Genomic DNA, 54597 nt, shown 5'->3' on the forward strand with positions numbered 1-54597 from the left:
GTGAACGCGGCCGACGGCCCGATGCCGCAGACGCGCGAGCACATCCTGCTGGGCCGCCAGGTCGGCATCCCCTACATGGTCGTCTACCTGAACAAGGTCGACCAGGTGGATGACGAGGAACTGCTGGAACTGGTCGAGATGGAAGTGCGGGAACTGCTGGCCTCCTATGACTATCCCGGCGACGACATCCCGATCATCAAGGGCTCGGCGCTGGCGGCGCTGGAAGGCCGCGACGAGGAGATCGGCGAGAAGTCGATCCGGGCGCTGATGGATGCGGTGGACAGCTACATCCCGACCCCGGCGCGTCCGGTGGACCAGCCGTTCCTGATGCCGATCGAGGACGTGTTCTCGATCTCGGGCCGCGGCACGGTGGTGACCGGCCGGGTGGAGCGCGGCGTGATCAATGTCGGCGACGAGGTCGAGATCGTGGGCATCCGCGCCACGCAGAAATCGACCTGCACCGGCGTCGAGATGTTCCGCAAGCTGCTGGACCGCGGCGAGGCGGGCGACAACATCGGCGCGCTCTTGCGCGGGATCGACCGGGACGGCGTGGAGCGCGGCCAGGTGCTGTGCAAGCCCGGCTCGGTGAAGCCGCACACCCATTTCGAGGCCGAGGCCTATATCCTGACCAAGGAAGAGGGCGGGCGCCACACGCCGTTCTTCGCCAACTACCGTCCGCAGTTCTACTTCCGCACCACGGACGTGACCGGGACGGTGAAGCTGCCGGAAGGCACCGAGATGGTGATGCCGGGCGACAACCTGAAGTTCGAGGTCGAGCTGATCGCCCCGATCGCGATGGAAGAGAAACTGCGCTTCGCCATCCGCGAAGGCGGCCGCACCGTCGGCGCAGGTGTGGTGTCGAAAATCCTCAAGTAAGTTCTCCTCGATCCATGTCGTGAGGGCCGCCTTCGGGCGGCCCTTTTTCTTTGTCTGCCGCGACATCCGGGCCGTCTGTGCGCGAAATGCGGCTGTCGGTGCGGCCCCCCGGAAACCCCCGGACCTCACGGCGCGATCACGGGATCGCGAGCATCTTCATCCGTCGGGAACCCGCGGCGCGCGAACCTGCAACGCAGGGCCTCACCGCAAGGTCACATTCCCGCGACGGCGCGTGAGCGAACCGCGATTTCCGTCGCCGGATTTGCTGGCCCATATGCCTTGAACCGGGCAGGACGCCCGGCCCGGCACCGCCACGGCGCGACCCGCGCGACAGACCGGCGGACGGGACAAAAAGGAGACGAAGTCATGAAAACCCTTGCCATTGCTGCCGCCGCCCTCGTGGCCGTTGCCGGTGTCGCCTCGGCCGACACCTACACGCCCACCCTGTCGCGCATCGAGATCAGCGAGATCCGGAGCCTCGTGCCGAATGCGGACCTGAGCGACCTCAGCACCTATCAGGTCGTCGCGCTGCAATCCGCGATCCACGGCGACGACAGCGGCGCCGCGGCGCAGGTCCGCGCGATCCTGAACTGACGCGCGCGCACTGAGCGGCCGGGCGAGGACGCCCGATCGCGACGGCTCTTCGTGGCCTGCAAGGTCCGCCCTCCCGGGCGGACCTTCTGCATTCGCGGACCGGCGGCGGCGGGCGCGGAAATGGGCCTTGATTTCCCCGCCGCCGTGGCTTACCCCGCCCTTCACGACCACAGGGGTATAGCTCAGCTGGTAGAGCGACGGTCTCCAAAACCGTAGGTCGCGGGTTCGAGCCCTGCTGCCCCTGCCACGGTCGTCTTCCCCCGACATGCCGACGATCCTCAGGGCGCAGAGCGGTGCCTGCCGGCGCCCCGGTGCGGCCTGTCGTCAGGCCTCCGCGCCCCGCACTTGAATTCGGCAACGGTTGCCGGTATCTGCCCTGCGACACGGCGCCCGGACAGATCCGGAGGCGCCGCAGCAGGGGAACGACAATGGCAAATCCGCTCCAGTTCATGCAGCAGGTCCGGTCGGAAGTCGCCAAGGTCGTCTGGCCGACGCGCCGCGAGGTGGGGCTGACCACCGTCATGGTGCTGATCATGGCGACGCTGGCCTCGGTCTTCTTCTTCCTCGTCGATCTGGCGATCCGGTCGGGGCTGACGGCGGCGCTGAACGTCTTCGGCCAGTAAGGCAGGCCGTCTCGGGCCGGCCGTCGCGACGGACGCGGGCCGCCCTTGAACGCGACCCGGTTCGCGGGTAAGGCGGGCGGACCTTTTGCAACCGGCGCGCATCGATTCGGTGGTGCGCGCTTTTTGCATCGGGGGACCGGCATCTGCCGGAACGGATGGAATGACAGACTGCGGCGGACGATCCGCCGGCGATGCGGGGTAAGGCGGAATGGCGAAGCGTTGGTATTCGGTGAGCGTCCTCTCGAATTTCGAGAAGAAGGTCGCCGAGCAGATCCGGCAAGCCGTGGCCGAGAAGGGTCTCGAGGACGAGATCGAGGAAGTGCTGGTGCCGACGGAAGAGGTCATCGAGATCCGCCGCGGCAAGAAGGTCACCTCCGAACGCCGCTTCATGCCGGGCTATGTGCTCGTCCGCATGGAGATGACCGATCGCGCCTATCACGCGATCATCTCGATCAACCGCGTCACCGGCTTCCTCGGCCCGCAGGGCAAGCCGATGCCGATGCGCGACGCCGAGGTGAACGCGATCCTGAACCGGGTGGAAGAGGGCGAGGCGCAGCCGCGCAACCTGATCCGCTTCGAGATCGGGGAACAGGTGAAGGTGGCCGACGGCCCCTTCGAGGGCTTTACCGGCATGGTGGAGGAAGTGGACGAAGCGTCGAACCGCCTGAAGGTGACGGTGTCGATCTTCGGCCGCCCCACCCCGGTCGAACTGGAATTCACCCAGGTGTCGAAAGGCGCCTGAGTGATCGCTGCGGGAGGACGGGGCATCCCGTCCGCTGACCGCTAAACCAAGGCCCGCAGGTCGCGGGCAGGTGACAGAGGAGAGGCCACATGGCCAAGAAAGTCGTCGGGCAGCTGAAGCTGCAAGTCAAGGCGGGGCAAGCCAACCCTTCCCCGCCCATCGGTCCCGCGCTCGGTCAGCGCGGCATCAACATCATGGCCTTCTGCAAGGAGTTCAACGCTCGCACGCAGGAGATGGAGCAGGGCACCCCCACTCCGGTGATCATCACCTACTATGCCGACAAGTCCTTCACCTTCGAGATGAAGACGGCGCCGGCATCGTTCTACCTGAAGAAGGCCGCGGGCCTGAAGCCGGTGGGCAAGCGCAACCGTCCGAAGGGCTCGGCCAAGCCGGGCCGCGAGGTCGCGGGCTATGTCACTGTCGCGCAGGTGCGCCAGATCGCCGAAGCCAAGATGAAGGACCTCTCCGCCAACGACGTCGAGGCGGCGATGCAGATCATCCTCGGGTCGGCGAAGTCGATCGGTATCGAGGTCAAGGGGTAAGTCATGGCCAAGCACGGTAAACGCACCCAGACTGCCCGCGCCCAGTTCGAGGGCAAGGCGAACCTGTCCGTCGAAGAGGCGGTCGCGCTGATCAAGCAGGCGGCCTCGGCCAAGTTCGACGAGACGGTCGAGATCGCAATGAACCTCGGCGTCGATCCGCGCCACGCCGACCAGATGGTCCGTGGCGTCTGCCAGCTGCCGAACGGCACCGGCAAGACCGTCCGCGTCGCGGTGTTCGCGCGCGGCGCCAAGGCCGACGAGGCCAAGGCGGCGGGGGCCGACATCGTCGGCGCCGAAGACCTGATGGAAACCATCCAGTCGGGCAAGATCGAGTTCGACCGTTGCATCGCGACGCCGGACATGATGCCGCTGGTGGGCCGTCTGGGCAAGATCCTCGGCCCGCGCAACCTGATGCCGAACCCGAAGGTCGGCACGGTGACGATGGACGTGAAGACTGCCGTCGAGGCCGCCAAGGGCGGCGAGGTGCAGTTCAAGGTCGAGAAGGCGGGCGTGATCCATGCCGGCGTCGGCAAGGTCTCGTTCGAGGGCGACAAGCTCGCGCAGAACGTCCGCGCCTTCGTCGAGGCGGTCAGCCGGGCCAAGCCCACGGGCGCCAAGGGCACCTATCTGAAGAAGGTGTCGCTGTCCTCGACCATGGGCCCGGGCGTGACCCTGGACCTGACCTCGGCCACCACGGCGGCCACCACCGCGGCCTGAGGCCAGCGGACGGAATGCGATGCGGGCGGCCCTTGGGGGCCGCCCGTTTCTTTTCGGCCCCGTCTTCTTTTCGGCCCCGTCGCTCGCGCCGCTGGTCCGCGGGCCGAAGATGCGCTAGCCTCTGCGCCAGCCGCGATCGCGGCGGATCCGGCAGGCGGCAGCGCGGGCTGTGCCTGCTGTTGCGCAATCGGCTCTTGGAAAGCGCCCCCGTTCCGACTAGGAAGCAATCTCCGGCCCGGTAGCGATTCGTCGTTGCCGGTCGGTGCACGTCCGAGACGGTGGGCATCCATAAGTCCTGCCCGAGACGGGATCAGTCAATTTCGCTCTCGAACGCGCTTCGGGATGTGGGTTGGGTAGCCCGTAATACCGGACTCGTATGCCCCGCCTTCCGGCGGGGCGGAACTGAGCCGGGGGGAAACCCCCATACTTGGAGTGAAACTGTGGATAGAGCCCAGAAAGAGAAAGTGGTCGAGGAACTCGGCCAGATCTTCGAAAGCTCTGGCGTCGTGGTGGTTGCCCACTACGAAGGCATGACAGTTGCTCAGATGCAGGACCTGCGGGCGGAGATGCGTGCCGTCGGCGGGTCTGTCCGCGTCGCCAAGAACAGGCTCGCCAAGATCGCCCTCGAAGGCAAGCCCGGCGAAAGCATGGGTGCGCTTCTCAAGGGGATGACCGTGTTCGCCTTCTCCGAAGACCCCGTCGCCGCGGCGAAGGTCTCGGACGCCTATGCCAAGAAGAACGAGAAGTTCGTGATCCTTGGCGGTGCGATGGGCACCACGGTCCTCGACCAGGCCGGTGTGAAAGCTGTGGCCCAGATGCCGTCGCGCGAGGAGCTTATTGCTTCGATCGTGGCTTGCATCGGCGCCCCTGCCTCGAACGTCGCCGGTGCGATCGGCGCGCCCGCTTCGAACATTGCCGGCATCCTCAAGACCCTCGAGGAACGGGAAGCCGCGTGAGCAACCAAGTGCCGCGTAGGGTTGTCGCCCTGACGTTGGACCCCCATCTTTAGAACGGAACAGAGAAATGGCTGATCTGAAAGCACTCGCCGAGCAAATCGTCAACCTGACGCTGCTGCAGGCCCAGGAACTGAAAACCATCCTCAAGGACGAATACGGCATCGAGCCGGCTGCCGGTGGCGCCGTCATGATGGCTGGCCCGGCCGCTGGCCCGGCTGCTGCCGCCGAAGAGGAAAAGACCGAGTTCGACGTCGTCCTGACCGACGCCGGCGCCAACAAGATCAACGTCATCAAGGAAGTCCGCGCCATCACCGGCCTGGGCCTGAAAGAGGCGAAGGATCTGGTCGAGGCCGGCGGCAAGGTGAAGGAAGCCGCGCCGAAGTCCGAAGCCGAAGAGCTGAAGAAGAAGCTCGAAGCTGCTGGCGCCAAGGTCGAGCTGAAGTAATCCAGACGGATGCGCGTTCCGCATCCCGAGGCATGAAAGATGGCTGGGTCCGGGTTTCCCGGGCCCGGCCTGACCCGTCTTGGAGAGGTCCCGTTCGGCACGAGCGGGGCAGGGCCTCTCCAAGGCGCGGTTCGAGGTTCGGGTGCCGCCCGGTGGGACGGTCGGCGGGAATGGAACCTCACCCCCTTCATTCGGCGGCGTGTCCGTGGCCCCGACGGGACGTGCGCAGAGAAGACGAAAGGTGACGACGAGCATGGCTCAGAGCTACGTTGGCCAGAAGCGTATCCGCAGGTATTTCGGCAAGATCCGCGAAGTGCTGGAGATGCCGAACCTCATCGAGGTCCAGAAATCCTCCTATGACCTGTTCCTGAAATCCGGCGACGGCCCGCAGGCGGCGGACGGCGAGGGGATCCGGGGCGTCTTCCAGTCGGTCTTCCCGATCAAGGACTTCAACGAGAATGCCATCCTCGAGTTCGTGAAATACGAACTCGAGAAGCCGAAATACGACGTCGACGAATGCCAGGCGCGCGACATGACCTACAGCGCGCCGCTGAAGGTGACGCTGCGCCTGATCGTGTTCGATATCGACGAACATACCGGGGCGAAATCCGTCAAGGACATCAAGGAACAGGACGTCTACATGGGCGACATGCCCCTGATGACGCCCAACGGGACGTTCATCGTGAACGGCACCGAACGCGTCATCGTGAGCCAGATGCACCGTTCGCCCGGCGTGTTCTTCGACCATGACAAGGGCAAGACCCATTCCTCGGGCAAGCTGCTGTTCGCCTGCCGGATCATCCCCTATCGCGGGTCCTGGCTGGACTTCGAGTTCGACGCCAAGGACATCGTGTTCGCGCGCATCGACCGTCGCCGCAAGCTGCCGGTGACCACCCTGCTCTATGCCCTCGGGCTGGATCAGGAAGGCATCATGGATGCCTATTACAACACCGTCGCCTTCAAGCACATGAAGAACCGCGGCTGGGTCACCCGCTTCTTCCCCGAACGCGTGCGGGGCACCCGTCCGACCTATGACCTGATCGACGCCGCCACCGGCGAGGTCATCTGCAAGGCGGGCGACAAGGTCACGCCGCGGATGGTCAAGAAGCTGCAGGACGAGGGCAAGGTCACCGAACTGCTGGTGCCCTTCGACCACATCGTCGGCCGCTTCGTCGCCAAGGACATCATCAACGAGGAAACGGGCGCGATCTATGTCGAGGCCGGGGACGAGATCACCCTGACCTATGACCGCGACGGCGAGATCACCGGCGGCACGCTGAAGGTCCTGCTGGACAACGGCATCACCGACATCCCGGTGCTGGACATCGACAACGTCAACGTCGGTCCCTACATCCGCAACACGATGGCCGCGGACAAGAACATGAACCGCGACGGCGCGCTCATGGACATCTACCGCGTGATGCGCCCGGGCGAGCCGCCGACCGTCGAGGCCGCCTCGACCCTGTTCAACAGCCTGTTCTTCGACAGCGAACGCTATGACCTGTCGGCCGTGGGCCGGGTCAAGATGAACATGCGCCTGAACCTCGATGCGCCCGACACGCAGCGCACCCTGCGCCGCGAGGACATCATCTCGTGCATCAAGGCGCTGGTCGAACTGCGCGACGGCAAGGGCGAGATCGACGATATCGACCACCTCGGCAACCGCCGGGTGCGGTCGGTGGGCGAGCTGATGGAAAACCAGTATCGCGTCGGCCTGCTGCGGATGGAACGCGCGATCAAGGAACGCATGTCCTCGGTCGAGATCGACACGGTGATGCCGCAGGACCTGATCAACGCCAAGCCGGCGGCGGCGGCGGTGCGCGAATTCTTCGGCTCGTCGCAGCTGTCGCAGTTCATGGACCAGACCAACCCGCTGTCGGAAGTGACGCACAAGCGGCGTCTGTCGGCGCTCGGGCCGGGCGGTCTGACCCGCGAACGCGCGGGCTTCGAGGTTCGCGACGTTCACCCGACCCACTATGGCCGGATGTGCCCGATCGAGACGCCGGAAGGCCCGAATATCGGCCTGATCAACTCGCTGGCGACCTTCGCCCGGGTGAACAAGTACGGCTTCATCGAGACCCCCTACCGCAAGGTTTCCGGCGGCAAGGTCACGGATGACGTGCAGTACATGTCGGCCACCGAGGAAATGCGCCACACCGTCGCGCAGGCGAATGCCGAACTCGACGCCGAAGGCCGTTTCGTGTCGGACCTGATCTCGACCCGCCAGTCGGGCGAATTCATGCTGAACCCGCCGGATGCGGTGGACCTGATCGACGTGTCGCCGAAGCAGCTGGTCTCGGTTGCGGCCTCGCTGATCCCGTTCCTCGAAAACGACGACGCCAACCGCGCGCTGATGGGTTCGAACATGCAGCGGCAGGCGGTGCCGCTGCTGCAGGCCGACGCGCCCTTCGTCGGCACCGGGATCGAGGCCGTGGTGGCCCAGGATTCCGGCGCCGCGATCATGGCGCGCCGCGGCGGCGTGATCGACCAGGTCGATGCCACCCGGATCGTGATCCGGGCGACGGAAGACCTGGAGATCGGCGATGCTGGCGTGGACATCTACCGTCTGCGCAAGTTCCAGCGTTCGAACCAGAACACCTGCATCAACCAGAAGCCGCTGGTGAAGGTGGGCGACCGCATCCGCAAGGGCGAGGTGATCGCCGACGGTCCGTCGACCGACATGGGGGAACTGGCGCTCGGCAAGAACGTCATCGTCGCCTTCATGCCGTGGAACGGCTACAACTACGAGGACTCGATCCTGATCTCGGAACGCATCGTCCGTGACGACGTGTTCACCTCGATCCATATCGAGGAATACGAGGTTTCGGCCCGCGATACCAAGCTGGGCCCGGAAGAGATCACCCGCGACATCCCGAACGTGGGCGAAGAGGCGCTGCGCAACCTCGACGAGGCCGGCATCGTCTATATCGGCGCCGAAGTGGGGCCGGGCGACATCCTCGTGGGCAAGATCACCCCCAAGGGCGAAAGCCCGATGACGCCGGAAGAGAAACTTCTGCGCGCCATCTTCGGGGAAAAGGCGTCGGACGTGCGCGATACCTCGCTGCGCCTGCCGCCGGGTGACTACGGCACGGTGGTCGAGGTCCGCGTGTTCAACCGCCACGGCGTCGACAAGGACGAACGTGCGCTGCAGATCGAGCGGGAAGAGGTGGAGCGTCTGGCCCGGGACCGGGACGACGAGCTGCACATCCTCGAACGCAACATCTATGCGCGTCTGAAGTCGATGATCCTCGGCAAGTCCGCGGTGAAGGGTCCGAAGGGCATCAAGGCCGGGACCGAGATCACCGAGGAGCTGCTGGAAACGCTGTCGCGCGGCCAGTGGTGGCAGCTGGCACTCGGCGAAGAGGCCGATGCGCAGCAGGTCGAGGCGCTGAACTCGCAGTTCGAGGCGCAGAAGCGGGCGCTGGAGCACCGGTTCGAGGACAAGGTCGAAAAGGTCCGCCGTGGCGACGACCTGCCCCCGGGCGTGATGAAGTCGGTCAAGGTGTTCGTGGCGGTGAAGCGCAAGCTGCAGCCGGGCGACAAGATGGCCGGCCGTCACGGCAACAAGGGTGTCGTGTCCAAGGTGGTGCCCATCGAGGACATGCCGTTCCTCGCCGATGGCACCGCTGTCGACATGGTGCTGAACCCGCTGGGCGTGCCGTCGCGGATGAACGTCGGTCAGATCCTCGAAACCCATATGGGCTGGGCCGCGCGCGGTCTGGGCCTGCGGATCGACGATGCGCTGAACGACTATCGCCGCAACGGCGACATGACCCCGGTCCGCGACGCGCTGAAGCACGGCTACGGTCCCGATGCCTATGAGGACGCCTTCGGCGACCTCGAGGAAGACGAGCTGCTGGAGAAGGCCGGCGCGGTCCGCCGCGGCGTGCCGATCGCCACGCCCGTCTTCGACGGCGCGAAGGAGGCCGATGTCAACGACGCGCTGATGCGGGCGGGCTTCGACACCTCGGGCCAGTCGGAGCTGTTCGACGGCCGGTCGGGCGAGAAGTTCGCGCGGAAGGTCACCGTCGGGGTCAAGTACCTGCTGAAACTGCACCACCTTGTCGACGACAAGATCCACGCGCGTTCGACCGGGCCCTACAGCCTCGTCACGCAGCAGCCCCTGGGCGGCAAGGCCCAGTTCGGCGGCCAGCGGTTCGGCGAGATGGAGGTCTGGGCGCTGGAAGCCTATGGCGCGGCCTACACCCTGCAGGAGATGCTGACCGTCAAGTCGGACGACGTGGCGGGCCGGACCAAGGTCTACGAGTCGATCGTCAAGGGCGAGGACAACTTCGAGGCCGGCGTCCCCGAAAGCTTCAACGTGCTGGTGAAAGAGGTCCGGGGTCTGGGCCTCAACATGGAACTCCTGGATGCGGATGGAGAGGAGTGACCGGCAGGCGGGCTAGCCCCGCCTCTCGGTCCCCGGGGGGGGCGATCCCGTCGCCCCGCCGCCACCGCCCGATTGCAAGGATTGGAAGATGAACCAGGAACTGACCGCGAATCCGTTCAACCCGCTCGCCGCGCCGAAGTCCTTCGACGAGATCAAGATCTCGCTGGCCTCGCCCGAGCGGATCCTCAGCTGGTCCTACGGCGAGATCAAGAAGCCCGAGACCATCAACTACCGCACGTTCAAGCCCGAACGCGACGGCCTGTTCTGCGCGCGCATCTTCGGGCCGATCAAGGACTACGAGTGCCTCTGCGGCAAGTACAAGCGGATGAAGTATCGCGGCGTCGTCTGCGAGAAATGCGGCGTGGAAGTCACGCTGCAGAAGGTCCGCCGCGAACGCATGGGCCATATCGAGCTGGCCGCGCCCGTCGCGCATATCTGGTTCCTGAAGTCGCTGCCCTCGCGCATCGGCCTGATGCTGGACATGACGCTGCGCGATCTGGAGCGCATCCTCTATTTCGAGAACTACGTCGTCATCGAGCCGGGCCTGACCGACCTGACCTATGGCCAGCTGCTGACCGAGGAAGACTTCCTCGACGCGCAGGACCAGTACGGGGCTGACGCCTTCACCGCCAATATCGGCGCCGAGGCGATCCGCGAGATGCTGGCGGCCATCGACCTCGAGGCCACTGCCGACCAGCTGCGCGAGGAGCTGAAGGAGGCCACCGGCGAGCTGAAGCCGAAGAAGATCATCAAGCGGCTGAAGATCGTCGAATCCTTCCTCGAATCCGGCAACCGCCCGGAATGGATGGTGCTGACCGTGATCCCGGTCATCCCGCCGGAACTGCGCCCGCTGGTACCGCTGGACGGGGGCCGTTTCGCGACCTCGGACCTGAACGACCTCTACCGCCGGGTCATCAACCGGAACAACCGCCTGAAGCGGCTGATCGAACTGCGCGCGCCCGACATCATCGTCCGCAACGAAAAGCGGATGCTGCAGGAATCGGTCGATGCGCTGTTCGACAACGGCCGCCGCGGCCGCGTGATCACGGGTGCCAACAAGCGCCCGCTGAAATCGCTGTCGGACATGCTGAAGGGCAAGCAGGGCCGGTTCCGCCAGAACCTTCTGGGCAAGCGGGTGGACTTCTCGGGCCGCTCGGTCATCGTGACCGGGCCGGAACTGAAGCTGCACCAGTGCGGCCTGCCGAAGAAGATGGCGCTCGAACTGTTCAAGCCGTTCATCTATTCGCGGCTGGAGGCGAAGGGCCTGTCCTCGACCGTCAAGCAGGCGAAGAAGCTGGTCGAGAAGGAGCGCCCCGAGGTCTGGGATATCCTCGACGAGGTGATCCGCGAACATCCGGTCCTTCTGAACCGCGCGCCGACGCTGCACCGTCTGGGCATCCAGGCGTTTGAACCCATCCTGATCGAAGGCAAGGCGATCCAGCTCCACCCGCTGGTCTGCTCGGCCTTCAACGCCGACTTCGACGGTGACCAGATGGCCGTGCACGTTCCGCTTTCGCTGGAAGCCCAGCTGGAAGCGCGCGTGCTGATGATGTCGACCAACAACGTGCTGTCGCCCGCCAACGGCGCGCCGATCATCGTGCCCTCGCAGGACATGGTGCTGGGCCTCTACTATGTGTCGATGGCGCGGGACGGGATGCCGGGCGAGGGCATGGCCTTCGCTTCGGTCGAAGAGGTGGAACACGCGCTGAACGCGGGTGCGGTGCATCTGCATTCCAAGATCACCGCGCGGGTCAAGCAGATCGATTCCGAAGGCAACGAGGTGTCCAAGCGCTTCGAAACCACGCCGGGCCGGGTCCGTCTGGGCAGCCTGCTGCCGCTGAATGCCAAGGCCCCGTTCGAGCTGGTGAACCGCCTGCTGCGGAAGAAGGACGTGCAGAACGTCATCGACACCGTCTACCGCTATTGCGGGCAGAAGGAGTCGGTCATCTTCTGCGACCAGATCATGGGTCTGGGCTTCCGCGAGGCCTTCCGGGCCGGCATCTCGTTCGGCAAGGACGACATGGTCATCCCGGACAGCAAGTGGAAGATCGTGGGCGACGTCCAGGATCAGGTGAAGGAATTCGAACAGCAGTACATGGACGGCCTGATCACCCAGGGTGAGAAGTACAACAAGGTCGTCGATGCCTGGTCGAAATGTTCGGATGCCGTCGCGGCCGAGATGATGAAGGAAATCTCGGCGGTCCGTAAGGACGATGCCGGGGCCGAGAAAGAGCCGAACTCCGTCTACATGATGTCCCACTCTGGGGCACGGGGTTCGCCTGCGCAGATGAAACAGCTGGGCGGGATGCGCGGCCTGATGGCCAAGCCGTCGGGCGAGATCATCGAGACGCCGATCATCTCGAACTTCAAGGAAGGCCTGACCGTGCTGGAGTACTTCAACTCCACCCACGGCGCGCGGAAGGGTCTGGCCGATACCGCGCTGAAGACCGCGAACTCAGGCTACCTGACCCGCCGTCTGGTCGACGTGGCGCAGGACTGCATCATCCGGCTGCATGACTGCGGCACGGAACGGGCGATCACTGCCTCGGCCGCCGTCAATGACGGCGAGGTGGTCTCGCCGCTCAGCGAACGCATCCTGGGCCGCGTCGCGGCCGAGGACGTGCTGGTGCCGGGCACCGACGAGGTGGTCGTGCGCAAGAACGAACTGATCGACGAGCGCAAGGCCGATGCGGTCGAGACGGCGGGCGTGCAGGCGATGCGCATCCGTTCGGCCCTGACCTGCGAGGCCGAAGAGGGCGTCTGCGCCATGTGCTATGGCCGCGACCTCGCGCGCGGGACGCTGGTGAACCAGGGCGAGGCGGTGGGCATCATCGCCGCGCAGTCGATCGGCGAACCCGGCACGCAGCTGACGATGCGGACCTTCCACATCGGCGGCATCGCGCAGGGCGGCCAGCAGTCGTTCCTCGAAGCCAGCCAGGAAGGCGTGATCGAGTTCCGCAACCCGAACATCCTCGTCAACGCGAATGGCGAGCAGATCGTGATGGGCCGGAACATGCAGCTCGCCATCATCGACGAGGCCGGCCAGGAACGGGCCAGCCACAAGCTGTCCTACGGCTCGAAGATCTTCGTCAAGGAAGGCGCCACCGTCAAACGCGGTGCCAAGCTGTTCGAATGGGACCCCTATACCCTGCCGATCATCGCCGAAAAGGCGGGCGTGGCGAAGTTCGTGGACCTGATCTCGGGGATCGCCGTGCGCGAGGAAACCGACGAAGCCACGGGCATGACCCAGAAGATCGTCACCGACTGGCGCACCGCGCCGCGCGGCAACGACCTGAAGCCCGAGATCATCATCATGGACGGCGAATCCGGCGAGCCCGTGCGCAACGAGCAGGGCAACCCGGTCAGCTATCCGATGTCGGTGGACGCCATCCTGTCGGTCGAGGACGGGCAGGAGGTGAAGGCCGGCGACGTGGTGGCGCGTATCCCGCGCGAAGGTGCCAAGACCAAGGACATCACCGGGGGTCTTCCCCGCGTGGCGGAACTGTTCGAGGCCCGTCGTCCGAAGGACCACGCCATCATCGCCGAGATCGACGGCTACGTGCGCTTCGGCAAGGACTACAAGAACAAACGCCGGATCACGATCGAGCCGACCGACGAGACGATGCAGACGGTCGAGTACATGGTGCCGAAGGGCAAGCACATCCCGGTGCAGGAAGGCGACTTCGTGCAGAAGGGCGACTACATCATGGACGGCAACCCCGCGCCGCATGACATCCTGCGCATCATGGGGATCGAGGCGCTGGCCGACTACCTGATCGACGAGGTGCAGGACGTCTACCGGCTGCAGGGCGTGAAGATCAACGACAAGCACATCGAGGTGATCGTCCGCCAGATGCTGCAGAAGATCGAGATCCTCGATTCCGGCGAGACGACGCTGCTGAAAGGCGAGCACATCGACAAGGCGGAGTTCGAGGAAGAGAACGCCAAGGTCATCGCCCGCGGCGCCCGTCCGGCAGTGGGCGAGCCGGTGCTGCTCGGCATCACCAAGGCCAGCCTGCAGACCCGCAGCTTCATCTCGGCGGCGTCCTTCCAGGAAACGACCCGGGTGCTGACCGAGGCTGCCGTTCAGGGCAAGCGCGACAAGCTTGTGGGCCTGAAGGAAAACGTCATCGTCGGCCGGCTGATCCCGGCCGGCACCGGCGGCGCGACCTCGCGCATCCGCAAGATCGCGTCCGACCGCGATCAGGCGGTGATCGAGCAGCGCCGGGCCGAGGCCGAACGCGCCGCGGCCCTCGCCGCCCCGATGGGGATGGGCGAGGTGATCGGCGAGGACGAGGACGCCTTCGGTCTGGTGGACACGCCGGAAAGCCGGGATTGATCCCGGCGGCCTGAGGCCACCGTCAGCAACAGGACGGCCCCGCAGCGATGCGGGGCCGTTTGCGTGTGGCTGCCCCCTTACCGCGCCGCTGCGGCGCGGATCAGGTGCAGGCGGCGGCGGGGGTCGTCCTCCGGCGCACGCCCGGCCCGGGCGGCCAGCCGGGCGGCATAGTCGGCGCAGCACAGGTGGTGCAGCCGCGCGACGCCAGGCAGGGTCATCGCCCGGGCGTGCAGCGCGTCGAAGGCGGCGGCATGGCGTAGCGCGCTGGTATCCTCGGCCTCGTTCCGGTTGAATCGGTCGAAGAATTCGTCGGTATAGCGGTCCTTCAGCGCCGCGGCGCTGAGCGTCCCGCGCTTCAGCGAAAAACTTTCCTCGGACCGCAGCATGTAGTGGTTGATCTGCGCGGCCTCATGGGTCGTCAGGTGCTGGGGCGTCATCCGCATATAGGCGCCTTCGGGGTGCCAGTCGGGCAGGACGGTGCCGGCGGAATTGACCCAGACCAGCGGTTCGGCGCCCCAGTCCGCCCCCGCCGTCGCGCGGTCGAAGCCCGAAGGTCCGTGCGACTGGAACTTGCCGAAGATCTCGGGCCGCCGGAACAGCCCCTTGAACCAGCGATTGACGCCATGCACCCGCCAGGCGCAGCGGTGGAACTGCCGGTGCACCAGCCCGTCGCCCCAGTCTAGCCGGTTGCCGGTGCCGAACACCCGCCAGTTGATCGACATGCCGGTAAAGGGGGCGTCGCCCGCGGGCAGCAGGTCGCCGATCCGGCCCTCGCCCCGGTGGATGACCAGGAATTCGTCGACGTCGCAGATCAGGATCCAGTCCGCCTCGGCCACCAGCGGATGCCGGCGGGCGCGGCGCAGTTTGGCCTGCTGCGGATAGGCGCCGTCCGGGATGGTGGCGCGCACATGCGTCACCCAGCCCGCCGCCTGCAGCGCATCGAGCAGGTCCGGCGAATGGTCGCTGCAGTCATTGGTCAGCACGAGGATGTCGGTAAAGCCGATCAGCCGGTACCAGGTAACCCATTCGACGATGAACGGACCTTCGTCCCGCATCGAGGATATGACCAGCGCACGCATCGGACCTCCGGGCAGATGGCACGTTGAACCATGCCGCCCCGGCTCCGTCCAGTGCGGGTGCTCTGGCTGCGCCGGCGCGGCGCTGGTATGGCGGCAGCATGATGCGACCGTCCGGAAATCTCGCGGGTGTCCTGTTGATGGTGGCGGCGATGGCCGCCTTCACCGGCAATGACACGCTGATGAAGGCCGCGACCCGCGAGGTGCCGCTGTTTCAGGCGATCTTCCTGCGCGGGGTGGTGACGTTGCTGCTGCTGGCAGGGCTGTCGCGGGTGACGGGCGACATCCGTCTGGGACTGCCGCGCCGCGACCGCGGGGTGATGGCGCTGCGGCTGGCGGGCGAGGTGCTGGCGACGGCCCTGTTCCTGACCGCGCTGCAGTACATGGCGCTGGCCAACCTGTCGGCGATCATGCAGTCGCTGCCGCTGGTGATGACGCTGCTGGCGGCGGTCGTCTTCGGCGAAGGGATCGGCTGGCGCCGGCTGCTGGCGGTGCTGGCGGGATTTGTGGGCGTGCTGCTGATCATCAAGCCGGGGGCCGAGGGGTTCAACGTCTGGTCGCTGATGGGGCTGGCCGCGATGCTGGCGGTGGCGCTGCGCGACCTGTCCACCCGCCGGCTGTCGGCCGACCTGCCCTCGATGACCGTGGTGGCCTATGCCGCGATCGCGGTGATGCTGCTGGGGGCGGTGGCGAGCCCGTTCCAGGGCTGGGCACCGGTGCCCCCGGTGGCGGCGGTGCAGCTGGCGGGTTCGGGCGCCTTCCTGATCGCGGGCTACCTCTGCATCACCATGGCGATGCGCACCGGCGAGATGGCGGTGGTGGCGCCCTTCCGCTATACCGCGCTGCTGTGGGCGATCCTGCTGGGCTGGATCAGCTTCGGTCAGCTGCCCGACCGGCTGACGCTGGCCGGCGCGGGCATCGTCATCGTCTCGGGCCTGTTCACCCTGTGGCGGGAAAGCCGGCTGGCAGGTAAGCGGGGCGCGTCGCAGGCGTGACCGCCGGTCCGCGGACCCCGCGGGCCGAGGGGCTGCTGTTGACAACCCCCGCGACTCCCCATATACGGCGCGCACTCGCGTGGTGGGGAAGGCTCTGCCCGTGTGTATCTGAATGAATGTGGTCAAGATCCGGGCCGGTCGGTCCCGATCCTCTGGAACTCCACCGCGTCGTCCCCGCGCAGGGGACGGATGCGGTTTTGGTGTTTTGCGGACGCGCAGGGCACATCACTGACGACTGCCCCCGAATGTCCCGCCGACGGGCGAGTACTGAACGGGCCGCAACATAGGGCGAGCTATATGCCGACGATCCAGCAGCTGATCCGCAAACCGCGGCAGCCCAAGGTGCAGCGCTCCAAGTCGCAGCACCTCCAATCCTGCCCGCAGAAGCGTGGCGTGTGCACCCGCGTGTACACGACGACCCCGAAGAAACCGAACTCCGCCATGCGGAAGGTCGCCAAGGTGCGGCTGACCAACGGTTTCGAGGTGATCAGCTACATCCCCGGTGAAAAGCACAACCTCCAAGAGCACTCGGTCGTGCTCATCCGCGGGGGCCGGGTGAAGGACCTTCCGGGTGTCCGCTATCACATCCTGCGCGGTGTGTTGGATACCCAGGGTGTCAAAGACCGTCGTCAACGCCGTTCGAAATACGGCGCGAAGCGTCCGAAGTAAGGAGAGGCGCATATGTCCCGTCGTCACGCTGCCGAGAAGCGCGAAGTCCTGCCGGATGCCAAGTTCGGCGACCGCGTCATCTCGAAATTCATGAACAACCTGATGGTCGACGGCAAGAAGTCCGTCGCCGAGCGCATCGTCTACAACGCCCTCGACCGGGTGCAGACCCGGCTGAAGCGCGAGCCGGTCGAGGTCTTCCACGAGGCCCTCGACAACGTGAAGCCCTCGGTCGAGGTCCGCTCGCGCCGGGTCGGCGGTGCGACCTACCAGGTGCCCGTCGAGGTCCGCCCCGAGCGCCGGGAGGCGCTGGCGATCCGCTGGCTGATCACCGCCGCCAAGAACCGCAACGAGAACACGATGGAAGAGCGCCTCGCGGGCGAGCTGCTCGACGCCGCGAACTCGCGCGGGACCGCGGTGAAGAAGCGCGAAGACACCCACAAGATGGCCGACGCCAACAAGGCGTTCAGCCACTACCGCTGGTAACAACTTCAGCCTGAGGACTGCCCAATGGCACGCGACTATCCCCTGAACCGCTACCGGAACTTCGGGATCATGGCCCATATCGACGCGGGCAAGACCACGACGACCGAGCGGATTCTGTATTACACCGGCAAGTCCCACAAGATCGGCGAGGTGCATGAAGGCGCCGCGACGATGGACTGGATGGAGCAGGAGCAGGAGCGGGGGATCACCATCACCTCGGCCGCGACGACGACCTTCTGGCAGCGCCAGGAAGATCCGACGGCGCAGGGCACCTCGGACACGAAGTACCGCTTTAACATCATCGACACCCCCGGCCACGTCGACTTCACCATCGAGGTCGAACGTTCGCTGGCGGTGCTCGACGGTGCGGTCTGCCTTCTCGACGCCAATGCCGGCGTCGAGCCCCAGACCGAAACGGTGTGGCGTCAGGCCGACCGCTACAAGGTTCCGCGCATCGTGTTCGTCAACAAGATGGACAAGATCGGCGCCGACTTCTTCAACTGCGTCCGCATGATCAAGGACCGTACCGGCGCCACCCCCGCCCCGATCGCCCTGCCGATCGGCGCCGAGGACAAGCTGGAAGGCATCATCGACCTCGTGACGATGGAAGAGTGGACCTGGAAAGGCGAGGATCTGGGCGCGTCCTGGACCCGTCAGGAGGTTCGTGCCGAGCTGAAGGCCGAGGCCGAGGAATGGCGCGGCAAGCTGATCGAACTGGCCGTCGAGATGGACGACACCGCGATGGAGGCCTATCTCGAGGGCACCGAGCCGGATGTCGACACCCTGCGCAAGCTGATCCGCAAGGCCTGCCTCAGCATGACCTTCGTGCCGGTCACCTGCGGTTCGGCCTTCAAGAACAAGGGCGTGCAGCCGATGCTGAACGCCGTGATCGACTACCTGCCCTCGCCGCTGGACGTGCCCGCCTATATGGGCTTCGCGCCGGGCGACGAGACGGAAACCCGGAACATCGCCCGTTCGGCCGATGACGCGCAGCCCTTCGCGGGCCTCGCCTTCAAGATCATGAACGACCCCTTCGTGGGCTCGCTGACCTTCACCCGCCTCTATTCCGGCGTCCTCAAGAAGGGCGACCAGATGATGAATGCGACGAAGGGCAAGCGCGAGCGCGTCGGCCGGATGATGATGATGCACGCCATCAACCGGGAAGAGATCGACGAAGCCTTCGCGGGCGACATCATCGCGCTGGCCGGTCTGAAAGAGACCACCACCGGCGACACCCTCTGCGACCCGGCGAACCCGGTCGTGCTGGAAACGATGACTTTCCCCGAGCCGGTGATCGAGATCGCGGTCGAGCCGAAGTCGAAGGCCGACCAGGAAAAGATGGGTCTGGCGCTGGCGCGTCTGGCCGCCGAGGACCCCTCCTTCCGCGTCGAGACCGATCTGGAATCGGGCCAGACGATCATGAAGGGCATGGGCGAACTTCACCTCGACATCCTCGTCGACCGCATGCGGCGCGAGTTCAAGGTCGAGGCGAATATCGGCGCGCCGCAGGTGGCCTATCGCGAGACCATCTCGCAGCCGGCCGAGATCGACTACACGCACAAGAAGCAGACCGGCGGCACGGGCCAGTTCGCCCGCGTCAAGCTGGCGATCACCCCGACCGAAGCGGGCGAAGGCTACAGCTTCGAGTCGAAGATCGTCGGCGGCGCGGTGCCGAAGGAATACATCCCCGGCGTCGAGAAGGGCATCAAGTCGGTCATGGACTCGGGCCCGCTCGCCGGCTTCCCGGTGATCGACTTCAAGGTCGCGCTGCTGGACGGTGCCTTCCACGACGTCGACTCCTCGGTCCTGGCCTTCGAGATCGCCTCGCGTGCCGCGATGCGGGAAGGCCTGCGCAAGGCCGGTGCGAAGCTGCTGGAACCGATCATGAAGGTCGAGGTGGTGACGCCCGAGGAATATACCGGGTCGATCATCGGCGACCTGACCTCGCGGCGCGGCATGGTGACGGGGCAGGAATCGCGCGGCAACGCCAACGTGATCAACGCCTTCGTGCCGCTGGCCAACATGTTCGGCTACATCAACAACCTGCGCTCCATGTCCTCGGGTCGCGCCGTGTTCACGATGCTGTTCGACCACTACGACCCGGTCCCGCAGAACATCTCGGACGAGATCCAGAAGAAATACGCATAAGCGCGGTGCGCCCGGAAGGGCGCACCCTACCCATGTAGGGTGCGTGGCTCACGCACCGTGACCGATACAGGAGGCCATGATGGCAAAGGCAAAGTTTGAACGGACGAAACCGCACGTGAACGTGGGGACGATCGGGCATGTTGACCACGGCAAGACGACGCTGACGGCGGCGATCACGAAGTATTTCGGCGAATTCAAGGCCTATGACCAGATCGACGCGGCGCCGGAAGAGCGTGCGCGGGGGATCACGATCTCGACGGCGCATGTGGAATACGAGACGGCGAACCGTCACTATGCGCATGTGGACTGCCCCGGCCACGCCGACTATGTGAAGAACATGATCACCGGCGCGGCGCAGATGGACGGCGCGATCCTGGTGGTGAACGCGGCCGACGGCCCGATGCCGCAGACGCGCGAGCACATCCTGCTGGGCCGCCAGGTCGGCATCCCCTACATGGTCGTCTACCTGAACAAGGTCGACCAGGTGGATGACGAGGAACTGCTGGAACTGGTCGAGATGGAAGTGCGGGAACTGCTGGCCTCCTATGACTATCCCGGCGACGACATCCCGATCATCAAGGGCTCGGCGCTGGCGGCGCTGGAAGGCCGCGACGAGGAGATCGGCGAGAAGTCGATCCGGGCGCTGATGGATGCGGTGGACAGCTACATCCCGACCCCGGCGCGTCCGGTGGACCAGCCGTTCCTGATGCCGATCGAGGACGTGTTCTCGATCTCGGGCCGCGGCACGGTCGTGACCGGCCGGGTGGAGCGCGGCGTGATCAACGTCGGCGACGAGGTCGAGATCGTGGGCATCCGTGCCACGCAGAAATCGACCTGCACCGGCGTCGAGATGTTCCGCAAGCTGCTGGACCGCGGCGAGGCGGGCGACAACATCGGGGCGCTCTTGCGCGGGATCGACCGGGACGGCGTGGAGCGCGGCCAGGTGCTGTGCAAGCCCGGCTCGGTGAAGCCGCACACCCATTTCGAGGCCGAGGCCTATATCCTGACCAAGGAAGAGGGCGGGCGCCACACGCCGTTCTTCGCCAATTACCGTCCGCAGTTCTACTTCCGCACCACGGACGTGACCGGGACGGTGAAGCTGCCGGAAGGCACCGAGATGGTGATGCCGGGCGACAACCTGAAGTTCGAGGTCGAGCTGATCGCCCCGATCGCGATGGAAGAGAAACTGCGCTTCGCCATCCGCGAAGGCGGCCGCACCGTCGGCGCAGGTGTCGTTTCCAAGATCCTCAAGTAAGAGGGTTGCAGCAGAATTTTCCGGCCCGGCATCGTCCGGGCCGGATTTTCTCTTGAACGACGGGGCTGCGCGGTGTATCGCCGCGCGTCCCTGACAAAGACGGTTCGACGCAGGCCCGGCATGAGGCCGGATCTGCCTCTCAACCGAGACCTCTGAACGAGGCGACATGATGCAAGGTACCAACATCCGCATCCGGCTGAAGGCCTTCGATTACCGCGTGCTCGACGCCAGCACGCAGGAGATCGTCAATACGGCCAAGCGGACCGGCGCGCAGGTGCGCGGCCCGATCCCGCTGCCGAACAAGATCGAGAAATTCACGGTTCTCCGTGGTCCGCATATCGACAAGAAGTCGCGCGACCAGTGGGAGATCCGCACGCACAAGCGCCTGCTCGACATCGTCGACCCGACGCCCCAGACCGTGGACGCGCTGATGAAGCTCGACCTCGCGGCGGGCGTGGACGTCGAGATCAAGGTCTGAGGAGGGCGTGACGATGCTGCGTTCCGGAGTGATCGCCAAGAAGCTGGGCATGACCCGGCTGTTCCTCGAGGATGGCAAGCAGGTCCCGGTGACCGTGCTGCAACTCGACAACCTGCAGGTCGTGGCTCAGCGCACGGTCGAGCGTGACGGCTACAGCGCCGTCCAGCTTGGCGCGGGCTCGGCCAAGGCCAAGAACACGACCGCCGCGATGCGCGGCCACTTCGCCAAGGCGAACGTGGCGCCCAAGCGCAAGATCGCCGAGTTCCGGGTCGCCCCCGAGAACCTGATCGCCGTCGGTGAAGAGATCACGGCCGACCACTACTTTGCCGGCCAGTTCGTCGACATCGCCGGCACCTCGATCGGCAAGGGCTTTGCCGGTGCGATGAAGCGGCACAACTTCGGCGGTCTGCGCGCCTCGCACGGCGTGTCGATCAGCCACCGTTCGCACGGTTCGACCGGCCAGTGCCAGGACCCCGGCAAGGTGTTCAAGGGCAAGAAGATGGCGGGTCATCTGGGCGCGGTCCGCGTGACCACCCAGAACATCCAGATCGTGCGCACCGACAGCGACCGTGGCCTGATCATGGTCAAGGGCTCGGTCCCCGGGTCCAAGGGCGGCTGGGTCACGATCAAGGACGCGGTGAAGAAGCCGGTCCCCGAGAACGTCATCCTGCCGGCCGCGCTGCGCAGCCATGCCGAAGAGGCCAAGCGCGCCGCCGAGGCCGCCGCCGCCGAAGCCGCCGCCGAGGCTGAAGCCGCCGCGAAGGCCGCGGCCGAAGCGCAGGCCGCCGCCGAAGCCGCAGCCCTGGCCGAAGCCGAGAACGGCTCTGCCGCCGCGGACGAAGCTCCGGAAGGGGAAGACAAATGAAACTCGACGTGATCAAGCTCGACGGCGGCAAGGCCGGCTCGATCGATCTGGACGAGGCGCTGTTCGGCCTGGAGCCGCGCGCGGACATCCTGCATCGTGTCGTGCGCTGGCAGCGCGCCAAGGCCCAGGCCGGCACCCATTCGGTGCTGGGCAAGTCGGATGTCAGCTATTCGACCAAGAAGATCTATCGCCAGAAGGGCACGGGCGGCGCACGCCACGGCTCGCGCAAGGCGCCGATCTTCCGCAAGGGCGGTGTCTACAAGGGTCCGACCCCGCGCAGCCACGCCCATGACCTGCCGAAGAAGTTCCGCGCGCTCGGCCTGCGCCACGCGCTGTCGGCCAAGGCGAAGGCCGGCAACCTCGTGGTACTGGACGTGGCCGAGATGGCCGAGGCCAAGACCGCGATGCTGGCCCGCGCCGCCAAGGAGCTGGGCTGGAAGCGCGTGCTGATCATCGACGGCGCCGCGGTGAACGAGAACTTCGCCCGGGCCGCCCGCAACATCGACGGCATCGACGTGCTGCCGACCATCGGCGCCAATGTCTACGACATCCTGAAGCGTGACACTTTGGTGATCACGAAGGCGGGTGTCGAGGCGCTGGAAGCCCGCCTTGGCAAAGGGGACGTGAAATGAGCGCGAAACCCGAACATTTCGACCTGATCCTGAAGCCGGTGATCACCGAGAAGGCCACCATGGCCTCCGAGGCGAATGCCGTCGTGTTCCAAGTCCGCCGCGATGCCACCAAGCCCGCGATCAAGGAAGCGGTCGAGGCGGTCTTCGGCGTGAAGGTGAAGGCGGTCAACACCACCATCACCAAGGGCAAGACCAAGCGTTTCCGCGGCCGCCCCGGCGAGCGCAGCGACGTGAAGAAGGCCTATGTGACCCTCGAGGAGGGGAACACTATCGACGTGGCCACCGGCCTCTGATAGAGAACCGCGACTCGCGCGGCCCCGGATTTCCGGGGCCGTCGAGCATTTACGGAAACCGGGTCGCAAGACCCAGAAGCTGACGGAAGACAGAAAGCATGGCACTCAAGTCGTATAAACCGACGACGCCTGGCCAGCGTGGGCTGGTTCTGATCGACCGTTCGGAGCTTTGGAAAGGCCGTCCCGTCAAGTCCCTCACCGAGGGCCTGACGAAGAACGGGGGCCGGAACAACACCGGACGGATCACCGCGTTCCGCATCGGCGGCGGCGCGAAGCGTCTGTACCGCATCGTGGACTTCAAGCGTCGGAAGTTCGATGTGGCCGCGACGGTGGAGCGGATCGAATATGACCCGAACCGCACCGCCTTCATCGCGCTGGTCCGCTATGCGGATGGCGAGCAGGCCTATATCCTCGCGCCGCAGCGCCTGGCCGTGGGCGACAGCGTCATCGCCGGCACCAAGACCGACGTGAAGCCCGGCAACGCGATGCCCTTCTCGGGCATGCCGATCGGCACGATCGTTCACAATGTCGAGCTGAAGCCCGGCAAGGGCGGTCAGCTGGCGCGCGCCGCCGGCACCTATGCGCAGTTCGTCGGCCGTGACGGCGGCTATGCGCAGATCCGCCTCAGCTCGGGCGAGCTGCGTCTGGTCCGCCAGGAATGCATGGCGACCGTGGGCGCGGTCTCGAACGCCGACCACTCGAACCAGAACCTCGGCAAGGCCGGCCGGACCCGCCACCTCGGCAAGCGTCCCTCGGTCCGCGGCGTCGCGATGAACCCGATCGACCACCCGCATGGCGGCGGCGAAGGCCGCACCTCGGGCGGCCGGACCCCGGTCACCCCGTGGGGCAAGGACACCAAGGGCAAGCGCACCCGCAGCAACAAGGCGACCGACAAGTACATCCTGCGGTCTCGCCACGCGAAGAAGAAAGGACGCTGATCCATGAGCCGTTCTGTTTGGAAAGGTCCTTTCGTCGACGCCTACGTCCTGAAAAAGGCCGAGAAGGCGCGTGATTCGGGCAAGAGCGAAGTGATCAAGATCTGGTCGCGCCGCTCGACCATCCTGCCGCAGTTCGTCGGGCTGACCTTCGGCGTCTACAACGGGCACAAGCACATCCCCGTTGCCGTCACCGAAGAGATGATCGGCCAGAAGTTCGGTGAATACTCGCCGACGCGGACCTATTACGGCCACGCCGCCGACAAGAAAGCCAAGAGGAAGTAAACCGTCATGGGTAAGGAACAGAATCCGCGCCGCGTGGCGGACAACGAAGCGCAGGCGATCTCGCGCATGCTGCGCACCTCGCCGCAGAAGCTGAACCTCGTCGCCGCCATGATCCGCGGCAAGAAGGTGGACAAGGCGCTGGCCGACCTCACCTTCTCGAAGCGCCGCATCGCGGGCGACGTGAAGAAGTGCCTGCAGTCGGCCATCGCCAATGCCGAGAACAACCACAACCTCGATGTCGACAGCCTGATCGTCGCCGAGGCCTGGGTCGGCAAGAACCTGGTGATGAAGCGGGGCCGTCCGCGGGCCCGGGGTCGCTATGGCAAGATCATGAAGCCCTTCTCGGAACTGACGATCAAGGTGCGCCAGGTCGAGGAAACCGTCGGGGAGCAAGCGTAATGGGACAGAAGGTCAACCCGATCGGGATGCGCCTGCAGGTCAACCGCACCTGGGACAGCCGCTGGTTCGCCGAGTCGAAGGACTATGGCAACCTGCTGCTGGAAGACCTGAAGATGCGCGACTTCATCCATGAAGAGTGCAAGCAGGCGGGCGTCAGCCGCGTGATCATCGAGCGTCCGCACAAGAAGTGCCGGGTGACGATTCACACCGCGCGTCCGGGCGTGATCATCGGCAAGAAGGGCGCCGATATCGAAACCCTGCGCAAGAAGCTGGCCAACTTCACCAAGTCGGAACTGCACCTCAACATCGTCGAGGTCCGCAAGCCCGAGGTGGACGCCCAGCTGGTGGCAGAATCGATCGCGCAGCAGATGGAACGCCGCGTGTCGTTCCGCCGCGCGATGAAGCGCGCCGTGCAGAACGCGATGCGGATGGGTGCGCTCGGCATCCGGGTCAATGTCGGCGGCCGTCTCGGCGGGGCCGAGATCGCCCGGACCGAATGGTACCGCGAAGGCCGCGTGCCGCTGCACACCCTGCGCGCCGACATCGACTATGCGCTGTCGGAAGCCACGACCCCCTACGGGATCATCGGCGTCAAGGTCTGGATCTTCAAGGGCGAGATCATGGAGCACGACCCGCAGGCCCGCGACCGCCGCCACGCGGAAGCGCAGGAAGGGGCTCCGCCCCGTCCGCAGCGCCGCCAAGAGCGTTGAGGAGTAAGGAAAGATGCTGCAACCGAAACGGACGAAGTTCCGCAAACAGCACAAGGGCCGCATCCACGGCGAAGCCAAGGGCGGGTTCCTCCTCAACTTCGGCTCCTTCGCGCTGAAGGCGACCGAACCGGAACGCGTCACCGCGCGGCAGATCGAGGCGGCCCGCCGCGCGATCACCCGCCACATGAAGCGTCAGGGCCGGGTCTGGATCCGCGTGTTCCCGGACACGCCGGTCACCTCGAAGCCGACCGAAGTGCGGATGGGTAAGGGCAAGGGCTCCGTCGATTTCTGGGCGGCCAAGGTGAAGCCGGGCCGGATCATGTTCGAGATCGACGGCGTGGCCGAATCCATCGCCCGCGAGGCGCTGCGCCTTGGCGCGAACAAGCTGCCGGTGACGACCCGGATCGTGGCCAAGGAAGACTGGTAAGTCCGGCCTCCGCCACCGACAGGACAGAAGGCCCCCGCCCGCCGCGGGGGCCTTTGCCGTTCCGGCCCCCTGGTTTGCCACGCGCTTGCCGAAAAGGCCCAAGTTTTCCTTGCCCTCGGGGTGGCTCTTCTGTATCAGGCCCCATCCACGGTTCCGGGGCGACTCGGAATCGTCGGCTCGTCATTGATCCACCAGGTTCAAGGTCACCCTGCGGCACCGCGACAGCGGCGGATTTCAGGGGCCCTCTGGTGATTGTGGAAGGAAAGACGGCGATGAACGCCAAGGATCTGCATACGAAGTCCCCGGACCAGCTGCGCGATGAACTCGTGTCGCTGAAGAAGGAAGCCTTCAACCTGCGCTTCCAGCAGGCCACCGGCCAGCTGGAAAACACCGCCCGCATGCGCGCCGTCCGCCGTGACGCCGCCCGTGTGAAGACGGTTCTGAACCAGAAGGCCGCCGAAGCGGCTGCCGACGCGAAGTAAGGAGCAACGCATATGCCCCGTCGTATCCTGCAAGGCGTCGTCACCAGCGACAAGAACGCCCAGACCGTCACCGTTCTGGTCGAGCGCCGCTTCACCCATCCGGTTCTGAAGAAGACCGTGCGTCTGTCGAAGAAATATCGCGCGCATGACGAGAACAACCAGTTCAAGGTCGGCGACGCCGTCCGCATCATCGAATGCGCGCCGATCTCGAAGACGAAACGTTGGACCGTGGTGACCGACCAGGCGACCGCCTGATCCGAAGCCTCGATCCGATCTGATCGAAACCCTGGGGCGGCGATGCGCTGTCTCCAAAGGTCGGGAGAAACCGAATGATCCAGATGCAGACCAATCTGGATGTCGCTGACAACTCCGGCGCTCGCCGGGTGCAGTGCATCAAGGTTCTGGGCGGCTCGCATCGCCGCTACGCATCCGTGGGCGACATCATCGTGGTGTCGGTCAAGGAGGCGATTCCGAAAGGCCGCGTGAAGAAAGGCGACGTCCGCAAGGCCGTCGTCGTCCGCACCGCGAAGGAAGTCCGCCGTGAAGACGGCACCGCCATCCGCTTCGACCGCAATGCCGCCGTCATCCTGAACAACCAGGGCGAACCGGTCGGCACCCGTATCTTCGGGCCGGTCGTGCGCGAACTGCGGGCCAAGAACTTCATGAAGATCATCTCGCTTGCGCCGGAGGTGCTGTGATGGCCGCGAAACTCCGCAAAGGCGACAAGGTCGTCGTGCTGGCCGGCAAGGACAAGGGCAAGCAGGGTGAGATCACCCAGGTCCTGCCCAAGGACAACAAGGCCGTGGTCGAGGGCGTGAACATCGCCATCCGCCACCAGCGCCAGACGCAGACAACGCAGGGCGGCCGCACGCCGAAGGCGATGCCGATCGACCTGTCGAACCTCGCGCTGATCGACACCAACGGCAAGGCCACCCGCGTCGGCTTCCGCATGGAAGGCGACAAGAAGGTGCGTTTCGCCAAGACCACCGGGGAGGCGATCTGATGCTGGACGCAACCACCTATACCCCGCGCCTGAAGTCGCATTATGCCGGCACGATCCGTGCGGCCTTGAAGGAGGAATTCTCCTACAAGAACGACATGATGATCCCGCGGCTCGAGAAGATCGTGCTGAACATGGGCGTCGGCGAGGCCGTCAAGGACACCAAGAAGGTGAAGCAGGCGGCGGAAGAGCTGTCGAAGATCGCCGGTCAGAAGGCCGTCATCACCAAGGCGAAGAAGTCGATCGCCGGCTTCCGCGTCCGCGAGGAGATGCCGCTGGGCTGCAAGGTCACGCTGCGCGGCGACCGGATGTTCGAATTCCTCGACCGTCTGATCAACATCGCGCTGCCCCGCGTCCGCGACTTCCGCGGCGTCAAGGGAAGCTCGTTCGACGGCCGCGGCAACTATGCCATGGGTCTGAAGGAACACATCGTGTTCCCCGAGATCGACTTCGACAAGGTCGACGAAGTTCTCGGCATGGACATCATCATCTGCACCACCGCGAAAACCAACGCGGAAGCGAAGGCGCTGTTGAAGCAATTCAACATGCCCTTCAACAGCTGATCGCGGCAGGAGTACGCAACATGGCAAAAGTTTCCATGGTCGAGCGCGAGAAGAAGCGCGCCAAGCTTGTGAAGCAGTATGCGAACAAGCGCGCCGCCCTGAAGGCGGTCATCGAAGATCAGTCGCGCCCGATGGAAGAGCGGTTCAAGGCCACGCTCAAGCTCGCGCAACTGCCCCGCAATTCGTCGGCGACCCGGCTGCACAACCGCTGCCAGCTTACGGGCCGTCCCCATGCTTACTACCGTAAGCTCAAACTCTCGCGGATCATGCTGCGCGAACTGGCCTCCTTCGGCCAGATCCCCGGCATGGTGAAGTCGAGCTGGTAAGGAGGTCGGGCAATGTCGATGAACGATCCGCTCGGCGATATGCTGACCCGCATCCGCAACGCGCAGATGCGCGGCAAGTCCACCGTCCGCTCGCCGGCCTCCAAGCTGCGTGCCTGGGTGCTGGATGTGCTGAAGGACGAGGGCTACATCCGCGGCTATGAGAACGTGACGACGGCCGATGGCCGGTCGGAACTGGAAATCAGCCTGAAGTACTACGAAGGCACCCCGGTGATCCGCGAACTGAAGCGGGTGTCGAAGCCGGGCCGCCGCGTGTACATGGCCATGAAGGACCTGCCGTCGCCCCGCAACGGGCTCGGCGTGTCGATCGTCTCCACGCCGAAAGGCGTCATGTCCGATGCAAACGCTCGCTCTGCCAATGTTGGCGGCGAAGTGCTTTGCACCGTGTTCTGAGGAGGGTGGAATGTCTCGTATCGGCAAGAAACCCGTAGAACTGGCCAAGGGCGTTTCGGCGACCGTGTCGGGCCAGACCGTCGAGGTGAAGGGACCGAAAGGCACCCGCAGCTTCACGGCGACCGACGACGTCACCATCGCGCTGGAGGACAACGCGCTGAAGGTCACCCCGCGTGGCCTGTCCAAGCGCGCCCGCCAGCAGTGGGGCATGACCCGCTCGATGCTGGAAAACCTCGTGACCGGCGTGACGACCGGCTTCAAGAAAGAGCTGGAAATCCAGGGCGTGGGTTACCGCGCCGCGATGGCCGGCAACGTCCTGAAGCTGTCGCTCGGCTATTCGCATGAAGTGAATTTCGATGTGCCGAAGGGCGTGACCGTCACGACCCCGAAGCAGACCGAGATCGTGGTGGAAGGCATCGACCAGCAAGAGGTCGGCCAGGTCGCCGCGAACATCCGCGAATGGCGCGGCCCCGAGCCCTACAAGGGCAAGGGCATCCGCTACAAGGGCGAGTTCATCTTCCGCAAGGAAGGCAAGAAGAAGTAAGGGGCGCATGATGGCGAACAACAAGAGAGAGCTGTTCCTCAAGCGCCGCCTGCGCGTCCGGAACAAACTGCGGAAAATGGCCAACGGCCGGGCCCGCCTGTCGGTGCACCGTTCCTCGAAGAACATCAGCGTACAGCTGATCGACGACGTGAACGGCGTGACGCTGGCGGCTGCCTCGACGCTCGAGAAGGATCTCGGCGTCGTCGGCAAGAACAATGTCGAGGCGGCCGCGAAGGTCGGTGCGGCCATCGCCGAACGGGCGAAGAAGGCCGGCATCGAAGAGTGCTACTTCGATCGTGGCGGGTTCCTCTTTCACGGGAAGATCAAGGCGCTTGCCGACGCTGCCCGTGACGGCGGCCTGAAGTTCTGAGGAGACGGAAATGGCAGAACGTGAAAACCGCCGCGACCGCCGCGAAGACCGTCGCGAGCGCGAGGAAACCCCGGAATTCGCCGAACGTCTCGTGGCGATCAACCGCGTGTCGAAAACCGTGAAGGGCGGCAAACGCTTCGGCTTTGCCGCGCTCGTGGTGGTCGGCGACCAGCGCGGTCGCGTCGGCTTCGGCAAGGGCAAGGCGAAAGAAGTGCCCGAGGCGATCCGCAAGGCGACGGAGCAGGCGAAACGCTCGCTGATCCGCGTGCCGCTGCGCGACGGCCGCACCCTGCACCACGACCAGGAAGGCCGCCACGGCGCCGGCAAGGTCGTGATGCGGACCGCGGTCGCGGGGACCGGCATCATCGCCGGTGGTCCGATGCGCGCCGTGTTCGAGATGCTGGGCATCCAGGACGTGGTGGCGAAGTCGCTGGGGTCGCAGAACCCCTACAACATGATCCGTGCCACGCTGGACGGTCTGAAGCAGGAATCCTCGCCCCGTCAGGTCGCGCAGCGCCGCGGCAAGAAGGTGGCGGACATCCTGAAGAAGCCCGAAGCCGAAGCGATCGAAGCGTAAGGAGCGGGACAAATGGCAAAGACCATCGTCGTCAAGCAGATCGGTTCGCCGATCCGCCGCCCGGCCAAGCAGCAGGCCACGCTGAAGGGCCTCGGGCTGAACAAGATGCACAAGACCCGCGAGCTGGAGGATACGCCCTCGGTCCGCGGCATGGTGAACGCGATCCCGCATCTGGTGCAGATCGTCGAAGAGCGCGGCTGACACCGCGCCGCGATGCAAGACGGAACGCCGCCCTTCGGGGCGGCGCTCGGCTTTCGGGGCAGGGACGGGATCAGCGGGCTTGATCCGCACCCGGATTTGCCCCTATACGCCGCCGGTGGGCCGCTGGCCCCCAGACTTATCATGAACAGGCCGCGTGCCCCCATCCGTCGCTGGCGGGGGTCTTCCGGCAAAGGAGAGCGACATGAAACTGCATGAACTGCGCGACAACGACGGCGCGGCGAAGAAGAAGAAGCGCGTGGCGCGTGGCCCGGGTTCGGGCAAGGGCAAGACCGCCGGCCGCGGGATCAAGGGTCAGACCTCGCGTTCGGGCGTGGCGCTGAACGGCTATGAAGGCGGCCAGATGCCGCTGTACCGCCGCCTGCCGAAGCGCGGCTTCAACAAGCCGAACCGGCTGGAATACGCGGTGGTCAACCTCGGCCTGATCGAGAAGTTCGTGGCCGCCGGCAAGCTGGACGCCTCGGCCGAGATCACCGAGGATGCGCTGGTCGCGGCCGGCGTCACCGCCCGCAAGCGCGACGGCATCCGCGTGCTGGCCAAGGGCGAGGCCACGTCGAAGCTGACCCTCGTCGTCACCGGCGCGTCGAAGGCCGCGATCGAGGCGGTCGAAAAGGCCGGCGGCACCCTGACCGTCAAGGCCCCGGCAGCGGCTGAATAAGGTGTTGTGGGCGGTCTGCGTGCCGCTTACATAGGCCCTTGAGTTTTTCCAGGCGCCGCCGACCGGAAAACGGTTCGGCGGCGCTGTGCATGAGAGAGATCGACATGGCATCCGCCGCAGAGCAAATGGCCGCGAACCTCAGCTGGGGCGCGCTTGGCAAGGCGACCGATCTTCGGCAACGCATCTTCTTCACCATCGGCCTGCTGATCGTCTATCGGCTCGGCACCTTCATCCCGGTGCCGGGGATCGACGGCGCGGCGCTGCGGCAGTTCATGACCGACGCGGCGGCGGGCCTGGGCGGGATCCTGTCGATGTTCACCGGCGGCGCGCTCGGCCGGATGGGGATCTTCGCGCTCGGCATCATGCCCTATATCTCGGCCTCCATCATCGTGCAGCTTCTCAGCGCGATGGTGCCGTCGCTGGAACAGCTGAAGAAGGAAGGCGAACAGGGCCGCAAGAAGCTGAACCAGTACACCCGCTATGCGACCGTGGCGCTGGCGCTGTTCCAGGCCTATGGCCTCGCCCGCAGCCTCGAGGCGGGGGGGCTGGCCCATGATCCGGGCCTGTTCTTCCAGCTGTCGGTGGTGATCACGCTGGTCGGCGGCACCATGTTCCTGATGTGGCTGGGCGAGCAGATCACCGCGCGCGGCATCGGCAACGGCATCTCGCTGATCATCTTCGTGGGCATCGTGGCGGAAATCCCCGCGGCGCTGGCGCAGTTCCTGAGCCAGGGCCGCGCCGGGACCATCTCGCCCGCGGTGATCATCGGCGTGCTGGTGATGATTGTGGTGGTGGTGGGCTTCGTCGTGTTCATGGAACGCGCGCTGCGCAAGATCCACATCCAGTATCCGCGCCGTCAGGTCGGCATGAAGATCTATGACGGCGGGTCCAGCCACCTGCCGATCAAGGTCAACCCGGCAGGCGTGATCCCGGCGATCTTCGCCTCGTCGCTGCTGCTGCTGCCGACCACAATCGCCACCTTCTCGGGCCAGCAGACCGGGCCGGTGATGTCGACGATCCTGGCCTATTTCGGGCCGGGCCAGCCGCTGTATCTGTTGTTCTTCGTCGCGATGCTGGTGTTCTTCTCGTATTTCTACACGGCGAACGTGTCCTTCAAGACCGATGACGTGGCCGACAACCTGAAGAACCAGGGCGGCTTCATCCCCGGCATCCGCCCGGGCAAGCGGACGGAGGAATACCTCGACTACGTGGTGAACCGGATCCTCGTGATCGGCTCGGCCTATCTGGCGCTGGTCTGCCTGTTGCCGGAAATCCTGCGCTCGCAACTGGCGATCCCGTTCTATTTCGGCGGGACGTCGGTGCTGATCGTCGTCAGCGTCACCATGGACACGATCAACCAGGTTCAGTCGCATCTGCTGGCGCACCAGTACGAAGGGCTGATCGAGAAATCCCAGCTTCGCGGCAAGAAGCGCGGCACTGCGAAGAAGCCGCCCGCGCGGCGCTGAGACGACGACAAGAGGGACGGAGACATGACCAACATCATCCTGCTGGGACCCCCGGGCGCAGGCAAGGGAACCCAGGCGCGCCAGCTGACCGAAGACCGCGGCATGGTCCAGCTTTCGACCGGCGACATGCTGCGCGAGGCGCGGGCCTCGGGGACCGAGATGGGGCGGCGCGTGGCCGAGGTCATGGATCGCGGCGAGCTCGTCACCGACGAGATCGTCATCGGCCTGATCGAGGAAAAGCTGCGCCAGGGGTCCGCCGGCGGCTTCATCTTCGACGGCTTTCCCCGGACGCTGAAGCAGGCCGACGCGCTTGGCGAGTTGCTGGCGCGGATGGGTCAGCGGCTGGACGCGGTGATCGAGCTGGTCGTCGATGACGCGGCTCTGGTCGGCCGGATCGTCAAGCGCGCCGAGGAGACGCTGGCCGCGGGCCAGCCGGTGCGCAAGGACGACACGCCCGAGGTCTTTGCCGACCGCCTGCGGGAATACTATCGCAAGACCGCGCCGCTGATCGGCTATTACTATGCCAAGGGCGACCTGCGGCAGGTCGACGGCATGGCCGATGTGGCGGACGTGTCCGGCGCCATCGCGCAGCTGCTGGATCGGGCCTGAGCCCCGCGACACGGTCCCGCGCCGGTGATCCGGGGCGGCCCGCGTCGCTTGACGCCGCGGTGAGAAACCCTTAAGGCACGGCGTCTCGCAAGAGAATCGTTTGGTGCGGCGGAACCATCCCCGAATCGGACAGATCGTGCGGCCCGGTGGTCCCGACCCCGGGCCTGCGTTGTGAAAAAAGGTTCCGGCGCTACGGAACCGCAACAAAAAGGAAGAACGCGTGGCTCGTATTGCTGGCGTCAACATCCCCACCGGAAAGCGCGTTCCGATCGCGCTTCAGTATATTCACGGCATCGGCCCGATGTTCGCCAAGCAGATCGTCGAGGCCGTCGGCATCGACGAAGCCCGCCGCGTGAACGACCTGTCGGATGCCGAAGTCCTGCAGATCCGCGAATATATCGACGCGAACCTGACGGTCGAAGGCGACCTGCGCCGCGAAGTGTCGATGAACATCAAGCGTCTGATGGACCTTGGCTGCTATCGCGGCCTGCGTCACCGCAAGAACCTGCCGGTCCGCGGCCAGCGCACCCACACCAATGCCCGCACCCGCAAGGGCCCGGCGAAGCCGATCGCCGGCAAGAAGAAGTAAGGGGAGGGTTTCGCAATGGCTCGTGACAAGACCCGCATGAAGCGGAAGGAACGCAAGAACATCGCTGCCGGCGTGGCGCATGTGAACTCGTCGTTCAACAACACCAAGATCCTGATCTCGGACGTGCAGGGCAACGCGATCTCGTGGTCGTCGGCCGGCACCATGGGCTTCAAGGGTTCGCGCAAGTCGACCCCCTATGCCGCGCAGATGGCCGCCGAGGATGCGGGCCGCAAGGCGCAGGAACATGGCGTGAAAACGATCGAGGTCGAGGTTCAGGGTCCGGGTTCGGGCCGGGAATCGGCGCTGCGCGCGCTGGCCGCCGTGGGCTTCAACATCACCTCGATCCGCGACGTGACGCCGATCGCCCATAACGGATGCCGGCCGCCCAAGCGCCGCCGCGTCTGACGGTTTCTTTCCGGGCCGGGCCGTGCGGGTATCGCGCGGCCCGGTCCGCTTTTCGTTTTTATCCTCGGGTGTTCCGGGCCGCGGACATGGGTCCGGAACTGGTATGGAGGCAGAACGCATGATCCACAAGAATTGGGCCGAACTGATCAAGCCCGCGCAGCTCGACGTGCGCGCCGGCAACGATCCGGCGCGCCAGGCGACCGTGGTCGCCGAACCGCTGGAGCGTGGCTTCGGCCTGACGCTCGGCAATGCGCTGCGCCGCGTGCTGCTGTCCTCGCTGCAAGGCGCGGCCATCACCAGCGTCCAGATCGACAACGTGCTGCACGAGTTCTCTTCGGTCGCGGGCGTGCGCGAGGACGTGACGGACATCGTGCTGAACCTCAAGGGCGTCAGCCTGAAGATGGAAGTCGAGGGGCCGAAGCGTCTGTCGATCTCGGCCAAGGGTCCGGGCGTCGTGACGGCGGGCGACATCTCGGAATCGAACGGCATCGAGGTCCTGAACAAGGACCACGTGATCTGCCATCTCGATGACGGCGCCGACCTGTTCATGGAACTGACGGTCAACACCGGCAAGGGCTATGTCGCGGCGGAAAAGAACCGCCCCGAGGATGCGCCGATCGGCCTGATCCCGATCGACGCGATCTATTCGCCGGTCAAGAAGGTCAGCTACGAGGTGCAGCCCACCCGCGAGGGCCAGGTGCTGGACTATGACAAGCTGACCATGAAGATCGAGACCGACGGCTCGCTGACCCCCGACGATGCCGTGGCCTATGCCGCGCGCATCCTGCAGGACCAGCTGTCGATCTTCGTCAACTTCGACGAACCGGAATCGGCCAGCCGGTCGGACGTGGATGACGGGCTGGAATTCAACCCGCTGCTGCTGAAGAAGGTGGACGAGCTGGAACTGTCGGTCCGCTCGGCCAACTGCCTGAAGAACGACAACATCGTCTATATCGGCGACCTGATCCAGAAGACCGAGGCCGAGATGCTGCGGACCCCGAACTTCGGCCGGAAGTCGCTGAACGAGATCAAGGAAGTGCTGTCCTCGATGGGCCTGCACCTCGGCATGGAAGTCGAGGACTGGCCGCCGGAGAACATCGAGGACCTCGCCAAGCGCTTCGAGGACCAGTTCTGATCGGACGGGGGCGGTCGCACAGACCGCCCCCGCCAATGCCCGGATTGCCGGGGAAAGCCTGGGCAGATGCCCCAACGACGCGGACCGCAACGCACGGGACCGCAACACAAAGCAAAACGCGAAGAGGAGATCATCATGCGTCACGCTCGCGGCTATCGCCGCCTGAACCGTACCCACGAACACCGCAAGGCGCTGTTCGCCAACATGTGCGGCTCGCTCATCGAACATGAGCAGATCAAGACCACCCTGCCCAAGGCCAAGGAACTGCGCCCGATCATCGAAAAGCTGATCACGCTGGCCAAGCGCGGCGACCTGCATGCCCGCCGCCAGGTCGCGGCCGTGCTGAAGCAGGACAAGGACGTGGCCAAGCTGTTCGAAGTGCTGGGCCCGCGCTACAAGGACCGCGCCGGCGGCTACAGCCGCGTGCTGAAGGCCGGGTTCCGCTATGGCGACATGGCGCCGATGGCGATCATCGAGCTTGTGGACCGCGACACCTCGGCCAAGGGTGCCGCCGACAAGGCGCGGCTGGAGGCTGAGGCCGCCGAAGCCTGATCGCCGTTCGACCGTTCGACCGGACCAGACACGAAGGCCCCGCATTGCGGGGCCTTTTCCTTTTGCGGCGGCCCGCGGGCGCCGCTCTGCGCGATCTCGCGCCCCGGCTGCGGGCTGCCTAGTTCGCGCCCGGACGCGCCGCGCGCCGCTCGGTTTCCGGGCGACGCAACGTCAGTTTTTCGATCATTTCCGCCAGATGGACATCGGCAACCGGGGTCGCGCCCAAGAATTCCAGCAAATCGCCCCGTGTCGCATCGGGCAGTCGCATCAGCTTGGTAAAGAGGGAGGGGTCAATCACACGCACGTCCGAATCCGCCTTGAACAGCAACTTCTGCCGCTCAATTTACGGTTGACGCTAAACCGATCAACTTGTCTAAAAAGACATGTCCATTCAGGCAAGAATCGACCGCGAACTCAAGCATTTGGGAACAATCGTCCCGAATGGATACTCGATAGGTTTGCACATCAGATTCACGTCGCCGATCATGTTCTTCCAGACCTATGACCAAGTCTGGCTCGATCACTATACGGAGCGCGGATATGTCCTTCGGGATCCCTGTGTCGCCTGGGGGTTCAGCACGACCGGAACGATCCGGTGGAGCGATCCGAGCCTGCCGGACCCGTTCGGACTGTTTCAGGAGGCCGCGTCTTTCGGACTTGTCTACGGAATGACTTCGGCCCATGGCCCTGTGAAATCGCGCACAATCGCCAGTTTCGCGCGCGACGACCGGGAATTCACGGATGCCGAGATGGCAGAGATACATGCGGTGGTCGGGGGTCTGCATGACCTGACCGAACCGCCCGAAGAACTGACGAAGGCCCAGATCGAGGCCCTCAGATGTATTGCGGGGGGCGACCGTCATGCCGCGGCCGCCGCCAAGCTCGGTATATCCGAGAGTGCCCTGAAGGCCCGGATCACCTCGGCCCGCAACAGGCTGATGGCCCGAACCACGGCCGAAGCCATTCAGCGCGCCAAGGACTACCGCCTGATCTGAGGATCTGCCCTCCGCAAGGTTTTTACTACCACCCTGCAGGAGGCAAACATGCAGACCACGACACTGTCCTTCGAAAACATCCACAACCACGGCGAGTTGTTCGCGAACATGCTTCGTGCCAGGCGCGAACTGTTCATCGTGCACAACAAGTGGGACCTGCCCGAAGCGCTCGGCATGGAGTACGACCAGTACGACACGCCGGCCAGCCGCTGGGTCGTCGTTCATGACGAACTGGGCCAGGTGCTGGCAGGGAACCGGCTGACGCCGACCACCGCCCGTTGCGGGATCTACAGCTACATGATCCGCGACGCGCAGCGCGGGCTGCTGGACACGATCCCGTCGGACCTGCTCTACGACGAGGCGCCGGTCAGCGACACGATCTGGGAAAGCTCGCGCCTGTTCGTGTCGCACAGCGTGCCGGCCTCGCTGCGCCGCAAGGTCCATGCCCAGCTGATCCGCGACCTCGGCCATGCTTCGATGAAGCTGGGTGCGACGCGCTGCCTGACGCTGCTCAACGCCAACTGGCCCCGCTGGGCGGGACGGGTCGGCGTCGGCATGACGGCGATGGGTCCGGTGATGAACATCGAGGGCGTCGACAACCAGGTCGTCTCGATGGACTTCAGCCAGCAGCTGCACTGAGGCGCAGGCCGAGACCCGGACCGGGCGTCCCGGCGACGGCGGACTGGACCCGCCCCGCCCCGCGCCCGCCCCGGACAACCCACCCGGACGCGCCCCTTCCTCCCGGGGGCGCGTCCCAAACCCCCGGGGCCGGCCGCGCGACATCGCGGCCGGCCCCGATGCATTGAACGGGCGCCGCTTCCCCCGCGCCGCGGCCGGCGATAAAAGGGGCCATGTCAGACCTTTTCGACAGACCGCCCCAGAACGGCGCCCCCGACGGTCCGCGCAAGGCGGGCGCCGCGCCGCGGCCGCTGGCGGACCGGATCCGGCCCGCCGCCCTGTCCGAGGTGATCGGCCAGGAACATGTGCTGGGGCCGGATGGTCCGCTGGGGGCGATGCTGGCCGCGGGATCGCTGTCGTCGCTGATCCTCTGGGGGCCGCCCGGCGTCGGCAAGACGACCATCGCCCGGCTGCTGGCGGATGCGACCGACCTGACCTTCGTGCAGATCAGCGCGATCTTCAGCGGCGTCCCCGAACTGCGCAAGGTGTTCGAGGCCGCCAAGCTGCGGCGGAGCCAGGGTCAGGGCACGCTGCTGTTCGTGGACGAGATCCACCGCTTCAACAAGGCGCAGCAGGACGGCTTCCTGCCGCATATGGAGGACGGGACCATCCTCCTCGTCGGTGCCACCACCGAGAACCCGAGTTTCGAGCTGAACGCGGCGCTCCTGTCCCGGTCGCAGGTGATCGTGCTGAACCGCCTGACCCCCGCCGATCTGGAACGGCTGGTCCAGCGCGCAGAGCAGGAGGCCGGGCGCCCGCTGCCCCTGACCGCCCCGGCGCGCGAGGCGTTGATCGAGATGGCGGATGGCGACGGGCGGGCGGCGCTGAACCTCGTCGAACAGGTGCTGGCCTGGAAGGTGGAAGGCAAGCTCGACCCGCAGGCGCTGGCGCAGCGGCTGATGCGGCGGGCGGCGAAATACGACAAGTCGGGCGACGAACATTTCAACCTGATCTCTGCCCTGCACAAGTCGGTGCGCGGCTCGGACCCGGATGCCGCGCTCTATTGGTTCGCGCGAATGCTGGAGGGGGGCGAGGATCCGCGCTACCTCGCCCGGCGGCTGGTGCGGATGGCGGTGGAGGATATCGGGCTCGCCGATCCGCAATGCCAGACGCAATGCCTGCACGCCTGGGAGATCTATGAACGGCTCGGCAGCCCCGAGGGCGAACTGGCGCTGGCGCAGGCGGTGATCTACCTCGCGCTCGCGCCCAAGTCGAACGCCGGCTATGTCGCCTACAAGGCGGCGCGGGCCGAGGCGCGGCGCAGCGGGTCGGAACCGCCGCCGAAGCACATCCTGAACGCGCCGACCCGGCTGATGAAGGATCAGGGCTATGGCGCGGGCTATGCCTATGACCATGACGCCGAGGACGGCTTTTCCGGGCAGGACTATTTCCCCGAAGGCATGCGCCGGCCGCTGCTCTACCAGCCCGTCGAACGCGGCTTCGAACGCGAGCTGAAAAAGCGGCTCGAGTTCTTCGCGCGGCTCCGCGACAAGCGCCGGACCTGACCTTCTGCACCTGATGCAGCCCTGCGGGGGGGCCGGGGCGCGCCAGGTCCCCCGGCGCGCAGCCCCCTGAAGCCCCCCCGTGCCGGTTGACTTTCCGCCCCCTCCGATCCAGTGAGACGGGATGATCCAGACGCTTTTTCAGGTCGCCCTCGGCGGCGCGCTCGGCGCTTCGGCCCGCTGGCTGACAGGTGTGGCGGTGCTGCGCCTGATCGGGCCGGGATTCCCCTGGGCCACGCTGCTGGTGAACGTGCTGGGCTCGTTCCTGATGGGGGTTCTGGTGCTTGTCCTCGCGGGCTGGGGCAACCGCTATGCGCCCTTCGCGATGACCGGCCTTCTGGGCGGCTTCACCACCTTCTCGGCCTTCTCGCTCGACACGGTGACGCTGTGGGAGCGTGGCCAGCCGGAACTGGCACTGGCCTATGTCGCGGCTTCGGTCCTGCTGTCGCTGTCGGCGCTGGCGGCGGGGCTGGTCCTGGCGCGGGCGGTGCTGGCATGAGCGGCGTGCAACTGGTGCAGGTGACCGAGGCCGAGGGCGAGGCGCGGCTCGACCGCTGGATGAAGCGGCGCTTTCCGCAGGTGACGCAGGGCGCCATCGAAAAGCTGTGCCGCACCGGCCAGATCCGGGTGGACGGGGCGCGGGCCAAGGCCTCGACCCGCGTCGCGCCGGGGATGGAGGTGCGCGTGCCGCCGCTGCCCGAGGCGAAGCCCGCCGAGGCGACCGAGGACGCCGCCGCGCCCGAGACGCGGCGCCCTGCGATCCCCGCCGCCGATGCCGAGATGATCCAGGCCGCGGTGCTGTGGAAGGACGAACACATCATCGCGCTGAACAAGCCGCCGGGCCTGCCCTCGCAGGGCGGATCGGGGCAGGGGGGGCGGCATGTCGACGGGCTGACGCCCGCGCTGATGTTCGGCTACAAGGACCGGCCGAAGCTGGTGCACCGGCTGGACAAGGATACGTCGGGCGTGCTGCTCTTGGCCCGCACCGACCGGGTCGCCCGCGCCCTGTCCGAGGCATTCCGGCTGAAGACCACGCGCAAGATCTACTGGGCCGCGGTGGCGGGGGTGCCGAACCCGCGGATGGGCACCATCCGCTTCGGCCTCGTCAAGGCGGCGGGCCGGGGCGGGTCGGGCGACGAGCGGATGATCTGCATTCACCCGTCGAAAGTCGACCAGACCGAAGGCGCCAAGCGCGCGACCACCGATTATGCCGTGCTCGACGCGCTCGGCACCCGCGCCGCCTGGGTGGCGCTGGTGCCGATCACCGGGCGCACGCATCAGCTGCGCGCGCATATGGCCGAGATCGGTCACCCGATCGCCGGCGACGGCAAGTATGGCGGGTCCGGGCAGGAAAACCTCGGCGACGGCTGGGGCGCGAACCTCGGCGGCGAGATCAGCCGCAAGCTGCACCTGCACGCCCGCCAGATCAGCTTCGACCACCCGATCACGAAGAAGCGCATCACCCTGACCGCGCCGCTGCCCGATCACATGGCGCGGACGTGGAAGACGCTGGGCTGGAACGAACGCGACGTGCCCGCCGATCCGTTCCAGGAGCCGACGTGAGCCTGCGTCTTGTCATCTTCGATGTCGACGGCACGCTCGTGGACAGCCAGAACCACATCCATGCCGCGATGACCGAGGGGTTCCGCAGCGCGGGCCACGCGCCGCCTCCGCTGGACCGGGTGCTGTCGATCGTGGGCCTGTCGCTGCCCGAGGCGGTGGCGGTGCTGGCCCCGGACCTGCCCCCGGCCGAGCGCGACGCGATTGTCGCCGCCTACAAGGCCTCGTTCCAGCGGCTGCGCGTCGCCGGGCTGGCGCCGCTCTATCCCGGCGCGCGCGAGGCGCTGGTCACGCTGTCGGCGCGGCCGGGGCTGGATCTGGGCATCGCCACCGGCAAGTCGCGGCGCGGGCTGACGCATATCCTGTCGGCGCATGACCTGGCGCGGATGTTCGTGACGACGCAGGTGGCGGACGATCATCCGTCGAAGCCGCATCCCGCGATGCTGCACGCCGCGCTCGAACAGGCGGGGGTGGACGCGGCCGAGGCGGTGATGGTCGGCGACACGACCTATGATGTGGAGATGGCGCAGGCGGCCGGCATGGCGGCAATCGGCGTGGGCTGGGGCTATCACAGCGCGCCCGCGCTGGTCGCGGCGGGGGCCGTGGCGGTGGTGGCGGATTTCGCCGGGCTGCTGGACCGGATCGACGCGCTGACCGTAAGGACATCGGCATGAGCGAGTGGAAGGCGCGGCGGTTCTGGACGGCGGCGGCGGTGGAACCGGCCGCCGGGGGCTTTGCCGTCACGCTCGACGGGCGGCCCGTGCGCACCCCCGGCAAGCGCCCGCTGGTCCTGCCGACCCGGGCGCTGGCCGAGGCGGTGGCGGCGGAATGGCAGGCGCAGGGCGATACGGTCGATCCCCGCGCAATGCCCGTCACCCGCGCCGCCAATTCCGCGCTCGATACCGTGGCGCAGAACCGCGCCAGCATCGAGGGGATGATCGCGGCCTATGGTGCCAGCGACCTTCTGTGCTATCGGGCCGAGGCGCCGGAGGCACTGGTGGCGCGGCAGGCGGCGGAATGGGATCCGCTGCTGGACTGGGCTGCCCGCGACCTGGGCGCGCCGCTGCGGGTGACGGCCGGCGTCGTGCCGGTCGATCAGCCGCCCGAAAGCCTCGCGGCCCTGGCCGCGCGGCTGGCGGCGCTGACCGACATGGAACTGACGGCGATGCACGATCTGGTGGCGCTCAGCGGCTCGCTGGTGCTGGGCCTCGCCGCAGCCGATGGCCTGCACCCGCCGGAAGACATCTGGCGCCTGTCCCGAATCGACGAGGATCATCAGGCCTCGGAATGGGGTGTCGACGAAGAGGCGGCAGAGGTGGCCGCGCGCAAGCGGGCGGACTTCCTGCAGGCGCATCGTCTGCTGCGGCTGGCCCGCGCGGAGTAACGCCCGCGCGCCGCCCCGGAGCCGGTGGCAAACCATGGATCTGGCGGCATTGAAGCGGCCTGCCCAAAGGCTGGGCAAGTGCCAAGCGGCTGGGCAAATGCCCTCCCGTTCGCCTTGACTGGCCAATCAAAATCGGCCCACACTCCGCTCATTGAGGACACCCTCAAGACGCAACCGGTCAGCGGCTGCGCGAAATACCGCCGTCCGGGCGGCAACTCAGGAAGAGGTAAGCATGAACAGAACCGTATTTCTTGGCACGCTGGCGGCTGCCGGCCTGTCCGCGGGCCTTGCCGGTGCGGCTACGCTGGATGACGTCAAGGCGCGCGACGAACTGAACTGCGGCGTGAACACCGGCCTCGTGGGCTTTGCCGCACCGGATGCCAGCGGCGCCTGGTCGGGCTTCGACGTGGCCATCTGCAAGGCCGTCGCGGCGGCGGTTCTGGGCGATGCCAACAAGGTGAAGTACGTGCCCACCACCGGCCAAACCCGCTTTACCGCGCTGGCCTCGGGCGAGGTCGACATCCTGTCGCGCAACACCACCTGGACCTTCTCGCGCGATGCCGACCTGAAGTTCACCTTCGTGGGCGTCAACTACTATGACGGCCAGGGCTTCATGGTGAACAAGTCGCTGGGCGTCAGCTCGGCCAAGGAACTCGACGGCGCCACGATCTGCATCCAGACCGGCACCACGACCGAGCTGAACCTCGCCGACTACTTCAAGACCAACAACATGAGCTATCAGCCGGTCCCGATCGAGACCAATGCCGAGGGCGAACAGCAGTTCCTCGCGGGGGCCTGCGATGCCTACACCACCGACGCCTCGGGCCTCGCCGCCACCCGCGCCGCCTTTGCCAACCCCGATGATTTCGTGATTCTGCCCGAGATCATCTCGAAAGAGCCGCTGGGGCCGCTGGTCCGTCAGGGCGACGACGAATGGGCCGACGTTGTCCGCTGGACGCTGAACGCGCTGATCGCCGCGGAAGAATACGGCATCACCTCGGCCAATATCGAGGAACGCTCGAAGTCGACCGACAACCCGGAAGTCGCCCGTCTGCTGGGCGCGGGCGAGGACGATCTGGGCGCGATGATCCGGCTCGACAAGGAATGGGCCAAGCGCGCCATCATGGCGGGCGGCAACTACGGCGAAATCTTCGCCGCGACGATCGGTGAATCGACCCCGATCGGCCTCGCCCGCGGCCTGAACGCGCAGTGGACCCAGGGCGGGCTGCTCTACACTCCGCCGTTCCGCTAAGAACCGGCCCCGGGGGCGCGCCGCGAGGTGCGCCCCCGATGCTTCCAACGGGGTGACCGGACCGCAGGGCGCTTGACGCCCGCCAATCAGGCCAAAGGCCGCGCGGGACCGGGATCAGGGGATGACATATAATGACGATCGCCACCGATCCGCCGAAGGACTCCTTTCGGCTGAGCATGTTGCTGTACGACACGCGCTATCGCGCGCTGACCATCCAGGTCGTCGTGCTGCTGCTGTTCATGGCGGGGGTTGCCTGGCTGGTGGACAACACCATCCAGAACCTTCAGACGCTGGGCAAGGATTTCAGCTTCGGCTTCCTGACCAACCGGGCAGGCTATGACATCAACCAGCGGCTGATCGCCTATACCAACGACAGCAGCCACGCGCGGGCCATGCTGGTCGGCCTGCTGAACACGCTGCTGGTTTCGGCGATGGCCTGTGCCGCCGCGACGGTGATCGGCATCTTCGTCGGCGTGCTGCGCCTGTCGCCGAACTGGCTGATCGCGCGGCTGATGACCGTCTATGTCGAGATGTTCCGCAACATCCCCGTGCTGCTGTGGATCCTCGTCGCCTATGCCGTCTTCACCGAGGTGACGCCGCAGCCGCGCGACTTTCGCCTGACGCCCGAGATGGAGGCCGCGGGCGAAACCCCCGCCGCCTCGATGCTGCTGTTCGACAGCATCGCCATCACCAATCGCGGCACCTCGATCCCCGAACCGCTGTTCGACCGGTCGCTGGGCAATGTCAGCCTCGGGCTGTTCGATGTCAGCCTCGATCTGGTCGCGCTGGTCGCGGTCATCGTCGCCGCCGTTCTGGCCAACCGGGCGCTGCTGCGGCAGGCGGCCCGCATCCAGGACGCGACCGGGCGCCGCCCGACGACATGGTGGAAAAGCCTGCTGATCCTCGTGCTGCCGCCGGTCCTGCTGCTGGTGGCGCTGGGCTTCCATCTGGGGCTGCCGGAACTGGCGGGCTTCAACTTCCAGGGCGGCATCCTCGTGTCCAACTCGCTGATGGCGCTGTGGCTGGGGCTGACGCTCTATACCGCGGCCTTCATCGCCGAGGCGGTGCGCGCCGGCATCCTCGCCGTGTCGCGCGGCCAGACCGAGGCCGCCTATGCGCTGGGCCTGCGCCCGCGCCGGACGATGAGCCTCGTGATCCTGCCGCAGGCGCTGCGGGTGATCGTGCCGCCGCTGATCTCGCAATACCTCAACATCACCAAGAACTCGTCGCTGGCCATCGCCGTGGGCTACATGGACCTGCGCGGCACGCTGGGGGGCATCACCCTGAACCAGACGGGGCGCGAGCTGGAGGCGGTGCTGCTGATGATGCTGATCTACCTAATCATCAGCCTCGTCATCTCGGGCGTGATGAACGTCTACAACAACTCCGTCCGGCTGAAGGAGCGCTGAGATGAGCGATACCCACGCCGAAACCGTCGCCTTCGTCCGGGAAACGATGCTGCCGCAGGCCGCCCCGCCGGCCAGCCAGACCGGTGCCGTCCGGTGGCTGCGCGAAAACCTGTTCTCGACCTGGGTGAACGGGGCGCTGACCGTGCTGGGCCTTCTGGCCATCTTCTGGCTGGGGACGCATCTGCTGCCCTGGTTCCTGCACGGGGTCTGGAACGCCAACTCGCTGGCCGAGTGCCGCGAGATCATCGCCAACCGCTGGGGCGACGAGGCGAGCGGCGCCTGCTGGGCGGTGATCCGCGAACGCTGGAACCAGTTCCTGTTCGGCTTCTATCCCAGCCACCTTTACTGGCGGCCGATCCTGGCGCTGCTGCTGCTGTTCGCGGCGCTGGCGCCGGTGCTGTTCGGCAGCGCGCCGCGGCAGCTGCTGATCCTGTCCCTCGCCTATCCGGGGCTGGCCTATCTGCTGCTTTGGGGCGGGTCGGTCTGGTTCCCGATCTCGGCCTATCTGGGCTTCGGCGCGGGCATCGCGGCCTTCCTGCTGCTGCGCCGGGCGGGCCAGTCGCTGCTGGCGCCCATCGTGGCCGTTCTGGCCGCGGTGCTGTGGTGGCTGTTCCTGGCCGGGCCGGTGGAACGCGGGCTGCAGTCGATGATCCCGCTGGCGATGGAACCGGTGCGGTCCAACGCCTTCGGCGGCTTCGTGCTGTCGATCACCATCGGGGTCGCCGCGATCGCGCTGTCGCTGCCGCTCGGCATCGTGCTGGCGCTCGGCCGGCGGTCGGACATGTTCCTGGTCAAGGCGCTGTCGGTGGGCTTCATCGAGTTCATCCGCGGCGTGCCGCTGATCACGCTGCTGTTCACCGCCTCGCTGCTGCTGAACTATTTCCTGCCGCCGGGCACGAATTTCGACATCATCCTGCGCGTCATCATCATGGTGACGCTGTTCGCCGCCGCCTATATCGCCGAGGTCATCCGCGGCGGGCTGGCGGCGCTGCCGCGCGGCCAGTACGAGGCGGCCGATGCGCTCGGCCTCGACTACTTCAAGTCGATGCGGCTGATCATCCTGCCGCAGGCGCTGAAGATCTCGATCCCCGGCATCGTGTCCACCTTCATCGGCCTGTTCAAGGACACCACGCTGGTGATCTTCGTGGGTCTGCTCGACCCGCTGAAGGGCATCACCGACGCCGTCCGCGCCGCGATCGAGTGGAAGGGGATCTACTGGGAACCCTTCATCTTCGTCGGCGCCATCTTCTTCGTCTTCAACTTCGCCATGTCGCGCTACTCGATGCATCTCGAGCGCCGGCTGAAGCGCGATCACCGCTGAGGAACCCCGCATGGAAACCATCGAACGCGCGATCGACCGCAGCCACATGCAGGTCTCGGACGAGGTCGCGGTGCAGATCACGCAGATGAACAAGTGGTACGGCCAGTTCCACGTGCTGCGCGACATCAACCTGACCGTGAACAAGGGCGAACGCATCGTCATCGCCGGCCCCTCCGGGTCGGGGAAATCGACGCTGATCCGCTGCATCAACCGGCTGGAGGAACATCAGTCGGGCCGGATCGTGGTGGACGGCACCGAACTGACCAGCGACCTGAAGAACATCGACAAGGTCCGGTCCGAGGTCGGGATGGTGTTCCAGCACTTCAACCTGTTCCCGCATCTGACCATCCTCGAGAACTGCACGCTGGCGCCGATATGGGTGCGCAAGGTGCCGAAGAAGGAAGCCGAGGACACGGCCATGCATTTCCTGCACAAGGTCAAGATCCCGGAACAGGCGCACAAGTATCCGGGCCAGCTGTCCGGCGGCCAGCAGCAGCGGGTGGCCATCGCCCGGTCGCTGTGCATGCGGCCGCGGATCATGCTGTTCGACGAACCGACCTCGGCGCTGGACCCCGAGATGATCAAGGAAGTGCTCGACACGATGATCGAGCTGGCCGAAGAGGGCATGACCATGCTCTGCGTCACCCACGAGATGGGCTTTGCCCAGGCGGTGGCGAACCGGGTGATCTTCATGGATCAGGGCCAGATCGTCGAACAGAACGAGCCCTATGCCTTCTTCAACAACCCGCAGAGCGAACGGACGAAGCTGTTCCTCAGCCAGATCCTCGGGCACTGAGGGCCGGGATCGGAGCGCGGGGGCGCCGCCGCCCCCGCAACCCCGCGCGGAAGGGGCTGTCTGCCCCTCCCGCGACCCGCCCCGAGGATAGTTCCGCCGACCAGAAGCCGCGCCGGCGATCCGGGCGTCAGGCGACCAGTTCGCGCGGCACCACGAAGTCGAGCGCGGCGCCCGTGCCCCAGTCGGCCGAGGCCCAGCCCTCGCCGCCGAAATCGGCCACCAGCGTCGCACCCGTCGGGTAATGGGCGAATTCGGCATGGCGGGGCGGGGCCGCCAGCAGGCGCGCGGCGAATTCCGCGATGCCCGGGTTATGGCCCAGCATCATCACCGTCTGCCCCGTGGCCTTGCGCAGTTCCGCCAGCATCGCCTGCGCTTCGGCATGATAGAGCGCCGGTACGAACTGTGTCGGCACCTCGCCCAGGCCCAGCATCTCCAGCGTTTCGCGGGTGCGGGTGGCGCTGGAACACAGCACCTGATCCGGCAGGTAGCCCCGGCTGCGCAGCCAGTGGCCAAGCGCCTCGGCCGACCGCCGCCCCCGCGCGTTCAGCCTGCGGTCGTGGTCGGCGGCTTCGGGATCGTCCCAGGAGGACTTGGCGTGGCGGATCAGGATCAGGCGGGTCATTTGGTGTGGAACCGGCTCATGTGATAGGCGGACTGTTCTGGCAACCTGCCATGCGCGTGGCTGACGGGGCAAGCGCGGCGAACATGGCAGCCGCCGGACAGGCAATCGGCACCTGCCGGGCTGTCGAGAAATGCGTGGCAGCGCGGCAGGTCATAGCCTCCGGCGCCGAGCGCGCCCGCCGGGCAGGCCGACAGGCAGGGCTGCCCGGCACAGCTGGCGCAGGGCGGGGCGGCGGGCGGGGCCGGCAGGTCCAGCCGGTCCTTCAGCGCGATGGCCCCGCGATAGGAGGCGAAGAGCCCCATGCGGTCATGGACCAACAGCGCCACGGGCGAGGGCCAGGCCCGGCCCGAGCGCAGCGCCCAGGCAAAGAAGGGTTTCCACGGGGGCCCGCCGAAGGGGAAATGCGCCTTGCCGCCGAACCGGCAGGCCAGCCGTCCCAACGTCCGACGCGACCAGCGGTCGACGGGGTCGGGGCGGCCGTCCAGCCATTCGGGTTGCGCCGTCAGATGCGCCCAGAACCCCGGTTCGGCCGGCGACAGCAGCAGCAGCGTGCCGGTCGCCTCCGGCAGGCCGTCCCCGGGCCCCGGATGAAAGCCGCCGGAGATCGCCAGCCTCTCGGCCGCCGCGGCGGCCTCGATGGCGGCAAGGGTCGCGGTCATTTCCGCCGGGGCTTCACCCGCGGTTCGGTGGACCGGATCTGGCTGCCGGCGCCGTGTTCGGTGAACAGTTCCAGCAGGCAGGCATTCGGCACCCGCCCGTCGACGATGGTGACGGCGCGCACGCCTTCCTCCAGCGCCTTCAGCGCGGTTTCGGTCTTGGGGATCATGCCGCCGGCGATGGTGCCGTCGGCGATCAGCGCGCGCACATCCTCGGGCGTCAGCTGGGTCAGCACCTCGCCCGCCTTGTTCTTCACCCCCGCCACGTCGGTCAGCAGCAGCAGCCGGTCCGCCTGCAGCGCGCCGGCGATGGCGCCCGCCGCGGTGTCGCCGTTGACGTTGAAGGTCTCGTTATCGGCCATGCCCGTCGCCACCGGCGCCACGACGGGGATGATCCCCGCCCCGTAGAGGTCGCGCAGCACCTGCACGTTCATCTCGATCGGCCGGCCGACGAAGCCCAGTTCCGGGTCGTCCGCCTCGCAGACCATCAGGTCGTCGTCCTTGCCGGAAATGCCGACGGCGCGGCCACCCTCGTCCATGATTGCTTGCACGATGCGCTTGTTGACCAGCCCGGCCAGCACCATCTCGACCACCTCGACCGTGGCCTTGTCGGTGACGCGCTTGCCGCGGACGAAACGGCTTTCGATGCCGAGCTTGCCCAGCAGGTCGTTGATCATCGGGCCGCCGCCATGCACGACGACCGGGTTCAGCCCCACCTGCTGCATCAGCACGATGTCACGGGCGAATTCCGCCATCGCCGCGTCGTCGCCCATCGCATTGCCGCCGAACTTCACGACGACCACCGCGCCGGCATAGCGCTGCAGATAGGGAAGCGCCTCGGACAGCGTCCGGGCGGTGGCGATCCAGTCACGGTCCATGGGCTGCTTTCTCATCGGGGGCTCCGCAAGGTCGGCCCGAGTGTTAGACGCTTCGCCCCCCGCTGCCAAGCCCGGGGGACCGAAGGCGCGACCGACGCGGCGGGCCGTTGCGCAGGCGCGGAAAACCTCTAGGCTCCGGTCGGATGGAAACCGGGGTCGGCGATGGCGGATGACGAAGCGAAGGTGATGCTGCTGACCGGGGCCAGCCGGGGGATCGGCCATGCCACGGTCAAGCGGTTTGCGCGCGAAGGCTGGCGGGTGATCACCTGCTCGCGCCAGCCCTTTCCCGAACAATGCCCCTGGGGCGGCGGGCGCGACGATCACATCCAGATCGACCTTGCCGACCCGGCCGACACGATCAACGCCATCGAGCTGATCCGCGAACGGCTGGACGGCGGGCGGCTGCACGCGCTGGTCAACAATGCCGGCATCTCGCCCAAGGGGCCGAAGGGCGAACGGCTGTCGACGCTGTCCACCGACCTGATGACCTGGGGCCACGTCTTCCACGTCAACTTCTTCGCCCCCATCGTGCTGGCGCGCGGCCTGATCGAGGAACTGTCGGCGGCGCAGGGCGCGGTGGTCAACGTGACCTCGATCGCCGGCAGCCGGGTGCATCCTTTCGCGGGCGCGGCCTATGCCACGTCGAAGGCGGCGCTGGCGGCGCTGACGCGCGAGATGGCGCATGACTTCGGCCCGCTCGGGGTGCGCGTCAACGCCATCGCACCCGGCGAGATCGAGACCTCGATCCTGTCGCCCGGCACCGAGAAGATCGTCGAGACGCTGCCCCTGCGCCGTCTGGGGCAGCCGCGCGAGGTGGCGGACGTGATCTGGTTTCTGTGCAACCCGGCCTCGAGTTATGTCACCGGGACCGAGGTGCAGGTGAACGCGGGCCAGCACGTCTGACCCGCGTCCCCGCGCCGGCTATTCCAGCCCGGCTATTCCAGCGTAGCGACGATGGCGCGCAAGTTTTCGATCCCCATGCCCTTTTCGGAACTGGTCAGCACCATTTCGGGATAGGCGGCGGGATGTTTCGACAGCGCGCCCCGCACCTGGTCCAGGACCCGGGCGCGCTCTTTCTCCGACACCTTGTCGGCCTTGGTCATCACCACCTGAAAGGTGACGGCGGACCGGTCGAGCAGGGCGAGGATTTCCTCGTCCACCGCCTTCACCCCGTGGCGGGTGTCGATCAGCACGAAGGCCCGGCGCAGGGTCTGGCGGCCGGCGAGGTAGGATTTCAGCAGCCGCTGCCATTTCTCGACCACCGCCACCGGCGCCTCGGCAAAGCCATAGCCGGGCAGGTCGACCAGATAGCGGCTGTCGCCGAGCGCGAAATAGTTGATCTCCTGCGTCCGGCCCGGGGTGTTCGAGGCGCGGGCGAGGTTCTTGCGCCCGGTCAGGGCGTTGATCAGGCTGGACTTGCCGACATTCGACCGTCCGGCGAAACAGACCTCCAGCCGATCGGGCGGGGGCAGGCCGTCCATCGCCACGACGCCCTTCACGAAATCGACGGGGCCCGCGAACAGCAGCCGCCCCGCCTCGCGCGCCGCGTCTTCGGGATCGGGGGCCAGGGGGAAGGGCAGGGTCATTCCAGCACCGCCCGGTCGCCCTGTGCGACCTCGCCCGCCGCGATCACCGTGGCATAGACCCCGAATTCCTGCACGCCCAGCAGGTCATCCAGCGCCCCCAGCGTATCGGCATCGGACTCGCCCGTTTCGGGATTGCCGGTGGTGGCCTTGCAGCGGCCGATGGGTTCCTCGATCCGCAGCCGCGCGCCGCCGATTCGCAGCGTGCGGCCGATCCAGGCGCGTTCTTCCCAAGGGGCCAGCCCGTCCAGCCAGATGTTGCCGCGCCAGCGGTGGATCGACAGGTCCTGCCCCAGATGTGCGGCAAGCGCCGCGTTCGAGGCGAGGTTCTTGATCGAGATCGAGGGGAAGTCGCTGTCGGTCATCGCCTGCCCCGGGGCAGAGACCAGCGCCACCGGGCGGAACGGGCCGTCCTGCGGGCTGATCGGGGCCAGCCAGTCGATCAGCCGCACGCCCTCGGTCCCGGGGCGGAAGGTCAGGGGCGGCAGGTCCGGGTGGGTCAGCCGCATCTCGCCCGCCGCCTCGTCCCACCGCGCTGCAATCGCCATCAGCGTCCGGGTGCGGGCGGCGCGCTGGAACTGGCCGCACGGCGTCCAGGCCGGGTGGGCCGGATCGAATTTCGACCCGGCATGGGCGACGGCCCAGTGCCGGTCCCAGGGCAGGGCCGCCCCTTCCGAAAGCCGAACGGACGCGAGATCCTCGCGTCCGTGGGCCTTGATCGGGTGGCGGACCAGATGCGCGACCGTGGCAGTCATGCGGGGCCGGTCATTTCTTCGCCGGGGCGGCGGGTTCGGCCTTCTTGCGTTTGAACCCGGCCCGGATGTTGCCGAAGAGGTCGGGCCGGTGCCCGTGCATGGTCATGATCAGGTATTGCTGGATGAAGGTGATGGTGTTGTTCGCGATCCAGTAGAGCACGAGGCCCGAGGCGAAGCCCCCCAGCATGAACATGAAGATCCAGGGCATCCAGGCGAAGATCATCTGCTGTGCCGGGTCGGCGGGCGCGGGGTTCAGCTTCTGCTGGAACCACATCGAGACGCCGAGGCAGATCGGCAGGATGCCGAGCGAGAAGATGAAGAACAGCGAGCCCGGTTCCGGCGTGGCATAGGGCAGCAGCCCGAACAGGTTGAGGATCGAGGACGGGTCCGGCGCCGACAGGTCGCGGATCCAGCCGAACCACGGCGCATGGCGCAGTTCCAGCGTGACGAAGATCACCTTGTAGAGCGAGAAGAAGATCGGGATCTGCAGCAGCACCGGCAGGCAGCCCGAAGCCGGGTTCACCTTCTCGCGCTTGTAGAGCGCCATCATCTCCTGCTGGAACTTGGCGCGGTCGTCGCCGGTCTTTTCCTTCAGCTTCTCCATCTCGGGCTGAAGTTCCTTCATCTTCGCCATCGAGATGTAGGATTTGCGCGCCAGCGGGAAGACGATGGCCTTGATGATCAGCGTCAGCGCGATGATCGCCCAGCCCATGTTGCCGATCACGCCATGCAGCCAGTGCAGCAGGATGAAGATCGGCTTGGTCAGGAAGAAGAACCAGCCCCAGTCGATGGAGTCGACGAAGCGGTCGATGCCGACATCGTTCTGGTAGTGGCGGATCGCCTCCCATTCCTTCGCGCCGGCGAAGAGCATGGTTTCCACCCCCGCGGTCGCGCCCGGCGCGACCTCGACCACCGGCATCCGGGTCTCGGTCTGGTAGACGGCGGAGTTCGGGACATGCTTGACGACGGCGGTGAAGCTTTCGCCCGGCTTCGGCGCCAGCGCGGTCATCCAGTATTTGTCGGTGAAGCCGATCCAGCCGTTCTCGGCGACATCGGTGACCTCGACGGCCCCGCCTTCGCGCGCGGACTGTTCCAGTTCCGGCATGTCGTCGTAGTCGATTTCCTGCAGCGCGCCGTCGGCCATGCGGACGACGCCCTCGTGCAGCACCCAGATGCCCTGCGTCTGCGGCTCGCCATGGCGGGCGATGATGCCATAGGGGGCAAGGCGGACGGCGGCGCCGGTGGTGTTTTCCACGGTCTGGCCGATGGTGAAGAGGTAATCCTCGTCGACCGAGATGGTGCGGCGGAAGATCAGGCCCGCGCCATTGTCCCAGGCCAGCGTGACCGGCTGGCCGGGGGCGAGCGTGGTGCCGCTTTCCTGGGTCCAGACGGTGCGGGCATCCGGCACCGCCTCGGCGGGCAGGCCGCCGGCCGGCGCCCAGCCATAGACGGCGTAATAGGGCTGCGGCGCGCCGAGCGCGGCCTCGCCCACCGGGGTCAGCAGGCGCACGAGGCCGGAGGCCGGATCCAGCGTTTCCTTGTAGTCCTTCAGCGACAGGTCGTCGATGCGGCCGCCGGCCAGCGACAGCGAGCCGGTCAGGCGGGGCGTGTCGATGGCGATGCGCGGGGCGGCGGCGACCTCGACGGCGGCAGGGCTCGTGGCGGCATCGGCGACGGCCGGGGCATCGGCGGGCACGGCAGGCGGGGTGCCCCCTTCGGCCGGGGCGGTGGCGACGGCCGGCGCGTTCGGGTCCACGGTCGGCTGCGGCGGCGCGAAGACCGTGTACCAGACCAGGATCACCACGAAGGAGAGCACGGTCGCGAGGATGAGATTCTTGTTCTGATTGTCCATCGAAGGGACGCCACCTGTCCTGCCAAGGTTCGGGGAGGTTCAACAGAAGGGGGCGTCAAAGGTCAAGCGGTTTCACCCGCGCGGTCCGGGCGGGGCCGGACGGTCGGCAAGAGTTGATCGGCGGGCGCCGCCGCGCGCCCTAGCCCTGGCGGGGCAGGATGCGCAGCGGCTGAGTCCGGGCGGTTTCGTGCACGCCCCAGCCAGGCCGTCGCCGCCTCGGCCGGCATCGGCCGGGCGATGGCATAGCCCTGGACATGGGCGCAGCCCAGCTGTGCCAGCACCGTGTGTTCGCCCGCCGTCTCGACCCCTTCGCCCACGCAGTCCAGTTCCAGCCGTTCGGCCAGCGACAGGATCGCCGCGACCATGCGCCGCTGCGCCGGATCGCTGTCCACCCGGGCGACGAAGCTGCGGTCGATCTTCAGCCGGTTCACCGCGAAGCGCCGGATATGCGCGATCGAGGACTGGCCGGTGCCGAAATCGTCGAGGTCGATGCCGCAGCCCATGCCGGCCAGCAGCGCGACGTTGCGCGCCACCACCTCTTGCCCCGCATCGGCGACGACGGTTTCGAGAATCTCCACCGTCAGGCGCTGCGGGGCGAGGTCGAATCGGTCCAGTTCCCAACGGATGCGGTCGGGCAGGCGCGCGTCGCGCAGATCCTCGTGGCAGAAGTTCACCGCGACGCGCGGCACCGCCAGCCCCGCCCGGTCCCAGGCCCGGATCGCGGCAAGCGCCTGTGCGAGCATCGTGTCGCACAGGCGGCCGGACAGGCCGCCCGCCTGCAGCGCCGGCAGGAAGGCCGCGGGCGAGACGAGGCCGCGGCCCGGATGATCCCATCGCGCCAGGGCCTCCATTCCCGAGACGGCGCCGGTATCGGTGCACAGCTGGGGCTGGAAATGCGCGCGGATCTGCCCGGCCTCGAAGGCGCGGGCGATCTCGTCGGGGGCGGGGCCGGCGGGGTCGTCGCGGCGGGCGCGGGCCGGCAGCCCCAGTTCCGGCCCATAGGCGCGGATCGCCCCCGGCCCGGCCTGCCGTGCCGCCTCGAGCGCCCGGCAGGCCGCGGCCAGCAGGCCGGCGCCGGTTCGGTCGGGGGCGCGCCCGGCCAGGCAGAAGCCGACGGACAGGGTCGGATGCAGGGTCAGCCCGTCCAGTGCCAGGGGCAGTTCGGCCGCGGTCTGCAGGCGCGCGGCGATCTGGATCAGGCTTTCGAGGTCGGCCTGCCGCACCGGAGCAAGGCAGACGGCAAGGCGGGGACCGTCGAGCCGGATCACCCCGTCGCCGCCGCGCAGCGCCGCCCCCAGCCGGTCCGACACGGCGGCAAGGATGCGGTCGCGCGCCGCGGCGCCGTGACGGCGGGCCAGCGCCTCTGCCCCGTCCAGGGCGAGCGCGAGGCAGGCGGTGCCAAGCCCGTCGCGCGACGCGGCGGCAAGCGCCTTGTCCAGCAGGCATTCGGCGGCGGCCCTTCCCGCGGCGTCCGCATCCGGGCCAGCGTCGCCGAACGCATCGCCTGGCGCGGCACCGGGCGCGGTCAGCGCCACCGCCGTGATCGCGCCCACCAGCGCCGCGCCGCCCGCGCC

The 54597-nt window shown here is 66.7% G+C and carries 63 protein-coding genes and 1 tRNA gene (1 of these 64 only partly in view); 55 read left to right on the forward strand and 9 right to left on the reverse strand.

Annotated features, from left to right (window positions below):
- The 11 genes from EEY80_RS15560 to rpoC all read left to right on the forward strand — a co-directional run.
- On the forward strand, positions 1-876 hold an 876-nt coding region (locus EEY80_RS15560), incomplete at its 5' end, for an elongation factor Tu (RefSeq protein WP_126978004.1).
- Positions 877-1242: 366 nt separating this feature from the next.
- Positions 1243-1470: a hypothetical protein gene (locus EEY80_RS15565; RefSeq protein WP_126978006.1), complete on the forward strand. Its 228-nt coding sequence runs from the start codon at positions 1243-1245 to the stop codon at positions 1468-1470.
- A 171-nt stretch (positions 1471-1641) separates the two neighbouring features.
- Positions 1642-1717: transfer RNA gene (locus EEY80_RS15570), tRNA-Trp, on the forward strand.
- A gap of 181 nt (positions 1718-1898) precedes the next feature.
- Positions 1899-2093: a preprotein translocase subunit SecE gene (secE, locus tag EEY80_RS15575; RefSeq protein WP_126978008.1), complete on the forward strand. Its 195-nt coding sequence runs from the start codon at positions 1899-1901 to the stop codon at positions 2091-2093.
- A 208-nt stretch (positions 2094-2301) separates the two neighbouring features.
- Positions 2302-2835 carry a transcription termination/antitermination protein NusG gene (gene nusG / locus EEY80_RS15580; RefSeq protein ID WP_126978010.1) on the forward strand — a complete coding sequence of 178 codons (534 nt, stop codon included), beginning with the start codon at positions 2302-2304 and terminating at the stop codon, positions 2833-2835.
- An 89-nt stretch (positions 2836-2924) separates the two neighbouring features.
- Positions 2925-3377 (forward strand): 50S ribosomal protein L11, encoded by a 453-nt coding sequence (rplK, locus tag EEY80_RS15585; protein WP_126978012.1) that lies wholly within the window; start codon positions 2925-2927, stop codon positions 3375-3377.
- 3 nt (positions 3378-3380) lie between these two features.
- Positions 3381-4094 (forward strand): 50S ribosomal protein L1, encoded by a 714-nt coding sequence (gene rplA / locus EEY80_RS15590; protein WP_126978014.1) that lies wholly within the window; start codon positions 3381-3383, stop codon positions 4092-4094.
- Between the two features lie 440 nt (positions 4095-4534).
- Positions 4535-5050: a 50S ribosomal protein L10 gene (gene rplJ / locus EEY80_RS15595; RefSeq protein WP_126978016.1), complete on the forward strand. Its 516-nt coding sequence runs from the start codon at positions 4535-4537 to the stop codon at positions 5048-5050.
- 67 nt (positions 5051-5117) lie between these two features.
- Complete coding sequence (gene rplL, locus EEY80_RS15600; RefSeq protein ID WP_126978018.1) at positions 5118-5495, forward strand: 50S ribosomal protein L7/L12; 378 nt, start codon at positions 5118-5120, stop codon at positions 5493-5495.
- A gap of 253 nt (positions 5496-5748) precedes the next feature.
- Positions 5749-9885, forward strand: coding sequence for a DNA-directed RNA polymerase subunit beta (gene rpoB / locus EEY80_RS15605; protein WP_126978202.1), 4137 nt, complete (start codon positions 5749-5751; stop codon positions 9883-9885).
- An 88-nt stretch (positions 9886-9973) separates the two neighbouring features.
- Positions 9974-14224: a DNA-directed RNA polymerase subunit beta' gene (gene rpoC / locus EEY80_RS15610; protein ID WP_126978020.1), complete on the forward strand. Its 4251-nt coding sequence runs from the start codon at positions 9974-9976 to the stop codon at positions 14222-14224.
- Between the two features lie 77 nt (positions 14225-14301).
- Here the strand turns inward: rpoC and EEY80_RS15615 are convergent, their stop codons facing one another.
- Positions 14302-15303, reverse strand: coding sequence for a glycosyltransferase family 2 protein (locus EEY80_RS15615; RefSeq protein WP_235829875.1), 1002 nt, complete (start codon positions 15301-15303; stop codon positions 14302-14304).
- A gap of 98 nt (positions 15304-15401) precedes the next feature.
- Here EEY80_RS15615 and EEY80_RS15620 point away from each other — a divergent pair, with 98 nt between their 5' ends.
- The 32 genes from EEY80_RS15620 to rplQ all read left to right on the forward strand — a co-directional run bounded on the left by EEY80_RS15620 (position 15402) and on the right by rplQ (position 35780).
- A complete protein-coding gene (locus EEY80_RS15620) occupies positions 15402-16295 on the forward strand; it encodes a DMT family transporter (RefSeq protein WP_235829876.1) in 894 nt (297 codons plus the stop codon).
- A 297-nt stretch (positions 16296-16592) separates the two neighbouring features.
- Positions 16593-16964: a 30S ribosomal protein S12 gene (gene rpsL / locus EEY80_RS15625; protein ID WP_010399029.1), complete on the forward strand. Its 372-nt coding sequence runs from the start codon at positions 16593-16595 to the stop codon at positions 16962-16964.
- 12 nt (positions 16965-16976) lie between these two features.
- On the forward strand, positions 16977-17447 hold the full coding sequence (gene rpsG, locus EEY80_RS15630; RefSeq protein ID WP_126978024.1) for a 30S ribosomal protein S7: 471 nt from the start codon (positions 16977-16979) through the stop codon (positions 17445-17447).
- A 24-nt stretch (positions 17448-17471) separates the two neighbouring features.
- A complete protein-coding gene (gene fusA, locus EEY80_RS15635; protein WP_126978026.1) occupies positions 17472-19595 on the forward strand; it encodes an elongation factor G in 2124 nt (707 codons plus the stop codon).
- 79 nt (positions 19596-19674) lie between these two features.
- Entirely contained in the window at positions 19675-20850 is a 1176-nt protein-coding gene (gene tuf / locus EEY80_RS15640; RefSeq protein ID WP_126978028.1) for an elongation factor Tu, read from the forward strand.
- A 169-nt stretch (positions 20851-21019) separates the two neighbouring features.
- Complete coding sequence (rpsJ, locus tag EEY80_RS15645; protein WP_126978206.1) at positions 21020-21328, forward strand: 30S ribosomal protein S10; 309 nt, start codon at positions 21020-21022, stop codon at positions 21326-21328.
- Positions 21329-21341: 13 nt separating this feature from the next.
- The gene (gene rplC / locus EEY80_RS15650; protein ID WP_126978208.1) at positions 21342-22193 is read left to right on the forward strand and encodes a 50S ribosomal protein L3; all 852 of its coding nucleotides are present in this window, start codon (positions 21342-21344) and stop codon (positions 22191-22193) included.
- Positions 22190-22825, forward strand: coding sequence for a 50S ribosomal protein L4 (rplD, locus tag EEY80_RS15655; RefSeq protein ID WP_126978030.1), 636 nt, complete (start codon positions 22190-22192; stop codon positions 22823-22825). Before rplC ends, rplD begins: the two co-directional genes overlap by 4 nt.
- A complete protein-coding gene (locus tag EEY80_RS15660) occupies positions 22822-23118 on the forward strand; it encodes a 50S ribosomal protein L23 (RefSeq protein ID WP_126978032.1) in 297 nt (98 codons plus the stop codon). Before rplD ends, EEY80_RS15660 begins: the two co-directional genes overlap by 4 nt.
- A 98-nt stretch (positions 23119-23216) precedes the next feature.
- A complete protein-coding gene (rplB, locus tag EEY80_RS15665; RefSeq protein ID WP_126978034.1) occupies positions 23217-24056 on the forward strand; it encodes a 50S ribosomal protein L2 in 840 nt (279 codons plus the stop codon).
- Between the two features lie 3 nt (positions 24057-24059).
- Positions 24060-24338 (forward strand): 30S ribosomal protein S19, encoded by a 279-nt coding sequence (rpsS, locus tag EEY80_RS15670; protein WP_126978036.1) that lies wholly within the window; start codon positions 24060-24062, stop codon positions 24336-24338.
- 6 nt (positions 24339-24344) lie between these two features.
- Positions 24345-24737, forward strand: a complete 393-nt coding sequence (gene rplV, locus EEY80_RS15675) for a 50S ribosomal protein L22 (protein ID WP_126978038.1) — start codon at positions 24345-24347, stop codon at positions 24735-24737.
- Positions 24737-25447 (forward strand): 30S ribosomal protein S3, encoded by a 711-nt coding sequence (gene rpsC, locus EEY80_RS15680; RefSeq protein ID WP_126978040.1) that lies wholly within the window; start codon positions 24737-24739, stop codon positions 25445-25447. Before rplV ends, rpsC begins: the two co-directional genes overlap by 1 nt.
- A gap of 13 nt (positions 25448-25460) precedes the next feature.
- Entirely contained in the window at positions 25461-25874 is a 414-nt protein-coding gene (gene rplP, locus EEY80_RS15685; protein ID WP_126978042.1) for a 50S ribosomal protein L16, read from the forward strand.
- Positions 25875-26146: 272 nt separating this feature from the next.
- Positions 26147-26356 carry a 50S ribosomal protein L29 gene (gene rpmC / locus EEY80_RS15690; protein WP_126978044.1) on the forward strand — a complete coding sequence of 70 codons (210 nt, stop codon included), beginning with the start codon at positions 26147-26149 and terminating at the stop codon, positions 26354-26356.
- Between the two features lie 12 nt (positions 26357-26368).
- Positions 26369-26611, forward strand: coding sequence for a 30S ribosomal protein S17 (gene rpsQ, locus EEY80_RS15695; RefSeq protein ID WP_126978046.1), 243 nt, complete (start codon positions 26369-26371; stop codon positions 26609-26611).
- A 74-nt stretch (positions 26612-26685) separates the two neighbouring features.
- Positions 26686-27054, forward strand: a complete 369-nt coding sequence (gene rplN, locus EEY80_RS15700) for a 50S ribosomal protein L14 (RefSeq protein ID WP_013066055.1) — start codon at positions 26686-26688, stop codon at positions 27052-27054.
- Positions 27054-27359, forward strand: coding sequence for a 50S ribosomal protein L24 (gene rplX, locus EEY80_RS15705; protein WP_126978048.1), 306 nt, complete (start codon positions 27054-27056; stop codon positions 27357-27359). Before rplN ends, rplX begins: the two co-directional genes overlap by 1 nt.
- Positions 27359-27919: a 50S ribosomal protein L5 gene (gene rplE, locus EEY80_RS15710; protein WP_126978050.1), complete on the forward strand. Its 561-nt coding sequence runs from the start codon at positions 27359-27361 to the stop codon at positions 27917-27919. The genes rplX and rplE overlap by 1 nt, the downstream gene beginning before the upstream one ends.
- A gap of 20 nt (positions 27920-27939) precedes the next feature.
- The gene (gene rpsN, locus EEY80_RS15715; protein WP_126978052.1) at positions 27940-28245 is read left to right on the forward strand and encodes a 30S ribosomal protein S14; all 306 of its coding nucleotides are present in this window, start codon (positions 27940-27942) and stop codon (positions 28243-28245) included.
- 12 nt (positions 28246-28257) lie between these two features.
- Positions 28258-28656, forward strand: a complete 399-nt coding sequence (gene rpsH / locus EEY80_RS15720; protein WP_205749140.1) for a 30S ribosomal protein S8 — start codon at positions 28258-28260, stop codon at positions 28654-28656.
- A gap of 10 nt (positions 28657-28666) precedes the next feature.
- Entirely contained in the window at positions 28667-29200 is a 534-nt protein-coding gene (gene rplF, locus EEY80_RS15725; protein ID WP_126978054.1) for a 50S ribosomal protein L6, read from the forward strand.
- A 10-nt stretch (positions 29201-29210) separates the two neighbouring features.
- Positions 29211-29570, forward strand: coding sequence for a 50S ribosomal protein L18 (rplR, locus tag EEY80_RS15730; RefSeq protein ID WP_126978056.1), 360 nt, complete (start codon positions 29211-29213; stop codon positions 29568-29570).
- A 10-nt stretch (positions 29571-29580) separates the two neighbouring features.
- Entirely contained in the window at positions 29581-30147 is a 567-nt protein-coding gene (gene rpsE / locus EEY80_RS15735) for a 30S ribosomal protein S5 (RefSeq protein WP_126978058.1), read from the forward strand.
- A 12-nt stretch (positions 30148-30159) separates the two neighbouring features.
- A complete protein-coding gene (rpmD, locus tag EEY80_RS15740) occupies positions 30160-30348 on the forward strand; it encodes a 50S ribosomal protein L30 (RefSeq protein ID WP_126978060.1) in 189 nt (62 codons plus the stop codon).
- 202 nt (positions 30349-30550) lie between these two features.
- On the forward strand, positions 30551-31024 hold the full coding sequence (gene rplO / locus EEY80_RS15745; RefSeq protein WP_126978062.1) for a 50S ribosomal protein L15: 474 nt from the start codon (positions 30551-30553) through the stop codon (positions 31022-31024).
- Between the two features lie 104 nt (positions 31025-31128).
- Complete coding sequence (gene secY, locus EEY80_RS15750) at positions 31129-32490, forward strand: preprotein translocase subunit SecY (RefSeq protein WP_126978212.1); 1362 nt, start codon at positions 31129-31131, stop codon at positions 32488-32490.
- 24 nt (positions 32491-32514) lie between these two features.
- Positions 32515-33099: an adenylate kinase gene (locus tag EEY80_RS15755; RefSeq protein WP_126978064.1), complete on the forward strand. Its 585-nt coding sequence runs from the start codon at positions 32515-32517 to the stop codon at positions 33097-33099.
- Between the two features lie 220 nt (positions 33100-33319).
- A complete protein-coding gene (rpsM, locus tag EEY80_RS15760) occupies positions 33320-33688 on the forward strand; it encodes a 30S ribosomal protein S13 (protein ID WP_126978066.1) in 369 nt (122 codons plus the stop codon).
- A 15-nt stretch (positions 33689-33703) separates the two neighbouring features.
- Entirely contained in the window at positions 33704-34093 is a 390-nt protein-coding gene (gene rpsK / locus EEY80_RS15765) for a 30S ribosomal protein S11 (protein WP_126978068.1), read from the forward strand.
- 118 nt (positions 34094-34211) lie between these two features.
- Positions 34212-35228 (forward strand): DNA-directed RNA polymerase subunit alpha, encoded by a 1017-nt coding sequence (locus tag EEY80_RS15770; protein WP_126978070.1) that lies wholly within the window; start codon positions 34212-34214, stop codon positions 35226-35228.
- Between the two features lie 135 nt (positions 35229-35363).
- On the forward strand, positions 35364-35780 hold the full coding sequence (gene rplQ, locus EEY80_RS15775; RefSeq protein WP_126978072.1) for a 50S ribosomal protein L17: 417 nt from the start codon (positions 35364-35366) through the stop codon (positions 35778-35780).
- Between the two features lie 118 nt (positions 35781-35898).
- Here rplQ and EEY80_RS15780 read toward each other — a convergent pair whose 3' ends face one another.
- Positions 35899-36108: a hypothetical protein gene (locus tag EEY80_RS15780; protein ID WP_126978074.1), complete on the reverse strand. Its 210-nt coding sequence runs from the start codon at positions 36106-36108 to the stop codon at positions 35899-35901.
- Between the two features lie 55 nt (positions 36109-36163).
- On the opposite strand from EEY80_RS15780, the gene EEY80_RS15785 reads away from it, so the two are divergent.
- The 11 genes from EEY80_RS15785 to EEY80_RS15835 all read left to right on the forward strand — a co-directional run bounded on the left by EEY80_RS15785 (position 36164) and on the right by EEY80_RS15835 (position 46677).
- A complete protein-coding gene (locus EEY80_RS15785; RefSeq protein WP_126978076.1) occupies positions 36164-36775 on the forward strand; it encodes an autoinducer binding domain-containing protein in 612 nt (203 codons plus the stop codon).
- A gap of 48 nt (positions 36776-36823) precedes the next feature.
- On the forward strand, positions 36824-37414 hold the full coding sequence (locus EEY80_RS15790) for an acyl-homoserine-lactone synthase (RefSeq protein ID WP_126978078.1): 591 nt from the start codon (positions 36824-36826) through the stop codon (positions 37412-37414).
- A gap of 212 nt (positions 37415-37626) precedes the next feature.
- Complete coding sequence (locus tag EEY80_RS15795; RefSeq protein WP_126978080.1) at positions 37627-38958, forward strand: replication-associated recombination protein A; 1332 nt, start codon at positions 37627-37629, stop codon at positions 38956-38958.
- A 121-nt stretch (positions 38959-39079) separates the two neighbouring features.
- Positions 39080-39454, forward strand: a complete 375-nt coding sequence (crcB, locus tag EEY80_RS15800; RefSeq protein WP_126978082.1) for a fluoride efflux transporter CrcB — start codon at positions 39080-39082, stop codon at positions 39452-39454.
- Positions 39451-40518: an RluA family pseudouridine synthase gene (locus tag EEY80_RS15805; RefSeq protein WP_126978084.1), complete on the forward strand. Its 1068-nt coding sequence runs from the start codon at positions 39451-39453 to the stop codon at positions 40516-40518. Before crcB ends, EEY80_RS15805 begins: the two co-directional genes overlap by 4 nt.
- The gene (locus tag EEY80_RS15810; RefSeq protein ID WP_328590533.1) at positions 40515-41189 is read left to right on the forward strand and encodes an HAD-IA family hydrolase; all 675 of its coding nucleotides are present in this window, start codon (positions 40515-40517) and stop codon (positions 41187-41189) included. Before EEY80_RS15805 ends, EEY80_RS15810 begins: the two co-directional genes overlap by 4 nt.
- Positions 41186-41899: an ATP12 family chaperone protein gene (locus tag EEY80_RS15815; RefSeq protein WP_126978086.1), complete on the forward strand. Its 714-nt coding sequence runs from the start codon at positions 41186-41188 to the stop codon at positions 41897-41899. Before EEY80_RS15810 ends, EEY80_RS15815 begins: the two co-directional genes overlap by 4 nt.
- Positions 41900-42131: 232 nt before the next feature.
- Positions 42132-43151: an amino acid ABC transporter substrate-binding protein gene (locus tag EEY80_RS15820; protein ID WP_126978088.1), complete on the forward strand. Its 1020-nt coding sequence runs from the start codon at positions 42132-42134 to the stop codon at positions 43149-43151.
- Between the two features lie 131 nt (positions 43152-43282).
- The gene (locus EEY80_RS15825; RefSeq protein ID WP_126978090.1) at positions 43283-44560 is read left to right on the forward strand and encodes an amino acid ABC transporter permease; all 1278 of its coding nucleotides are present in this window, start codon (positions 43283-43285) and stop codon (positions 44558-44560) included.
- A 1-nt stretch (position 44561) separates the two neighbouring features.
- A complete protein-coding gene (locus EEY80_RS15830; protein ID WP_126978092.1) occupies positions 44562-45881 on the forward strand; it encodes an amino acid ABC transporter permease in 1320 nt (439 codons plus the stop codon).
- Positions 45882-45891: 10 nt separating this feature from the next.
- A complete protein-coding gene (locus EEY80_RS15835; protein ID WP_126978094.1) occupies positions 45892-46677 on the forward strand; it encodes an amino acid ABC transporter ATP-binding protein in 786 nt (261 codons plus the stop codon).
- Positions 46678-46804: 127 nt separating this feature from the next.
- Here the strand turns inward: EEY80_RS15835 and EEY80_RS15840 are convergent, their stop codons facing one another.
- Genes EEY80_RS15840 through argB form a run of 3 tightly spaced genes read right to left on the reverse strand, consistent with a single transcriptional unit; the run spans position 46805 to position 48833 of the window.
- Complete coding sequence (locus EEY80_RS15840; RefSeq protein ID WP_126978096.1) at positions 46805-47299, reverse strand: SixA phosphatase family protein; 495 nt, start codon at positions 47297-47299, stop codon at positions 46805-46807.
- The gene (locus EEY80_RS15845) at positions 47296-47958 is read right to left on the reverse strand and encodes a ferredoxin (protein WP_126978098.1); all 663 of its coding nucleotides are present in this window, start codon (positions 47956-47958) and stop codon (positions 47296-47298) included. Before EEY80_RS15845 ends, EEY80_RS15840 begins: the two co-directional genes overlap by 4 nt.
- Positions 47955-48833: an acetylglutamate kinase gene (argB, locus tag EEY80_RS15850; RefSeq protein WP_126978216.1), complete on the reverse strand. Its 879-nt coding sequence runs from the start codon at positions 48831-48833 to the stop codon at positions 47955-47957. Before argB ends, EEY80_RS15845 begins: the two co-directional genes overlap by 4 nt.
- 162 nt (positions 48834-48995) lie before the next feature.
- Here argB and EEY80_RS15855 point away from each other — a divergent pair, with 162 nt between their 5' ends.
- The gene (locus EEY80_RS15855) at positions 48996-49736 is read left to right on the forward strand and encodes an SDR family NAD(P)-dependent oxidoreductase (RefSeq protein ID WP_205749141.1); all 741 of its coding nucleotides are present in this window, start codon (positions 48996-48998) and stop codon (positions 49734-49736) included.
- A 32-nt stretch (positions 49737-49768) separates the two neighbouring features.
- Here EEY80_RS15855 and yihA read toward each other — a convergent pair whose 3' ends face one another.
- The 4 genes from yihA to EEY80_RS15875 form a co-directional block, all read right to left on the reverse strand.
- Positions 49769-50419 (reverse strand): ribosome biogenesis GTP-binding protein YihA/YsxC, encoded by a 651-nt coding sequence (gene yihA / locus EEY80_RS15860; protein ID WP_126978100.1) that lies wholly within the window; start codon positions 50417-50419, stop codon positions 49769-49771.
- A complete protein-coding gene (locus EEY80_RS15865; protein WP_126978102.1) occupies positions 50416-51171 on the reverse strand; it encodes an MOSC domain-containing protein in 756 nt (251 codons plus the stop codon). Before EEY80_RS15865 ends, yihA begins: the two co-directional genes overlap by 4 nt.
- 10 nt (positions 51172-51181) lie before the next feature.
- Entirely contained in the window at positions 51182-53023 is a 1842-nt protein-coding gene (yidC, locus tag EEY80_RS15870; protein WP_126978104.1) for a membrane protein insertase YidC, read from the reverse strand.
- Positions 53024-53085: 62 nt separating this feature from the next.
- On the reverse strand, positions 53086-54597 hold the 3' portion of the coding sequence (locus EEY80_RS15875; protein ID WP_126978106.1) for a bifunctional diguanylate cyclase/phosphodiesterase. The gene runs 102 nt beyond the window's last position; 1512 of the gene's 1614 nt are visible here — the last part of the coding sequence; its start codon lies beyond the right edge, outside the window — the gene reads right to left on this strand; it ends in the stop codon at positions 53086-53088.

The organism is Frigidibacter oleivorans, assembly GCF_003993775.1.
In the GTDB taxonomy this organism is placed as follows: Bacteria; Pseudomonadota; Alphaproteobacteria; order Rhodobacterales; family Rhodobacteraceae; genus Frigidibacter; species Frigidibacter oleivorans.

Coding starts and splice junctions, on each gene's coding strand:
- EEY80_RS15565 (WP_126978006.1), top strand. CDS start 1,243: ATGAAAACCCTTGCCATTGCTGCCGCCGCCCTCGTGGCCGTTGCCGGT.
- secE (WP_126978008.1), top strand. CDS start 1,899: ATGGCAAATCCGCTCCAGTTCATGCAGCAGGTCCGGTCGGAAGTCGCC.
- nusG (WP_126978010.1), top strand. CDS start 2,302: ATGGCGAAGCGTTGGTATTCGGTGAGCGTCCTCTCGAATTTCGAGAAG.
- rplK (WP_126978012.1), top strand. CDS start 2,925: ATGGCCAAGAAAGTCGTCGGGCAGCTGAAGCTGCAAGTCAAGGCGGGG.
- rplA (WP_126978014.1), top strand. CDS start 3,381: ATGGCCAAGCACGGTAAACGCACCCAGACTGCCCGCGCCCAGTTCGAG.
- rplL (WP_126978018.1), top strand. CDS start 5,118: ATGGCTGATCTGAAAGCACTCGCCGAGCAAATCGTCAACCTGACGCTG.
- rpoB (WP_126978202.1), top strand. CDS start 5,749: ATGGCTCAGAGCTACGTTGGCCAGAAGCGTATCCGCAGGTATTTCGGC.
- rpoC (WP_126978020.1), top strand. CDS start 9,974: ATGAACCAGGAACTGACCGCGAATCCGTTCAACCCGCTCGCCGCGCCG.
- EEY80_RS15615 (WP_235829875.1), bottom strand. CDS start 15,303: ATGCGTGCGCTGGTCATATCCTCGATGCGGGACGAAGGTCCGTTCATC.
- EEY80_RS15620 (WP_235829876.1), top strand. CDS start 15,402: ATGATGCGACCGTCCGGAAATCTCGCGGGTGTCCTGTTGATGGTGGCG.
- rpsL (WP_010399029.1), top strand. CDS start 16,593: ATGCCGACGATCCAGCAGCTGATCCGCAAACCGCGGCAGCCCAAGGTG.
- rpsG (WP_126978024.1), top strand. CDS start 16,977: ATGTCCCGTCGTCACGCTGCCGAGAAGCGCGAAGTCCTGCCGGATGCC.
- fusA (WP_126978026.1), top strand. CDS start 17,472: ATGGCACGCGACTATCCCCTGAACCGCTACCGGAACTTCGGGATCATG.
- tuf (WP_126978028.1), top strand. CDS start 19,675: ATGGCAAAGGCAAAGTTTGAACGGACGAAACCGCACGTGAACGTGGGG.
- rpsJ (WP_126978206.1), top strand. CDS start 21,020: ATGCAAGGTACCAACATCCGCATCCGGCTGAAGGCCTTCGATTACCGC.
- rplC (WP_126978208.1), top strand. CDS start 21,342: ATGCTGCGTTCCGGAGTGATCGCCAAGAAGCTGGGCATGACCCGGCTG.
- rplD (WP_126978030.1), top strand. CDS start 22,190: ATGAAACTCGACGTGATCAAGCTCGACGGCGGCAAGGCCGGCTCGATC.
- EEY80_RS15660 (WP_126978032.1), top strand. CDS start 22,822: ATGAGCGCGAAACCCGAACATTTCGACCTGATCCTGAAGCCGGTGATC.
- rplB (WP_126978034.1), top strand. CDS start 23,217: ATGGCACTCAAGTCGTATAAACCGACGACGCCTGGCCAGCGTGGGCTG.
- rpsS (WP_126978036.1), top strand. CDS start 24,060: ATGAGCCGTTCTGTTTGGAAAGGTCCTTTCGTCGACGCCTACGTCCTG.
- rplV (WP_126978038.1), top strand. CDS start 24,345: ATGGGTAAGGAACAGAATCCGCGCCGCGTGGCGGACAACGAAGCGCAG.
- rpsC (WP_126978040.1), top strand. CDS start 24,737: ATGGGACAGAAGGTCAACCCGATCGGGATGCGCCTGCAGGTCAACCGC.
- rplP (WP_126978042.1), top strand. CDS start 25,461: ATGCTGCAACCGAAACGGACGAAGTTCCGCAAACAGCACAAGGGCCGC.
- rpmC (WP_126978044.1), top strand. CDS start 26,147: ATGAACGCCAAGGATCTGCATACGAAGTCCCCGGACCAGCTGCGCGAT.
- rpsQ (WP_126978046.1), top strand. CDS start 26,369: ATGCCCCGTCGTATCCTGCAAGGCGTCGTCACCAGCGACAAGAACGCC.
- rplN (WP_013066055.1), top strand. CDS start 26,686: ATGATCCAGATGCAGACCAATCTGGATGTCGCTGACAACTCCGGCGCT.
- rplX (WP_126978048.1), top strand. CDS start 27,054: ATGGCCGCGAAACTCCGCAAAGGCGACAAGGTCGTCGTGCTGGCCGGC.
- rplE (WP_126978050.1), top strand. CDS start 27,359: ATGCTGGACGCAACCACCTATACCCCGCGCCTGAAGTCGCATTATGCC.
- rpsN (WP_126978052.1), top strand. CDS start 27,940: ATGGCAAAAGTTTCCATGGTCGAGCGCGAGAAGAAGCGCGCCAAGCTT.
- rpsH (WP_205749140.1), top strand. CDS start 28,258: ATGTCGATGAACGATCCGCTCGGCGATATGCTGACCCGCATCCGCAAC.
- rplF (WP_126978054.1), top strand. CDS start 28,667: ATGTCTCGTATCGGCAAGAAACCCGTAGAACTGGCCAAGGGCGTTTCG.
- rplR (WP_126978056.1), top strand. CDS start 29,211: ATGGCGAACAACAAGAGAGAGCTGTTCCTCAAGCGCCGCCTGCGCGTC.
- rpsE (WP_126978058.1), top strand. CDS start 29,581: ATGGCAGAACGTGAAAACCGCCGCGACCGCCGCGAAGACCGTCGCGAG.
- rpmD (WP_126978060.1), top strand. CDS start 30,160: ATGGCAAAGACCATCGTCGTCAAGCAGATCGGTTCGCCGATCCGCCGC.
- rplO (WP_126978062.1), top strand. CDS start 30,551: ATGAAACTGCATGAACTGCGCGACAACGACGGCGCGGCGAAGAAGAAG.
- secY (WP_126978212.1), top strand. CDS start 31,129: ATGGCATCCGCCGCAGAGCAAATGGCCGCGAACCTCAGCTGGGGCGCG.
- EEY80_RS15755 (WP_126978064.1), top strand. CDS start 32,515: ATGACCAACATCATCCTGCTGGGACCCCCGGGCGCAGGCAAGGGAACC.
- rpsK (WP_126978068.1), top strand. CDS start 33,704: ATGGCTCGTGACAAGACCCGCATGAAGCGGAAGGAACGCAAGAACATC.
- EEY80_RS15770 (WP_126978070.1), top strand. CDS start 34,212: ATGATCCACAAGAATTGGGCCGAACTGATCAAGCCCGCGCAGCTCGAC.
- rplQ (WP_126978072.1), top strand. CDS start 35,364: ATGCGTCACGCTCGCGGCTATCGCCGCCTGAACCGTACCCACGAACAC.
- EEY80_RS15785 (WP_126978076.1), top strand. CDS start 36,164: ATGTCCATTCAGGCAAGAATCGACCGCGAACTCAAGCATTTGGGAACA.
- EEY80_RS15790 (WP_126978078.1), top strand. CDS start 36,824: ATGCAGACCACGACACTGTCCTTCGAAAACATCCACAACCACGGCGAG.
- EEY80_RS15795 (WP_126978080.1), top strand. CDS start 37,627: ATGTCAGACCTTTTCGACAGACCGCCCCAGAACGGCGCCCCCGACGGT.
- crcB (WP_126978082.1), top strand. CDS start 39,080: ATGATCCAGACGCTTTTTCAGGTCGCCCTCGGCGGCGCGCTCGGCGCT.
- EEY80_RS15805 (WP_126978084.1), top strand. CDS start 39,451: ATGAGCGGCGTGCAACTGGTGCAGGTGACCGAGGCCGAGGGCGAGGCG.
- EEY80_RS15815 (WP_126978086.1), top strand. CDS start 41,186: ATGAGCGAGTGGAAGGCGCGGCGGTTCTGGACGGCGGCGGCGGTGGAA.
- EEY80_RS15820 (WP_126978088.1), top strand. CDS start 42,132: ATGAACAGAACCGTATTTCTTGGCACGCTGGCGGCTGCCGGCCTGTCC.
- EEY80_RS15825 (WP_126978090.1), top strand. CDS start 43,283: ATGACGATCGCCACCGATCCGCCGAAGGACTCCTTTCGGCTGAGCATG.
- EEY80_RS15830 (WP_126978092.1), top strand. CDS start 44,562: ATGAGCGATACCCACGCCGAAACCGTCGCCTTCGTCCGGGAAACGATG.
- EEY80_RS15835 (WP_126978094.1), top strand. CDS start 45,892: ATGGAAACCATCGAACGCGCGATCGACCGCAGCCACATGCAGGTCTCG.
- EEY80_RS15840 (WP_126978096.1), bottom strand. CDS start 47,299: ATGACCCGCCTGATCCTGATCCGCCACGCCAAGTCCTCCTGGGACGAT.
- EEY80_RS15845 (WP_126978098.1), bottom strand. CDS start 47,958: ATGACCGCGACCCTTGCCGCCATCGAGGCCGCCGCGGCGGCCGAGAGG.
- argB (WP_126978216.1), bottom strand. CDS start 48,833: ATGGACCGTGACTGGATCGCCACCGCCCGGACGCTGTCCGAGGCGCTT.
- EEY80_RS15855 (WP_205749141.1), top strand. CDS start 48,996: ATGGCGGATGACGAAGCGAAGGTGATGCTGCTGACCGGGGCCAGCCGG.
- yihA (WP_126978100.1), bottom strand. CDS start 50,419: ATGACCCTGCCCTTCCCCCTGGCCCCCGATCCCGAAGACGCGGCGCGC.
- EEY80_RS15865 (WP_126978102.1), bottom strand. CDS start 51,171: ATGACTGCCACGGTCGCGCATCTGGTCCGCCACCCGATCAAGGCCCAC.
- yidC (WP_126978104.1), bottom strand. CDS start 53,023: ATGGACAATCAGAACAAGAATCTCATCCTCGCGACCGTGCTCTCCTTC.